The organism is Luteibacter sp. 9133 (assembly GCF_000800155.1).
GTDB classification, from domain to species: Bacteria; Pseudomonadota; Gammaproteobacteria; order Xanthomonadales; family Rhodanobacteraceae; genus Luteibacter; species Luteibacter mycovicinus.
In genome coordinates, this window is record NZ_JUHO01000001.1 from 979,734 (window position 1) to 1,034,390 (window position 54,657).

Here is a 54,657-nt window from a genome sequence, read left to right on the forward strand (position 1 = left end):
CTCCCTCAGAGGGCGGCTGGCCCGGCTGCCGATGTACGACGTCCAGTCATGCGCGAGGAAGATGCCGTCGCTGTCGGCCACGAACGCGGAAGCGTGTTCAGGCTTGCCGAGCTGGCTGAGGAGTCGCTGGAGCCAGTCGAGGCTGATGGTGGCGTCGGCGACGCCGATGACCGGGATGCGGCTCGTGCCCGGTATCGCGACCGAATAGCCCACGAGGGTCTCGGGCCGACCGGCCATCCGGAATGGCGCTTGCCAACAGCCGCTGTCGCAGTTCAGGCCTTGCACGAACCAGTCGGAACTCCAGTACGGCTCCGGATCCGTTCTACGGCTGCTGGCGATGAGCGAGCCACCGGGACCGCGACGTACTACCGGGGCGTCCTGATCGCGTACCGCCGAGCTGTCCCGCGGTACGAAGGCGGCGCTGATGTCGACGATCTCCGGGTTCGCGGCGAGCGTGTCGCGAATGAGGGCGGGGGCCTGGTCCCGACGGTCGTGAAGGAGGGCGGCGAGGGTGCGTCCGATGGTGGCGACCCCGTCGATGCGTCCCTGGATGCGGACGGCGGCGGACTGGACGACGGCGGCCGCTTCGCGCTGGGTCTGGGCCAGCGTCTGCTCACGGGTGTGGGATAGCAGCAGTCCGCCGGTCACGATCATGATGATCGCCGACCCCAAAAGCATTGCCAGGGCGAGTCGCGAGGCGACGCTGCGAAGGACCATGGGGCGCTCCCGGGGACGATGGCTTCGAATCTATGCCGCACGGGGCGGTCCGACAAGCCGCCCAGCAGCCATAATGTGACTTTCCCCAGCAAGGTAGCGGCATGTCCGGCACCCAGCGAGAAGTCGAATTCCGTTTCCTCGCCCAACCGACCGATGTGAACTTCGGCGGCAAGGTCCACGGCGGCATGGTCATGAAGTGGCTCGATCAGGCAGGGTACGCCTGTGCGGTGGGCTGGAGTGGCGCCTATTGCGTGACCGTTTCGGTCAGTGGCATCCAGTTCCTTGCACCGATTCTCATCGGCGACCTCGTGACCGTCCGTGCCCGTCTGATCCATACCGGCACATCGAGCATGCACCTCGCGGTCGACGTCCTCGCACGGGACCTCCGTAGCGGCGAACAGCGTCTGGCCACCAGTTGCGTGATGGTCTTCGTGGCCATGGACAAGGCGGACGGCGGCAAGCCGACCCCGGTTCCGCCCTGGAAGCCGGTGGAAGAAAGGGATCTGCGCCTGCAGGAGTACGCCCTCAAGCTGATGGAAATGTCGCGTGCGATGGAGCCACTGGTGCTCGCCACGCGGGAGGCCTGACAAAACGCTTCCCAAGGGCGACCCGCCTCGTTACACTGCGCGGCTCGCTCACCGACAACCCGTATCGGTGGGCTGTCCGGGCGTCGGTAAACGGTCAAGGCATGTGTATTTTACGTGCGGAAGTTATTGACAGTTTCCGGGGCGCTCGCGACAATAGGCGTTCTATGTTGGAGGAATACCCAAGCGGCCAACGGGGGCAGACTGTAAATCTGCTGGCTTACGCCTTCGGTGGTTCGAATCCACCTTCCTCCACCAAACGAGTTCCGCGCAGTGCGGGAGTAGTTCAATGGTAGAACTTCAGCCTTCCAAGCTGATTGTGCGGGTTCGATTCCCGTCTCCCGCTCCATTGATCTTACGCGCGCTGCGTTTCGTGCTCATGTAGCTCAGTCGGTAGAGCACTTCCTTGGTAAGGAAGAGGTCGCTGGTTCGATTCCAGTCATGAGCACCATCTTCGTCGCCCGCGGCGGTTCCTTTTTTACTATCTCATTGGCTCCAGCGGAGTTTAGCGCTCATGGCAAAGGGTAAGTTCGAACGTAAGAAGCCGCACGTCAACGTCGGCACCATCGGTCACGTCGATCACGGCAAGACCACGCTCACGGCTGCCCTGACCAAGATCGGCGCCGAGCGTTTCGGTGGCGAGTTCAAGGACTACGGTTCGATCGATGCGGCGCCGGAAGAGAAGGCACGCGGCATCACGATCTCGACCGCGCACGTGGAATACGAGTCGCCGAACCGTCACTACGGTCACGTCGACTGCCCGGGCCACGCTGACTATGTGAAGAACATGATCACGGGTGCGGCGCAGATGGACGGCGCGATCCTGGTGTGCTCGGCCGCTGACGGCCCGATGCCGCAGACCCGCGAGCACATCCTGCTCTCGCGTCAGGTCGGCGTGCCGTACATCGTCGTGTTCCTGAACAAGGCCGACATGGTCGACGACGCCGAGCTGCTCGAGTTGGTCGAGATGGAAGTTCGCGAACTGCTGTCGAAGTACGAGTTCCCGGGCGACGACACCCCGATCGTTCACGGTTCGGCCCGCCTCGCGCTGGACGGCGACCAGTCGGAAATCGGCGTGCCGTCGATCATCAAGCTGGTCGATGCGCTGGACAGCTGGATTCCGGAGCCGGAGCGCGTGATCGACAAGCCGTTCCTGCTGCCGGTCGAAGACGTGTTCTCGATCTCGGGTCGCGGCACGGTGCTGACCGGTCGCGTCGAGCGCGGCATCGTGAAGGTGGGTGACCCGGCCGAAGTGGTCGGTCTGAAGGACACCCAGCAGACGACGGTCACGGGCGTGGAAATGTTCCGCAAGCTGCTGGACCAGGGTCAGGCCGGTGACAACGTCGGCGTGCTGGTTCGCGGCCTGAAGCGTGAAGACGTCGAGCGCGGCCAGGTGCTGGCTGCTCCGAAGTCGGTCACGCCGCACACCGAGTTCGAGGGTGAGGTGTACATCCTGTCGAAGGACGAGGGTGGCCGTCACACGCCTTTCTTCAGCAACTATCGTCCGCAGTTCTACTTCCGTACCACGGACGTGACCGGTTCGATCAAGCTGCCGGAAGGTGTCGAGATGGTGATGCCGGGCGACAACGTGAAGATCTCGGTGACCCTGGGCTTCCCGATCGCCATGGACGAAGGTCTGCGCTTCGCGATCCGCGAAGGCGGTCGTACCGTCGGCGCCGGCGTCGTCGCCAAGATCAACAAGTAAGATAAGTGATGCCGGCCCCTCGGGGTCGGCACCCGGTCGCGGGGCGGGTCGGTCTTTGACTGCCCGCCCCGCGGTTCAACGGTTTCATTTGTACGCCAGTAGCTCAATTGGCAGAGCAGCGGTCTCCAAAACCGCAGGTTGGGGGTTCGAGTCCCTCCTGGCGTGCCACTTTTCGAGGAACGACGGCGGTTGACGCCGGGCGCAAGCAGGCGGTTTCGCTCGCTACGTCCGTCAGGCACCAGGCCAAGCGCGCATGAACACCAAGGCAGAACAAGCCAAGAGTATGGGCCCGGCCGATTTCGGCAAGCTGGCGCTCGCGCTGGTGGTGCTCGTCGCCGGCATCGTCGGTTTCTACTATTTCAGCGATAACCCGAGCGTGCCGTCCTTCGCGCGCGTCGTCGGCGTTATCGCCGCGGTCGTCGCCGCCATGGCGATTGGTGCCTTTACGGTGCCCGGCCGCAAGCTGCGTGGTTTCATCTCCGAATCGCAGTTCGAGTTGCGCAAGGTCGTCTGGCCGTCGCGTGACGAAACGTTGAAGACCACCGGCATCATCATCGTGGTCGTCATCATTCTCTCGCTGCTGATGGGGCTGATCGACTGGTTGCTTAAAACCATCGTGCTCGATTGGCTGCTTAAGCTCGGACATTGAGGTAAGGCATGAGCAAGCGCTGGTACGTGGTTCACGCCTATTCGGGTTTCGAACAGCAGGTTCGCAAGGCCCTGACCGAACGCGTCGTGCGCGAAGGTATGGAAGAGAAGTTCGGTGAGATCCTGGTCCCGACCGAGGAAGTCATCGAGATGCGCGGCGGCCAGAAGCGTCGCAGCGAGCGCAAGTTCTTCCCGGGTTATGTTCTGGTCCAGATCGAAACCGATACGAGCGGCAAGGTGCCGCGCATCGACGACGAATGCTGGCATCTGGTCAAGGAAACCCCGAAGGTCATGGGTTTCATCGGCGGCACCGCCGATCGTCCGCACCCGATCCGCGATACCGAGGCTGACGCTATCCTCAGCCGCGTGCGCGAGGGTGTCGAAAAGCCCCGTCCGAAGGTTCTCTTCGAGCCGGGCGAGATGGTTCGCGTCACCGAAGGTCCGTTCAACGACTTCAATGGCGTCGTCGAAGAAGTCAACTACGAAAAGAGCCGCCTGCGCGTCGCGGTGCTCATTTTCGGTCGTTCTACCCCGGTCGAGCTCGAGTTCGGCCAGGTGGAGAAGGCCTAAGGGCCTCCTGGCGGGATCGCTCCCGCCCATTCGGCATCGGGTTGCTTAGCCCGGGTCGGACGCCTATAATGCCCGGTCCACGCTGGAGCCTTGCGCTTCGGCGTGTCCGCGTTTCAGGGGTTCGCAGGTGCGGATCCCCTCACCACCACGGAAGGTCAACAGCGAGGAGCCGCAAGGCGTCAGCACTCGCGAGGAAAGTTAAATGGCAAAGAAAGTCATTGGTTACATCAAGTTGCAGGTCAAGGCCGGTCAGGCTAACCCGTCGCCGCCGGTCGGTCCGGCCCTCGGTCAGCGCGGCCTGAACATCATGGAGTTCTGCAAGGCGTTCAATGCCGCCACGCAGAAGCTCGAGCCGGGTCTTCCGATCCCGGTCGTGATCACGGCCTACTCGGACCGTACCTTCACCTTCATCACGAAGACCCCGCCGGCCTCGATCCTTCTCAAGAAGATCACGGGCGTGGCCAAGGGCTCGCAGAAGCCGAACACCGACAAGGTCGGTAAGGTCACCCGCGCCCAGCTCGAGGAAATCGCGAAGCAGAAGGAGCCGGATCTCACGGCTGCTGATCTCGAAGCCGCCGTGCGTACGATCGCCGGCAGCGCGCGTTCCATGGGTCTGGTGGTGGAGGGTTAAGTCATGGCAAAGCTCACTAAGCGTATGAAGGCCGCATCGGCCGCTGTCCAGCCCGGCAAGACCTATGGTCTCGACGAAGCGCTGAAGATCGTCAAGGACAACGCCAAGGCCAAGTTCGGCGAGTCGGTCGACGTCTCGGTCCGTCTCGGCATCGACGCGAAGAAGTCCGACCAGGGCGTTCGCGGTTCCTCGCTGCTGCCGCACGGCACCGGCAAGACCGTTCGCGTGGCCGTGTTCGTGCCGCCGGGTGAGAAGGCTGACGCCGCTCTCGCCGCCGGCGCCGACGCTGTCGGTATGGACGACCTCGCCGAGAAGATGGCCGCTGGCGATCTGAACTACGGCCGCGTCATTGCTACGCCGGACGCGATGCGCGTTGTCGGTAAGCTCGGTCAGGTCCTCGGTCCCCGTGGCCTGATGCCGAACCCGAAGGACGGCTCGGTCACCGCCGACGTCGCCACGGCCGTCAAGAACGCCAAGGCCGGCCAGGTCAAGTTCCGTAACGACAAGGGTGGCATCATCCACGCCACCATCGGCAAGGCGAGCTTCGAAGCCGCCCAGCTGGCCGACAACCTGAATGCCCTGATCGCCGACCTGCTGAAGGCCAAGCCTTCCGCAGCCAAGGGTCAGTACATCCAGAAGGTCGCGCTGTCGAGCACCATGGGCGTGGGCGTGCCGGTCGATACCTCGACCGTGAACACCTCGGCCAAGTAATCCGTTTTACGGCCCCCGCCGGTTCGCCGGCGGGGGAACGTTTTTGAGGGCAGCCGGGGACGCAAGTCCACGGTAGCCGTCAAAGACCGTAGGCGCGTTCAGCGCGCGACGGCGACGAGCAGGGAGCTCGTGTTGGCATGGAAACGCCGTCGTCGTTAGCGGGTTCGCTTAATCGGATACCTCGCGGTGTCCGGCCTGCGTAGATGGTGTAGCCCCTTCCGTATTCGTTTCGAATGGGGAAAGGCCACCACCCGGGACACGTCGTGTCCCCGACGTCAGGACGATGTCGCCCAGGACCGCAAACGGCAGGAGTCGTGAGCGGAGTTCAATTGGAGGAGTGCAATGGCTCTCAATCTGTCCCAGAAGCAAGAAGTAGTCGCAGAGCTGGCAGAAATCGCCGCTAAGGCTCACTCCTTGGTCGCTGTCGAGTACGCAGGCACCACGGTCTCTCAGATGACCGCGATGCGTAAGAAGGCACGCGAGTCGGGCGTTTTCTTGAAAGTTGTCAAGAACACGCTTGCCGCCCGCGCTGTCGCCGGAACCGAGTTCGAGGTCGTCCAGGACGCTCTCGTCGGTCCGCTGCTTTATGCGTTCTCGCTCGAAGAACCCGGCGCTGCCGGGCGCGTGATCAAGGAATTCGCAAAGTCTAACGACAAGCTCATCCCGAAGGTCGTTTCGGTGGAAGGCAAGCTGCTTCCCCCGGCGCACGTCGACGTTCTCGCGTCGCTGCCGACCCGCCAGGAAGCGCTTGCCATGCTGGCCCGCGTCCTGTCCGAACCGGCTGCGATGTTCGCACGCGCCGTCAAGGCAGTGGCCGATCAGCAGGGTGGTGGCGAAGTCGCCGCCGACGCCCCGACCGAAGCCGAACCCGCCTAAGTTCGCCGACTTTTCTCATCGAAACCATTTAAAGGTAAGAAACAATGTCCACCCTGACCACCGAACAGATCGTCGAAGCCATCAAGGCCAAGTCCCTGATGGAAATCATGGAACTGGTTAAGTCGATCGAAGACACCTTTGGCGTCTCGGCTGCCGCTCCGGTTGCCGCCGCTGGCCCGGCCGCTGCCGGCCCGGCCGCTGAAGAGCAGACCGAGTTCGACGTGATCCTCAAGTCCGCTGGCGACAAGAAGGTCGACGTCATCAAGGCTGTCCGCGCCATCACCGGCCTCGGCCTGAAGGAAGCGAAGGACCTGACCGAAGCCGGTGGCGTCGTGAAGGAAGCCGCTTCGAAGGACGACGCTGCCAAGTTCAAGAAGGATCTGGAAGCTGCCGGCGCCACGGTCGAACTCAAGTAATCGGCGCCTTGCGCGCCAGTAGTTCGACATAGCGTCAAGTGAGCCTGGGGGCGTAAGCCCCCGGGCTTTGGCCGTTCAGCGGCCCGTTCGAAGCGTCACGCGTCATGTTCCACGCTGTCCCTGTCGGAAATGGGACATCGGGAGTCGAGGGCAGCGATGCCCTGCGGTACGAATCTCGATCTCCGATTTTCGATCCATCCGATTTTTGATTGACCCATTACTGAGTCGAGGCGGTACCTACCATGACCTACTCGTTTACCGAGAAGAAGCGCATCCGTAAGGACTTCGGCAAGCGCCCGCCCGTGCTGGGCGTGCCCAACCTGCTGACCATCCAGACTGACTCGTACAAGGAATTCCTGCAGGAGCAGCTGAGCTCCAAGCAGCGCGAAGAGAAGGGCCTCCACGCCGCCCTGAAGTCGGTGTTCCCGATTTCCAGCTATTCCGGCAATGCCGCGCTCGAGTACGTCGACTACAGGCTCGGCGAACCCGCGTTTGATGAACGTGAATGCCGCAACCGTGGCATGACGTTCGGTGCGCCGCTGCGCACGACGGTCCGCCTGGTGATCTACGACAAGGACAGCCCGGCTTCCAAGAAGGCCGTGAAGTACGTCAAGGAGCAGGAGGTCTACATGGGCGAGATCCCGCTCATGACCGACACCGGCACCTTCATCATCAACGGCACCGAGCGCGTCATCGTCTCGCAGCTGCATCGTTCGCCGGGCGTGTTCTTCGATCACGACCGCGGCAAGACGCACAGCTCGGGCAAGCTGCTGTTCTCGGCTCGCGTCATTCCTTACCGTGGCTCGTGGCTCGACTTCGAGTTCGACCCGAAGGACGCGCTGTTCACCCGTATCGATCGTCGCCGCAAGCTGCCGGTGACGGTGCTCCTGCGCGCGCTCGGTTACGGCAACGAAGAGATGCTCGACATCTTCTTCGAGCACAACGTGTTCCACCTGGGCAAGAAGGGCGGCGTCACGCTCGATCTCGTCGCCGAGCGCCTGCGCGGTGAGACCCTCTCGTTCGACCTGCTGGTCGACGGCAAGGTGCTGGTCGAGGCCGGCAAGCGCATCACCGCGCGCCACGTCCGTCAGCTGGCCAGCGAGAAGATCACCACGCTCGAAGTGCCGGACGACTACCCGGTCGGCCGTATCGTCGCGATCGACATGATCGACAAGGACACGGGCGAGATCATCGCCGCGGCCAACGACGAGCTCACCCTCGAGCACCTCGAGAAGTTCCGCAAGGGCGGTATCGAAACCGTGCCGACGCTGTACGTCAACGATCTCGATCGTGGTGCGTACATCTCGAACACGCTGCGCATCGACAACACGCGCACGCAGCTCGAGGCCCTGGTCGAAATCTACCGGATGATGCGTCCGGGCGAGCCGCCGACCAAGGATGCCGCGCAGAACCTGTTCTTCAATCTGTTCTTCACCTTCGACCGTTACGACCTTTCGGGCGTCGGCCGCATGAAGTTCAATCGCCGTGTCGGCCGCAAGGACGTCATCGGTCCGGGCGTGCTCTACGATCACAAGTACTTCTCCGAGCGCAAGGAAGAAGAGTCGCAGCGTCTGGTCGCCGAGCAGGGCGAGACCTCCGACATCCTCGACGTCCTGCGCGTCCTGATCGACATTCGCAACGGCACCGGCACGGTCGACGATATCGACCATCTCGGTAACCGTCGCGTGCGTTCGGTCGGCGAAATGGCGGAAAACACCTTCCGCATCGGTCTCGTCCGTGTCGAGCGCGCGGTTCGCGAGCGTCTGTCGCTGGCTGAATCCGAAGGCCTGACTCCGCAGGAACTGATCAACGCCAAGCCGGTCGCGGCGGCGGTGAAGGAGTTCTTCGGTTCGTCGCAGCTCTCGCAGTTCATGGATCAGAACAACCCGCTGTCCGAAGTGACCCACAAGCGCCGCGTGTCGGCGCTCGGACCAGGCGGCCTGACCCGTGAGCGCGCCGGCTTCGAAGTCCGCGACGTTCACCCGACCCATTACGGCCGTGTCTGCACCATCGAAACGCCGGAAGGTCCGAACATCGGCCTGATCAACTCGCTGGCCGTGTATGCCCGCACCAACGCTTACGGCTTCCTCGAGACGCCGTACCGCAAGGTCGAGAACGGCAAGGTCACCGACAAGGTCGATTACCTCTCCGCCATCGAAGAGGGCGACCACGTCATCGCGCAGGCGAACTCGCCGCTGTCGAAGGAAGGCAAGTTCCTCGAAGACTTCGTCTCCTGCCGCTTCCGCGGTGAGTCGGAGCTGCGTCCGTCGGCCGAGATCAACTACATGGACGTTTCGCCCATGCAGACGGTGTCGGTCGCGGCGGCACTCGTGCCGTTCCTCGAGCACGATGACGCGAACCGCGCTCTGATGGGCGCCAACATGCAGCGCCAGGCCGTTCCGACCCTGCGCAGCCAGAAGCCGCTCGTCGGCACGGGTATCGAGCGCGCCGTGGCGCGTGACTCGGGCGTTACCGTGTCCGCCAAGCGCGGCGGTGTCATCGATCAGGTCGATGCCGCCCGTATCGTCGTGCGCGTCAACGAAGCGGAAGTGGACGAGAACGACGCCGGCGTCGATATCTATACGCTGACCAAGTACACCCGCTCCAACCAGAACACCAACCTCAATCAGCGTCCGCTGGTGAACGTCGGTGACATCGTGGCGGTGGGCGACACCCTGGCGGACGGTTCCTCGACCGACCTCGGTGAGCTCGCGCTCGGCCAGAACATGCTCGTCGCGTTCATGCCGTGGAACGGCTACAACTTCGAAGACTCGATCCTCATCTCCGAGCGCGTGGTCCAGGAAGATCGTTACACCTCGATCCACATCGAGGAAATGACCTGCATCGCCCGTGACACCAAGCTGGGTGCCGAGGAAATCACCGCCGACATCCCGAACGTGGGTGAGCAGGCGCTGGCTCGTCTGGACGAATCCGGCATCGTGTACATCGGTGCGGAAGTGAAGGCGGGCGACATCCTCGTCGGCAAGGTCACGCCCAAGGGCGAGAGCCAGCTGACGCCGGAAGAGAAGCTCCTCCGCGCCATCTTCGGCGAGAAGGCGTCGGACGTTAAGGACAGCTCGCTGCGCGTGCCCCCGGGCATGGACGGCAATGTCATCGACGTGCAGGTCTTCACCCGCGACGGTATCGAGAAGGACAAGCGCGCCAAGCAGATCGAAGAGACCGAACTGAAGCGGATCCGCAAGGATCTGGACGATCAGTTCCGCATCCTCGAAGGCGCCATCTACGCACGTATGCGTGCGCAGCTCGTCGGCAAGTCCGCGATGAGCGGTCCGGGCGGTCTCAAGCGCGGCACCGTCATCGACGACGCCTACCTCGATACGCTGAAGAAAGACGACTGGTTCAAGATCAACGTCAAGGAAGAGGAAGTCTCGGAGTTCCTCGAGCGCGCGGCCGACCAGGTCAAGCGTCACCGCGAGGCCTTCGACAAGCGCTTCAAGGAGAAGCAGGGCAAGATCACCCAGGGCGACGACCTCGCTCCGGGCGTGCTCAAGATGGTCAAGGTGTACCTCGCCGTTAAGCGCCGCATCCAGCCGGGCGACAAGATGGCAGGCCGCCACGGCAACAAGGGTGTCGTGTCGATGATCGTTCCGGTCGAAGACATGCCGTTCTCCGCCGACGGCCGTCCGGTCGACATCTGCCTGAACCCGCTGGGCGTGCCTTCGCGTATGAACATCGGTCAGATTCTCGAGGTCCATCTGGGCTGGGCCGCCAAGGGCCTGGGCCACAAGATCTCGGCCATGATCGAAGCCAACGAGAAGCCGGCGAAGCTGCGCGAGTTCCTCGACGAGGTCTACAACCACGGCAATGCCGGTGCGGAAGGTGCGGTGCGCCACGTCGACCTCAAGTCGATGACGGACGCCGAGATCATCCAGCTCGCCGACAACCTGCGCGACGGCGTCCCGATGGCCACCCCGGTCTTCGACGGCGCGGAAGAAACCGAGATCAAGCACATGCTGAAGCTCGCCGGCCTGCCGGAATCCGGTCAGACGGTGCTCTTCGACGGTCGTACCGGCGAGGCATTCGATCGCCCGGTCACCGTGGGCTACATGCACATGCTGAAGCTGAACCACCTCGTCGACGACAAGATGCACGCGCGTTCGACGGGCCCGTACTCGCTCGTTACCCAGCAGCCGCTGGGCGGCAAGGCGCAGTTCGGTGGCCAGCGCTTCGGCGAAATGGAAGTCTGGGCGCTCGAGGCCTACGGCGCCGCGTACACCCTGCAGGAAATGCTGACCGTGAAGTCGGATGACGTGCAGGGCCGCAACCAGATGTACAAGAACATTGTCGACGGCAACCACGAGATGTCCGCGGGTATGCCGGAATCCTTCAACGTGCTCGTGAAGGAAATCCGTTCGCTCGCTATCGATATCGAGCTGGAAGAGATCAAGTGATCGTCGCGGCTACCGGAGATTACGCATGAAAGACCTGCTCAATCTGTTCAACCAGCAGCGACAGACGCTGGACTTCGACGCGATCAAGATCGCTCTGGCTTCGCCGGAGCTGATCCGTTCGTGGTCGTACGGCGAAGTGAAGAAGCCGGAAACCATCAACTACCGCACGTTCAAGCCTGAGCGTGACGGTCTGTTCTGCGCCGCCATCTTCGGTCCGATCAAGGACTACGAGTGCCTGTGCGGCAAGTACAAGCGCATGAAACACCGCGGCGTGGTCTGCGAAAAGTGCGGTACCGAGGTCACCCTGGCCAAGGTCCGTCGCGAGCGCATGGGCCACATCGAGCTGGCCAGCCCGACCGCGCACATCTGGTTCCTGAAGTCGCTGCCGTCGCGCATCGGCCTCATGCTGGACATGACGCTGCGTGACATCGAGCGCATCCTGTACTTCGAAGCCTTCGTGGTTATCGATCCAGGCCTGACCGCGCTCGAGCGCGGCCAGCTGCTCAGCGAAGACCAGTACCTGGAAGCGACCGAAGAGCACGGCGACGAGTTCGATGCCCGCATGGGTGCCGAGGCCGTCTACGAGCTGCTCAAGAGCCTCGACCTGCCGGGCGAAGTCATTCGCCTCAAGGAAGAGATCTCTTCGACCAATTCCGAGACCAAGCTCAAGCGCCTCACCAAGCGCGTGAAGCTGATCGAGGCGTTCCTTGAGTCGGGCAACAAGCCGGAATGGATGGTCATGACCGTCCTGCCGGTGCTGCCGCCCGATCTGCGTCCGCTCGTCCCGCTGGACGGCGGTCGTTTCGCCACCTCCGATCTGAACGACCTCTACCGTCGTGTGATCAACCGCAACAACCGCCTCAAGCGTCTGCTCGAACTCGCCGCGCCGGACATCATCGTCCGCAACGAGAAGCGCATGCTGCAGGAGTCGGTCGATGCGCTGCTCGATAACGGCCGTCGCGGTCGTGCCATTACCGGCACGAACAAGCGCGCGCTGAAGTCGCTCGCCGACATGATCAAGGGCAAGCAGGGTCGCTTCCGTCAGAACCTGCTCGGCAAGCGCGTCGACTACTCGGGCCGTTCGGTCATCGTGGTCGGCCCGACGCTGCGTCTGCATCAGTGCGGTCTGCCGAAGAAGATGGCGCTCGAGCTGTTCAAGCCCTTCATCTTCGCCAAGCTGCAGGCTCGTGGCGAAGCCACGACGATCAAGGCCGCGAAGAAGCTCGTCGAGCGCGAAGAGGCACAGGTCTGGGACATCCTGGAAGACGTGATCCGCGAACATCCGGTCATGCTCAACCGCGCCCCGACCCTGCATCGTCTGGGCATCCAGGCGTTCGAGCCGGTCCTCATCGAAGGCAAGGCGATCCAGCTGCATCCGCTCGTCTGCACGGCGTTCAACGCCGACTTCGACGGTGATCAGATGGCCGTCCACGTGCCGCTGTCGATCGAGGCACAGCTCGAAGCGCGCGCCCTGATGATGTCGTCGAACAACATCCTGTCGCCCGCCAACGGCGAGCCGATCATCGTGCCGTCGCAGGACGTCGTGCTCGGTCTGTACTACATGACGCGCGAGCTGATCAACGCGAAGGGCGCCGGCATGGTGTTCGCGAACGTCGGCGAAGTGCGTCGTGCGTACGACAACCGCGCCGTCGAGCTGCACGCCAAGGTCAAGGTCCGCGTTCATATCACCGAGCAGGACTCGGAGGGTGCGACGTCGTCGCGTACCGCCATCGTCGACACGACGGTGGGCCGTGCGCTGCTCATGGAGATCATCCCGGACGGCCTCCCGTTCGCGCTGGTCAACACCGAGCTGACCAAGAAGAACATCTCGCGCCTGATCAACCAGAGCTACCGTCTGCTCGGTCTGAAGGAATCGGTCGTGTTCGCCGACAAGCTGATGTACACCGGCTTCCGTTTCGCGACGCGCGCCGGTATCTCCATCGGCATCGACGACATGAAGATCCCGGCTGAGAAGAAGGGCATCCTCGAGGAAGCCGAGAAGGAAGTCGTCGAGATCCAGGAGCAGTACCAGTCGGGTCTCGTGACCGCCGGCGAGCGTTACAACAAGGTCGTCGACATCTGGTCCCGCACCAACGAACTCGTCGCCAAGGCGATGATCGACGGTATCGGTACCGAGAAGGTCCAGGACCCGGAAGGCAAGACGGTCAACCAGAAGTCGATGAACTCGCTGTACATCATGGCGGACTCCGGTGCGCGTGGTAGTGCGGCGCAGATTCGTCAGCTGGCGGGTATGCGTGGCCTGATGGCCCGTCCGGATGGCTCGATCATCGAGACGCCCATCAAGGCGAACTTCCGCGAAGGCCTGAACGTCCTGCAGTACTTCAACTCGACCCACGGTGCTCGTAAGGGCCTCGCGGATACCGCGCTGAAGACCGCCAACTCCGGTTACCTGACCCGTCGTCTCGTCGACGTGGCGCAGGACGTCGTCATCACCGAGCACGATTGCGGCACGGAAGACGGCGTCATGATGTCCCCGATCGTCGAAGGCGGTGACGTGGTCGAGCCGTTGCGCGAGCGCGTGCTGGGTCGCGTGGTGGTCGAGGACGTCTACGCCCCCGGCGACGACGACCAGGCCATCGTGACCCGCGACACGCTGCTCGACGAGTACCTGGTCGACAAGCTCGACAAGGCCTCGGTGCAGCTGATCAAGGTCCGTTCGCCGATCACCTGCCGTGCGAGCCACGGTGTCTGCGCACTCTGCTACGGCCGCGATCTGGCCCGTGGTCACCTGGTCAACATGGGCGAGGCCGTGGGTGTGGTCGCCGCTCAGTCCATCGGTGAACCGGGTACCCAGCTGACGATGCGTACGTTCCACATCGGTGGTGCGGCGTCTCGTGCGGCAGCGGTCGATAACGTCACGGTTCGTACCACCGGCGCGCTGAAGTTCAACAACCTGAAGTCGGTCGAGCACAATCAGGGTCACCTGGTCGCCGTCTCGCGTTCGGGCGAAGTGAGCGTCATCGATGCCAACGGCCGCGAGCGTGAGCGCTACAAGGTGCCTTACGGTGCGACGATTTCGGTGAAGGACGGCGACCCGGTCAAGTCCGGTCAGACCGTCGCCAACTGGGATCCGCACACCCACCCGATCGTTACGGAAGTGGCGGGCGTGGTGCGCTTCATCGACTTCATCGACGGCATCACCGTGCAGTCGCAGACCGATGAACTCACCGGCCTCGAGTCGGCGGTGGTCACCGATCCGAAGCGTCGCGGTACGCAGGCCAAGGATCTGCGCCCGATCGTTCGCCTGGAAGACAGCAAGGGCCGCGAGCTCAAGCTGCCGGGTACGGACATCGCGGCTCAGTACTTCCTGCCGGCCGGCGCGATCGTGTCGATCCAGAACGGTACCGAAGTGGGCGTGGGCGACGTTGTCGCTCGTATCCCGCAGGAGACCTCGAAGACCCGCGACATCACCGGTGGTCTGCCGCGCGTTGCCGATCTGTTCGAAGCCCGTAAGCCGAAGGAACCGGCGATCCTCGCGGAGCGCTCGGGTATCGTCAGCTTCGGCAAGGACACCAAGGGCAAGCAGCGCCTGATCATCAAGGACGTGGACGGCAACGAGCACGAAGAGCTGATTCCGAAGTGGCGTCAGGTCATCGTCTTCGAAGGCGAGCACGTGGAGAAGGGCGAAACCGTCGTCGACGGCGAGCCGAATCCGCACGACATCCTGCGCCTGCTGGGTGTGGAGCCGCTGGCTTCGTACCTGGTCAAGGAAATTCAGGACGTCTATCGCCTGCAGGGCGTGAAAATCAATGACAAGCACATCGAAGCGATCATTCGCCAGATGCTGCGTAAGGTCGAGATCACCGAGGCGGGTGACAGCACCTACCTGCGCGGTGAGCAGGTGGAGCGCGTCCGGATCAATGAAGAGAATGACCGCGCGGAGGCTCGTGGTGAGCGTCGCGCCGGCTTCGAATCGGTCCTGCTGGGCATCACCAAGGCATCGCTGGCCACCGAGTCGTTCATCTCGGCGGCATCGTTCCAGGAGACCACCCGCGTCCTCACCGAGGCAGCGGTTCGCGGTACCCGGGATACGTTGCGGGGCCTGAAGGAAAATGTTATTGTTGGGCGGCTAATCCCTGCAGGTACGGGTCTGGCATACCACGCTTCGCGTCGTAGCCAGGGCGGTCTGACGGCTTCGGAGCTCGAAACCCTCTCGGGTTCGGCATCGACCGTCACGTTCGCTGAATCCGCTGCCGGGTCCAACGATAGCGCTGAGTAAGGCCCGTATCGCGGGTTTTGCTTGTACATACGAAATGAGGCGCAGGGACGCGCCTCGTGTTCGGATTCAAGGACGATGGGCGCCAGTTCGCTTCGCGGGCGGCGCACGTCAACAACGTTCTTATGGCGGGCCGATCTTTCGGTCTGCCTTTATGTTTCTCAGGAATAGCTTCGCATGACGACAGTCAACCAGTTGGTGCGCAAATCCCGCAGCCCGAAGGCGTACAAGAGCGCCTCGCCGGCCCTGCAGAGCAGCCCGCAGCGCCGCGGCGTCTGCACGCGCGTGTATACGACCACCCCGAAGAAGCCGAACTCGGCGCTGCGTAAGGTTGCCAAGGTGCGCCTGACCAACGGTTTCGAAGTCATCAGCTACATCGGTGGCGAAGGTCACAACCTCCAGGAGCACTCGGTGGTCCTGATCCGTGGCGGTCGCGTCAAGGATCTCCCCGGTGTGCGTTATCACACGGTTCGCGGCAGTCTCGACTGCGCCGGCGTGACCAAGCGTCGCAAGTCGCGCTCGAAGTACGGCGCCAAGCGCCCGAAGAGCTGAGTAAAGGACAAGAATTATGTCGCGTAAAGGTTCCCATCCCGCCCGTGTGGTCCTCCCGGACCCGAAGCACGGAAGCCAGCTGATCGCCCGCTTCATCAATATGGTGATGAAGTCCGGCAAGAAGTCCGTCGCCGAATCCATCGTGTACGGCGCCCTGCAGCACATCGGTGAAAAGCACGCCGAGCCGGTGCAGCTTGTCGAGAAGGCCCTGGGCAACATCGCCCCGGCCGTCGAAGTCAAGTCGCGTCGTGTCGGTGGTGCTACGTACCAGGTGCCGGTCGAAGTCCGTCCGGGCCGTCGTATGGCGCTTGCCATGCGCTGGGTGATCGACGCGGCGCGCAAGCGCGGCGAGACGTCCATGCCGCGCAAGCTGGCCGCTGAACTGCTCGAAGCCTCGGAATCCCGTGGCGGCGCCGTCAAAAAGCGCGAAGAAACGCACCGCATGGCGGAGGCCAACAAGGCCTTCTCGCATTACCGCTGGTAATTACAGCTCCAGATTGAGGAAAGACCGTGGCACGCACTACGCCCATCGAGCGCTACCGCAACTTCGGCATCATGGCTCACATCGACGCCGGCAAGACCACGACCACGGAGCGCATCCTGTTCTACACCGGTGTCAGTCATAAGATTGGCGAGGTGCACGACGGTGCCGCTACGATGGACTGGATGGAGCAGGAGCAGGAGCGCGGCATCACCATCACTTCCGCTGCCACCACGGCATTCTGGAAGGGCATGGATCGTTCGCTGCCCGAGCACCGCTTCAACATCATCGACACCCCGGGACACGTCGACTTCACCATCGAAGTGGAGCGCTCGCTCCGCGTCCTCGACGGTGCGGTGTTCGTGCTCTGCGCCGTGGGTGGCGTGCAGCCGCAGTCCGAAACCGTCTGGCGTCAGGCCAACCGGTACAAGGTGCCGCGCCTTGCGTTCGTCAACAAGATGGACCGCACCGGCGCGAACTTCTACAAGGTCGTCGACCAGCTGAAGGCTCGTCTCGGCGCCAACCCGGTCGAGATGCAGGTCCCGATCGGTGCCGAAGATGGCTTCGAGGGCGTCGTCGACCTCCTCAAGATGAAGTCGATCATCTGGGACATGGAGTCCCAGGGCATGAAGTTCGAGTACCAGGACATCCCGGCGAACCTCCAGGAAAAGGCCGAGTCGGCCCGTACCGCCATGATCGAAGCCGCGGCCGAGGCCACGGAAGAGATGATGGACAAGTACCTGGGCGGCGAAGAGCTGACGGAGGAAGAGATCATCGAGGGCCTGCGCCTGCGCACGCTCAAGAGCGAGATCATCCCGGTGTTCTGCGGCACGGCGTTCAAGAACAAGGGCGTCCAGGCGATGCTCGACGCGGTCGTCAATCTGCTCCCGTCGCCGCTCGACCGTCCGCCGGTCGAAGGCATCGACGAGGACGAAAAGCCGGATACCCGTCCGGCCAAGGACGACGCTCCGTTCTCGGCACTCGCGTTCAAGATCATGACCGACCCGTTCGTCGGCGCGCTGACGTTCTTCCGTGTCTACTCGGGCACGCTGAATGCCGGTGACCAGGTGTACAACCCGGTCAAGTCGAAGAAGGAGCGCATCGGCCGCATCCTGCAGATGCACGCCAACGAGCGTCACGAACTGAAGGAAGTCCGCGCGGGCGACATCGCCGCCGCGGTCGGCCTGAAGGACGTCACGACCGGTGACACGCTGTGCGCGCAGGATCACATCATCACTCTGGAGCGCATGACGTTCCCGGAGCCGGTGATCTCGATGGCGGTCGAGCCGAAGACCAAGTCGGACCAGGAAAAGATGGGTATCGCCCTCGGCCGTCTGGCCGCGGAAGATCCGTCCTTCCGCGTCAAGACGGATGAAGAGTCGGGCCAGACGATCATCTCGGGCATGGGCGAGCTTCACCTGGACATCCTGGTGGACCGCATGCGTCGCGAGTTCAACGTCGAAGCCAACGTCGGCAAGCCGCAGGTCGCTTACCGCGAGACGATTCAGGATTCGGACGTCAAGTCGGATTACAAGCACGCCAAGCAGTCCGGTGGTAAGGGTCAGTACGGTCACGTCGTGATCGAGCTGTCGCCGATCACCGATGCCGATCGCGCCGATCCGAAGCTGGTCATCAAGGACGACTTCCTGTTCATCAACGACATCACCGGCGGCGTTATCCCGAAGGAATTCATTCCCTCGGTCGAGAAGGGCCTCCGTGAGACGATCACCAGCGGTCCGCTCGCGGGCTTCCCGGTCGTCAACGTCAAGGTGAAGCTGGTCTTCGGTTCGTACCATGACGTCGACTCGTCGGAAATGGCGTTCAAACTCGCCGCTTCGATGGCGTTCAAGCAGGGCTTTGCCAAGGCGAAGCCGGTTCTGCTCGAGCCGATCATGAAGGTCGAGGTCGTGACGCCGGAAGACTATGTCGGTGACGTCATGGGCGACATCAGCCGCCGTCGTGGCATGCTGACCGGTCAGGAAGAGACGCCGTCGGGTAAGACCGTCAACGCGATGATTCCGCTCGGCGAAATGTTCGGCTACGCGACCTCGCTGCGTTCGCAGACCCAGGGTCGTGCGACGTTCACGATGGAATTCGATCATTACGAGCCGGCGCCGAAGAATGTCGCCGACGAGGTCATGAAGAAGTCCTGATCGGGCTTCTTCATAAAAACTTTTAACGATTTTTCAGAGGTTTCAGAGTCATGGCAAAGGGTAAGTTCGAGCGTAAGAAGCCGCACGTCAACGTCGGCACCATCGGTCACGTCGACCACGGCAAGACCACGCTGACCGCCGCGCTGACCAAGATCGGCGCCGAGCGTTTCGGTGGCGAGTTCAAGGACTACGGTTCGATCGATGCGGCGCCGGAAGAGAAGGCACGCGGCATCACAATCTCGACCGCGCACGTGGAATACGAGTCGCCGAACCGTCACTACGGTCACGTCGACTGCCCGGGCCACGCTGACTATGTGAAGAACATGATCACGGGTGCGGCGCAGATGGACGGCGCGATCCTGGTGTGCTCGGCCGCTGACGGCCCGATGCCGCAGACCCGCGAGCACATCCTGCTCTCGCGTCAGGTCGGCGTGCCGTACATCGTCGTGTTCCTGAACAAGGCCGACATGGTCGACGACGCCGAGCTGCTCGAGCTGGTCGAGATGGAAGTTCGCGAACTGCTGTCGAAGTACGAGTTCCCGGGCGACGACACCCCGATCGTTCACGGTTCGGCCCGCCTTGCGCTGGACGGCGACCAGTCGGAAATCGGCGTGCCGTCGATCATCAAGCTGGTCGATGCGCTGGACAGCTGGATTCCGGAGCCGGAGCGCGTGATCGACAAGCCGTTCCTGCTGCCGGTCGAAGACGTGTTCTCGATCTCGGGTCGCGGCACGGTGCTGACCGGTCGCGTCGAGCGCGGCATCGTGAAGGTGGGTGACCCGGCCGAAGTGGTCGGTCTGAAGGACACCCAGCAGACGACGGTCACGGGCGTGGAAATGTTCCGCAAGCTGCTGGATCAGGGTCAGGCCGGTGACAACGTCGGCGTGCTGGTTCGCGGCCTGAAGCGTGAAGACGTCGAGCGCGGCCAGGTGCTGGCTGCTCCGAAGTCGGTCACGCCGCACACCGAGTTCGAGGGTGAGGTGTACATCCTGTCGAAGGACGAGGGTGGCCGTCACACGCCGTTCTTCAGCAACTATCGTCCGCAGTTCTACTTCCGTACCACGGACGTGACCGGTTCGATCAAGCTGCCGGAAGGCGTCGAGATGGTGATGCCGGGCGACAACGTGAAGATCTCGGTGACCCTGGGCTTCCCGATCGCCATGGACGAAGGTCTGCGCTTCGCGATCCGCGAAGGCGGTCGTACCGTCGGCGCCGGCGTCGTCGCCAAGATCAACAAGTAAGAAATCGCCGGGGCAGGGTGACCTGTCCGGCTGTTCAAGAGGCGGGAGCGAAAGCTCCCGCTTTTTTTTTTTGGTTATTTTTTGAGCAGGGGCTTCCTTTTCTCCGGCAGACCGGCTATATTCGCCGAGTTATATCAGCCCTAAGTCCTTCGGGGCGGGCTCACCGCGAAATGAGGCGCACGGAATGTGCTTCGAGTTCGCAGGCATGGATGCCGCATAGAGTGCCAGCCAGGCCAACGGGCGCGAGCTCTGTTGACCGATGTCGTTGTGTATTCTATACTTTTCTGTCTAGGCAGGCCGTTTATACGGCCTGCCTGACTTTTTCGGGTCGTTCCGGGCGGTGCCACACCGTTCCAGTTCGGCCCGTTGCGACACCCGTAAGTCAGTAACAAGGGTTGTGCGGGGTGGCGAGAAGCCATTCCGAATCACAAGAACGTTCTTTCGATAACAGGACACGGTTTTTATGGCGAACCAAAAGATTCGCATCCGGCTCAAGGCGTTCGATCATCGTCTGATCGATCGTTCGGCCAGCGAAATCGTCGAGACGGCCAAGCGCACCGGCGCTACGGTCCTCGGCCCGATCCCGCTGCCGACCAAGATTGAGCGCTACACCATTCTGGTGTCGCCGCACGTCGACAAAGATGCCCGCGACCAGTACGAGACCCGTACGCACAAGCGCGTTCTGGACATCGTCGACCCCAACGACAAGACCGTGGACGCGCTCATGAAGCTCGATCTCGCGGCTGGCGTTGACGTGCAGATCAAGCTCGGCTGAGCGGATAAAAGGATACGAAGATGAGTATCGGACTGGTTGGCCGCAAGTGCGGCATGAGCCGGCTCTTCACCGAAGACGGCCGCTCGATTCCGGTGACGCTGATTGAAGCGACCCCGAATCGTGTGACGCAGGTGAAGACCGAAGAAAACGACGGCTACAGCGCCGTGCAGGTGACGACGGGTGCCAAGCGCGCCTCGCTCCTCACCTCGCCGCTGAAGGGTCACTACGCTAACGCCAAGGTCGAGCCCGGCCGCGGTCTGTGGGAGTTCCGCGTTTCCGCGGAAGACGCAGGCAAGTACGCGATCGGCACCGAGATCAAGGCTGACGACGTGTTCACTGTCGGTCAGACGGTCGACGTCGCCGGCGTGTCGAAGGGTAAGGGTTTCCAGGGCACCATCAAGCGTCACCACTTCAAGATGGGCGACGCCACGCACGGTAACTCGCTGTCGCATCGCGCCCCTGGCTCGATCGGTCAGCGTCAGACACCGGGCCGCGTGTTCCCTGGTAAGAAGATGTCGGGCCACATGGGCGCGGTCAACCGCACCCAGCAGGGCCTCGAAGTGGTCAAGGTCGATTCCGAGCGTCACCTCATCGCAGTCAAGGGCGCAGTCCCGGGCGCGCCGGGTGGTGATGTCGTGATCCGCCCGACGACCAAGGGCTGAGGAGAGACGCCATGGAACTCAACGTTATTGGCGCCAAGGCGCTCACCGTGTCGGACGACGTGTTCGGCGGCGAGTACAAGAAGGCCCTCGTGCATCAGGTCGTCACCGCCTATCAGGCGGCTGGCCGTGCCGGCACGAAGGCTCAGCTGTCTCGCGGTCAGATGTCCGGTACGACCAAGAAGTTCAAGAAGCAGAAGGGTGGCGGCGCACGCCACGGCGATTACCGCGCCCCGATCTTCGTCGGCGGTGGTGTGACGTTCGCGGCCAAGCCGCGCAGCTTCGAGCAGAAGGTCAACCGCAAGGCTTACCGCGTCGCGATCCGTTCGATCGTCGCCGAACTCAACCGTCAGGATCGTCTGAAGGTCGTGTCCGAGCTGTCGATGGAAGCCCCGAGCACCAAGGGCATGATCGCCAAGCTGGCCGAGCTCGAAGTCAAGGGTCGCGTGCTGCTGGTGTCGGAAGACGCCACTGAAGCGCTGTACCTGTCCGCTCGCAACATTCCGTACATCCACGTCGTCGACGTGCTGGCCCTGAATCCGGTCAGCCTGGTCGGTAGCGACTACGTCGTCATGACGGTGGACGCGGTCAAGAAGGTCGAGGAGTGGCTCGCATGAGCACCGAACGCACGCTTAATACGCTTCGCGCGCCGCACATCTCCGAGAAGTCGGCTCGCCTTGCTGAGAATAACCAGTACGTTTTCGTCGTGGCGCCTGAGGCGACCAAGGCCGATGTCCGTGCAGCGGTGGAACATCTCTTCGACGTCAAAGTCCTGGATGTGAACCTCGTTAACACGAAGGGCAAGGTCAAGTCGTTCCGCTTCCGCACTGGCAACCGCCAGGGCAAGCGTAAGGCCTACGTGCGCCTCGCCGACGGTCATACGATCGACGTGTCGGCCAAGGCCTGAGCCAGGAGTTGAATTGAGATGGCACTGATCACTCACAAGCCGACCTCCCCGGGCCGCCGCGACGCTGTCAGCGTGCGGACCGAAGGTCTGTATAAGGGCGCTCCTTACGCGCCCCTGACCGAATCGCAGTCGAAGACCGGCGGTCGCAACCATTACGGTCGCATCACCACCCGTCATCGCGGCGGCGGTCACAAGCAGGCGTACCGCATCATCGACTTCAAGCGCGACAAGGAAGGCATTGCCGCCGTTGTCGAGCGTCTTGAATACGATCCGAACCGCACCGCGCACATCGCGCTGCTGTGCTACGCCGACGGCGAGCGCCGCTACATCATCGCGCCGAAGGGCGTGGCGGTTGGCGATCGTCTCGTGTCGGGTTCCGACTCCCCGATCAAGCCGGGCAACTGCCTGCCGCTTCGTTCGATCCCGGTCGGTTCCACGATCCACTGCATCGAGATGAAGCCGGGCAAGGGTGCGCAGATCGCACGCTCCGCCGGCGCTTCGGTCCAGCTGGTCGCTCGCGAGCAGGGCTATGCCACGCTGCGTCTTCGCTCCGGCGAAATGCGTCGCGTCCCGGTTGAATGCCGCGCCACCATCGGTGAAGTCGGCAACTCCGAGCACAGCCTGCGCAAGCTCGGCAAGGCCGGTAAGAAGCGTTGGGCAGGTATTCGTCCGACCGTCCGCGGCGTCGTCATGAACCCGGTCGACCATCCGCATGGCGGTGGTGAAGGCAAGACCTCCGGTGGCCGTCATCCGGTCTCGCCGTGGGGCACGCCGACCAAGGGCTACAAGACGCGCAACAACAAGCGCACCGAACAGTTCATCGTGCGTCGTCGCAAGTAATTAGGAAACGATCATGCCGCGCTCTCTAAAAAAAGGTCCGTTCGTCGACCTGCACCTCGTGAAAAAGGTGGAAGCCGCCGTTTCCGCCAATAACAAGCGTCCGATCAAGACCTGGTCGCGTCGTTCGATGATCCTGCCGGAGATGGTCGGTCTGACCATCGCCATCCACAACGGCCGCCAGCATGTGCCTGTGTTGATCAACGAGAACATGGTCGGGCACAAGCTCGGCGAGTTCGCGGTGACCCGCACGTACAAGGGCCACGCCGGCGACAAGAAGGGCAAGTGATGAGCACCGAAGCCAAAGCGATCCTGCGCAGCGCCCGCATCTCGGCGCAGAAGGCACGCCTGGTGGCTGACCTGGTCCGCGGTTTGCCCGTGGGCCGAGCCAGCGACGTGCTCGCCTTTACCAACAAGAAGGCCGCTCACCTTGTTCGCAAGGTGCTGCTCTCCGCCGTCGCCAACGCCGAGAACAATCTCGGTGCCGACGTCGACGAGCTGAAGGTCGCACGCATCTTCGTCGACGAAGGTCCGGCGATGAAGCGTATGTACGCCCGCGCCAAAGGCCGCGGTTCGCGCATCCTGAAGCGCACCAGCCACATCACTGTGGTTGTTGGCAACTGACTGGGGTAAGAGACGATGGGTCATAAAGTTCATCCCACCGGTATCCGCCTCGGCATTGCCAAGGACTGGAACTCGAAGTGGTACGCAAACAAGGGTGAGTATGCTGTGTATCTCGCAGCGGACCTGAAGGTCCGTGAGATGCTCCGCAAGAAGCTCGCCGCCGCGGGTATCTCGAAGATCCAGATCGAGCGCCCGGCCAAGACCGCCCGCGTGACGATCCACACCGCCCGTCCGGGCGTGGTGATCGGCAAGAAGGGTGAGGACATCGAGAAGCTGCGTAAGGAAGTCACCGACATGATGGGCGTCCCGACGCACATCAACGTCAGCGAAGTCCGTAAGCCGGAGCTCGATGCCCAGCTCGTCGCTGAATCGATCGCTCAGCAGCTCGAGCGTCGCATCATGTTCCGCCGCGCCATGAAGCGCTCGGTCGGTAACGCGATGCGCCTCGGTGCCCTGGGCATCAAGATCAACGTCTCCGGCCGTCTGAATGGCGCCGAGATCGCTCGCTCCGAGTGGGCCCGTGAAGGTCGCGTTCCGCTGCACACGCTGCGTGCGGACATCGACTACGGCACCGCCGAAGCCAAGACCCAGTACGGCATCATCGGTGTCAAGGTATGGGTCTATAAGGGCGAGATCTTCGATCTGGCGGCAGCTACGGCCGAGTCGAAGGAAGAACAGCAGCCTCAGCAGTCGCGCCGCGACGGTGGTGAAAACCGCCGCGAGCGGACGGCCAAGTAAGGAGCGTTGCCATGTTGCAACCTAAGCGCACTAAGTTCCGCAAGCAGTTCAAGGGCCGCAATGACGGCCTGGCGTTCAACTCCAATCTCGTGAGCTTCGGCGAGTACGGCCTCAAGGCGACGACGCACGGTCAGCTGACCGCACGTCAGATCGAAGCGGCCCGTCGTTGCATCACGCGTTTCGTCAAGCGTGGCGGCAAGCTTTGGATCCGGGTCTTCCCGGACAAGCCGATCACCCGCAAGCCGATCGAAGTTCGAATGGGCGCCGGTAAGGGTAGCGTCGAGTTCTGGGTCGCTCCGATCCAGCCCGGTCGCATGCTTTATGAAATCGAAGGTGTCGACGAGACGACGGCACGCGAAGCGTTCCGTCTGGCCGCAGCAAAGCTGTCCGTCCAGACCCAGTTCGTCTCCAGGGCGGTGATGTAATGGCCAGCAAAGATATCAACCAGAAGTCGGCGGAAGAGCTTAAGCAGGATCTGCTGGACCTTCGCAAGGAGCAGTTCAATCTGCGCATGCAGAAGGGCTCCGGTCAGCTCACTCAGCCGCACCAGCTGCGCCGCGTTCGGCGTGACATCGCCCGCACGAAGTTCGTGCTCGGCGCTAAGAAGTAAGGACGGCGGACATGAGTGATAACACGAAGACGGCGCGCACCCTCACGGGTCGTGTCATCAGCAACAAGATGGACCATACCGTAACGGTTCTGATCGAGCGTCAGGTGCAGCATCCGCTGCTCGGCAAGATCATCCGCCGCTCCACGAAGCTCCACGCACATGACGAGACCGGTGCGAACGAGGGCGACCTGGTGCGGATCGCGGAATGCCGTCCGCTGTCGAAGACCAAACATCACCGCGTGGTCGAAATCGTCACGCGCGCTGAAGTCTAAGGAGAAGAGCAGCCATGATTCAGGTGCAAAGCTCGCTTTCCGCAGCGGACAACAGCGGTGCGAAGGAAATGATGTGCATCAAGGTGCTGGGCGGCTCGAAGCGCCGTTACGCCAGCGTCGGTGATGTGATCAAGGTGACCATCAAGGACGCCATTCCTCGCGGTAAGGTCAAGAAGGGTGAGGTGTACAACGCCGTGGTGGTTCGTACCGCCAAGGGTGTGCGCCGCGCTGACGGTTCCGTTATCCGTTTCGACGGTAACGCGGCCGTCCTCCTCAACAATAAGCTCGAGCCGATCGGCACCCGTATTTTCGGGCCGGTTACCCGCGAGCTGCGCAACGAGAAGTTCATGAAGATCGTCTCGCTCGCGCCCGAAGTGCTCTGAGCGGAGGCCAGACATGAACCGTATCCGCAAGGGTGACAACGTCGTCGTCATCACCGGCAAGAACAAGGGGCAGCGCGGCGACGTGCTGCGCGTCGATGGCGACCGCGTTGTCGTCTCGAACGTCAACCTGGTCAAGCGCCACACCAAGCCGAACCCCCAGGCCAACCAGCCGGGTGGGATCGTCGAGCGTGAGGCCTCGATCCATATCTCCAATGTACAGCTCTTCAACTCCGCCACGAACAAGGGCGAGCGCGCTGGCACCAAGACGCTCGAGGACGGGCGCAAGGTGCGCGTGTTCCGCTCCGGCGAAGTAGTCGACGCGTAAGGAACCGAAGTCATGACCCGTCTTGAAACGTTTTACAAAGAGTCGGTAATGCAGAAGCTCACTGAGCGCTTCGGTTACCAGAATGTGATGCAGGTTCCGCGCATTACGAAGATCACGCTCAACATGGGCGTCGGCGAAGCTGCCGGTAACAAGAAGATCCTCGATAACGCCGTTGCCGACATGACGAAGATCGCCGGTCAGAAGCCGATCACGACGAAGGCCCGCGTGTCGGTCGCTTCGTTCAAGATCCGCGATGGCTGGCCGATCGGTTGCAAGGTCACGCTGCGTCGTGCCCAGATGTGGGAATTCCTGGACCGCCTGATCAACATCTCGCTGCCGCGTACGCGCGACTTCCGTGGTGTCTCGGGCCGTGCCTTCGATGGCCGTGGTAACTACAACTTCGGCGTCAAGGAACAGATCATTTTCCCGGAAATCGACTTCGATCAGGTTGACGCGCTGCGCGGTATGGATATCTCCATCACCACGACCGCGAAGACCGACGAAGAAGCCAAGGCGCTGCTGGAAGCTTTCAGCTTCCCGTTCCGCAACTGATCAACAGGTAGAACATGGCCAAGACCTCGATGGTCGAGCGCGACCTCAAGCGCACCAAGCTCGTCAAGAAGTACGCTGCCAAGCGTGCGGAATACAAGGCGATCGTTCTGAGCGCGACCGCTTCGTACGACGAGAAGATGGAAGCCCAGACGAAGCTGCAGAAGCTTCCCCGTGACGCGAGCCCGTCGCGCCAGCGTAACCGCTGCGCACTGACTGGCCGCCCGCGTGGCGTTTACAGCAAGTTCGGCCTCGGCCGCAACAAGCTCCGCGAAGCCACCATGCGTGGTGACGTCCCGGGTCTGCGCAAGGCTAGCTGGTAAAAAACAGCCTCCGCTCCGGCGGGGGAGGGTGGTCCTGGACAAAACTTGTCCAGGCCGCCTCATGCTGCTATAGTCGTCGGTCTGCGCAATGCAGACCGACGATTTGTCGGCACTACAATTTAAGATTTCCGGTCATACGGATATCGGTACTCTCAAGGGTTTTTCTTATGAGCATGACTGATCCCATCGCCGATCTGTTTACGCGCATCCGCAACGGCCAGGCGTCTGGCAAAGCGGTTGTACGTATGCCGTCGTCGAAAGTGAAGCTGGCCCTGGCCAAGCTTCTTCAGAACGAAGGCTACATCCTCGACGCCCGTACCGCTGACGAAGCGGGCAAGCCGGTCCTCGAGATCAAGCTCAAGTATTTCGAAGGCCGTCCGGCCATTGAAACCATTTCCCGTGTCAGCCGTTCCGGTCTCCGCGTCTACCGCGGCAAGGACGAGCTGCCGAAGGTCCTCGGTGGCCTGGGTATCTCGATCATCTCGACTTCCGCCGGTCTCCTGACCGACGCGCAGGCCCGTTCGAAGGGTCTGGGCGGCGAAGTCATCGGCCAGGTGGCGTAAGGAGTCCCGATATGTCACGCGTAGCCAAGCTCCCCATCACCCTCCCGAAGGGCGTTGAAGTCTCCGTCGCCAATGGCACGGTCTCGGTCAAGGGCCCGAAGGGCACCCTGACGACCCACGAGCTGCCGGGCGTCTCGCTCTCGCAGGACAATGGCGTCCTTACGATCGTTCTGGCCGACGGTGCAGACGACAAGTTCGGCGGCACCGCCCGCGCGATCATCGCCAACATGGTGACTGGCGTGGCCAGCGGCTTCGAGAAGAAGCTCGAGCTCGTCGGCGTCGGTTACCGCGCGCAGCTGGCAGGCAATGCCGTAAACCTTTCCCTCGGCTTCTCGCACCCGGTCGTGTTCGATGCGCCGGAAGGCATCACCATCGAAGTCCCGACGCAGACGGAAATCCTTATCAAGGGTGCCGACAAGCAGCTCGTGGGCCAGACGGCCGCCAAGATCCGTGCTTTCCGTTCGCCGGAGCCCTACAAGGGCAAGGGCGTTCGCTACGCCGGCGAGAAGATCATCCTGAAGGAAGCCAAGAAGGCCTAATCGGCCTATCCGCTTTCTGGAGACCAGACGATGAACAAGAATACATCCCGCCTGCGCCGCGCCAAGTCGACCCGTGCCCACATCCGTGAGCTCGCCGTCGCCCGCCTGAGCGTGCACCGCACCGGTCAGCACATCTACGCCCAGGTCTTCGCGCCGAACGGCACCGTCGTGGCAGCCGCCTCGACCGTGCAGAGCTCGGTTGCCGAAGGTCTCAAGAGCAAGAAGAACATCGAAGCCGCCACCACGGTGGGTCGCATCGTTGCCGAGCGCGCCCAGGCCGCCGGTATCGAAGCTGTCGCGTTCGACCGCTCGGGTTTCCGCTATCACGGTCGCATCAGGGCTCTGGCCGATGCGGCTCGTGAGGCCGGCCTCAAGTTCTAAGAGGCGTCAGGCCACGGTATCGGTCCTCAGGGGCCGGTGCCGCCCGCTGTAACTACAACTCCAAGCGGCGACCGAGCCGTAAACAGAAGTCCCGGCTAACTACCATGCCGGGCTATCAGGAAAAGAGATGTCCTCGACAGATCGCGAAAATTCGGACGGCATGCTTGAAAAGCTTATCGCCGTCAACCGCGTGGCCAAGACCGTCAAGGGTGGCCGCCAGATGAGCTTCACCGCGCTGACGGTTGTCGGCGATGGCGAAGGCCGCGTCGGTTTTGGTTATGGCAAGGCGCGTGAAGTGCCGGTTGCCATCTCCAAGGCCATGGAGCGCGCCCGCCGCAACATGGTGTCCATCGAACTCAACAACGGCACGCTGTGGTACGCCATCAAGGCCAACCACGGTGCGGCTCGCGTCTACATGCAGCCTGCTTCGCAGGGTACCGGCGTCATCGCCGGCGGCGCCATGCGCGCTGTCCTCGAAGTGGTTGGCGTGAAGGACGTGCTCGCCAAGGCTGTCGGCTCGCGCAACCCGATCAACCTCGTCCGCGCGACGATCAAGGGTCTGCAGGCCGTTGCTTCGCCGAAGCGCATCGCCGCCAAGCGTGGCAAGACGATCGAAGAGGTTCTCGGCAATGGCTAAGAAGAATGAAACCGCCGCTGGCGGTACCGTCCGCGTGCGCCTGGTCAAGGGTCTGCGCGGCGTGCAGGGTCGTCATCGTCTGAGCGTCAAGGCCCTCGGCCTCGGCAAGCTCAACGACGTCCGCGAACTGAAGGATAGCCCGCAGGTCCGTGGCCTTATCAATAAGGTCTACTACCTGGTTCGGGTCGAGGAGTAAGTCATGCGTCTTAACGATCTCAGGCCCGGTAAGGGCGCTCGCAAGACCCGTACCCGCGTCGCTCGCGGTATCGGCTCCGGCCTCGGCAAGACGGCCGGCCGTGGTCACAAGGGTCAGCATGCCCGTGCGGGTAACACGCACCGCGTGGGTTTCGAAGGCGGCCAGATGCCGCTGCAGCGTCGTCTTCCGAAGGTGGGCTTCCGCTCGCTGAAGAAGGCCGACACGCAGCAGGTCATGCTGTACCAGCTCGCCGTCATCGAAGCCGACACGATCGATCTGATCGCTCTCCACGCCGCCGGTCTCGTGACCAGCCGCGCGAAGAAGGTCAAGATCGTCCTGAAGGGTGAAATCAATCGCGCGATCAAGCTCTCGGGCGTGCTTGCGACAGCCGGCGCCAAGGCGGCTATCGAAGCCGCCGGCGGCAGCGTGGAGTAATCAGGTGGCTGCAGCGCAGGGCACAACGCTCGGCTCGCTGGGCAAACTGACGGAACTGCGTCAGCGCATCTTCTTCCTGATCGGTGCGCTGATCGTCTTCCGCCTCGGTTCGTTCATCCCGGTTCCGGGCGTGAATCCTGAGGCGATGACGAGCCTGGTGGAGGGCGGCGGCGGCCTGCTGAACATGGTCAACATGTTCTCCGGTGGTTCGCTGTCGCGTTTCTCGGTGTTCGCGCTTGGTGTGGTGCCGTATATCTCGGCATCGATCGTGGTGCAGATGATGGGCTCGGTCATTCCGTCGCTCATGGCTCTGCGGAAGGAAGGCGAGTCGGGTCGTCGCAAGATGACCATGTACACGCGTTTCGGCACGGTCGGTCTGGCGGCATTTCAGGCTTTCGGTATTGCGGTCGCCCTGCAGAAGCAGGTCGGCGCCAGCGGTCCGGTCGTCTACATGCCGGGTGCCGGCTTCGTCATGGCATCGGTCGTCGGCCTCACCGCCGGCACGATGTTCCTGATGTGGCTGGGTGAGCAGATCACGGAACGCGGTATCGGCAACGGTATCTCGATGCTGATCTTCGCCGGTATCGTCGCGGGTCTGCCGGGTGCCATCGCGCACACGCTGACCATGGCGAACAACGGTGAGCTGTCGGTTCTGAAGTTGCTCATGGTGACGGCACTGATCCTGGCGGTGACTGCGTTCGTGGTGTTCATGGAGCGCGCCCAGCGGCGCATCACCGTGAACTACGCGAAGCAGGGCAGCCAGCGCCAGTTCCAGCGCCAGACCTCGCACCTGCCGCTGAAGATCAACATGGCGGGCGTCATTCCGCCGATCTTCGCGACGAGCCTTCTGCTTTTTCCGGCAACCGCCGCGACCTGGTTTGGCTCCGCCAATCAGTCGCGCTGGTTGCAGTGGCTGACCACGGCGCTGAGCCCGGGTGAGCCGGTCCACGACATCGTGTTCGCGGTGCTGGTGATCGGATTCGCCTTCTTCTATACGGCGATCGTGTTCAACTCGCAGGAAACGGCGGATAACCTCAAGCGTTCGGGCGCGTTGATTCCGGGTATTCGTCCGGGTCGCGCGACGGCTGACTACATCGATGGCGTCATGACCCGGCTTACCGGTGTTGGCGCGATTTACATCGTGCTGGTCTGCCTGGTGCCCACGTTCATGCAGAACGCCTGGCACGTACCGTTCTATTTCGGCGGCACTTCGCTGCTGATCGTGGTGGTGGTGGTGATGGACTTCACGGCTCAGGTCCAGGCCCATCTCGTCAGCCACCAGTACGAGAGTCTGCTCAAGAAGTCCAATCTCCGCCGTGGCTGAGATTGGACGATAAGCCCCCAAGTAGGGGAGGCCTTGGCGCCCAGCGCCGCAGGACTTCCCGTTTAGGTTAATTCAGGTTAAAATTGCGCGTTTACCGCGCACGAAACGCATCGGAGACAGTACATCATGGCGCGCATCGCGGGTGTCAATTTGCCAGTCCAGAAGCATGTCTGGGTCGGCCTGCAGAGCATTTTCGGAATCGGCCGTTCGCGGGCGAAGCAGGTTTGTGTGGATGCAGGCGTGGTTCCGACCACGCCCATCAAGTCGCTTAGCGAAGGCGAGGTCGAAAAGATCCGAGCTGAAATCGCTAAGTACACGGTCGAAGGTGACCTCCGCCGCGAAGTCGGCATGGCGGTCAAGCGCCTGATGGACCTGGGTTGCTACCGTGGCCTGCGCCACCGTCGTGGCCTGCCGGTGCGCGGCCAGCGCACGCGTACCAACGCCCGTACCCGTAAGGGTCCGCGTCGTCCGATCAAGAAGTAACGGATACCGATTATGGCTAAGCCGGTTAAAACCAAGAAGAAGATCAAGCGCGTCGTCACGGATGCCGTGGCACACGTGCAGGCTTCTTTCAACAACACCATCGTCACGATCACCGATCGTCAGGGCAACGCCCTGTCGTGGGCGACTGCAGGCGGCGCGGGTTTCCGCGGCTCCCGTAAGTCGACCCCGTTCGCTGCCCAGGTTGCCGCCGAAAAGGCTGGCCGCGCTGCAGGCGACTACGGTGTGAAGACTGTGGAAGTTCGCATCAAGGGCCCCGGCCCGGGCCGTGAGTCGGCCGTGCGTTCACTGAATGCGTTGGGCTACAAAGTGCTCAACATTATCGATGTCACGCCGATTCCGCATAACGGCTGCCGTCCCCCCAAGAAGCGTCGCGTCTAAGGAGCATACCCATGGCCCGTTATCGTGGAGCTACCTGCAAACTTGCGCGTCGTGAAGGTGCCGACCTCGGTCTTAAGAGCCCGGCCCGCGCGCTTGATTCCAAGTGCAAGCTCGAAAACAAACCCGGTCAGCATGGCGCCAACAAGCGCGCCCGTCTTTCCGATTACGCAGTGCAGCTGCGTGAGAAGCAGAAGGTCAAGCGCATCTATGGTGTGCTTGAGCGTCAGTTCAGCAACTACTACACCAAGGCTTCGACCCAGAAGGGCAATACGGGTGAAAACCTGCTGCGCCTCCTGGAAAGCCGTCTCGACAACGTCGTGTTCCGTATGGGTTTCGCGGTCACCCGCGCCCAGGCTCGTCAGCTCGTGGCCCACAAGGCCGTGACGGTCAATGGTAAGAAGGTCAACGTGCCTTCCTTCCACGTCCGTCCGGGCGACGAAGTCTCGCTGACCGAAAAGGCTCGCACTCAGCTGCGAGTCCAGGAAGCAGCGACGGTTTTCGACACGATGGACCTTCGTCCGTCCTGGGTCGAGGTCGACAGCAAGAAGTTCGCAGGCACGTTCAAGGCTGTGCCGGATCGCGGTGATCTGCCGGCCGACATCAACGAAGCCCTGATCGTCGAGCTTTACTCGAAGTAATCTTCACCGGAGCCTTGCATGGCAGTTTCGTCAACTAGTGTGCTGCGGCCTCGTGGCCTCAGCGTCGAGCAGCTTGGAGCGAACCGCGCTAAGGTGGTGGTCGAGCCGCTCGAGCGTGGCTTTGGTCACACCCTGGGCAACGCGCTGCGTCGCGTGCTGCTCTCTTCGATTCCGGGCAGCGCGATCGTCGAGGTCGAAATCGACGGCGTACTGCACGAGTACACCACTCTGGAAGGCCTGCAGGAGGACGTGATCGAAGTCCTGCTGAACCTCAAGGATGTCGCCATCCGTCAGCACAGCGGTGACGAAGTCACCCTGACGCTGTCGAAGAAGGGCAAGGGCGTGGTCACGGCAGGCGATATCGCCGTCGACCACTCCGTTGAAATCGTCAATCCGGATCACGTGATCTGCCACCTCACCAAGGATGTGGCATTGAACATGCGTCTGAAGGTGCGTCGCGGTGTCGGCTACCAGCCGGCCAGCGCCCGCCAGCACCCGGATGACGAGACGCGGCCGATCGGCCGTCTGCAGCTCGACGCGTCGTTCGCGCCGGTCCTGCGCGTCGCTTACGAAGTGGACGCCGCTCGTGTCGAGCAGCGCACCAACCTCGATAAGCTCGTGCTCGATATCGAAACGAACGGCACGATCGGTGCTGAAGACGCTGTCCGCAAGGCGGCTGAAATCATCAACGATCAGCTGTCGGTTTTCGGCGACTTCTCGCGCCGCGAGAGCGATTCGACCAAGGCGGAGAAGGGCGGTTTCGACCCGCTTCTGCTGCGTCCGATCGACGACCTCGAACTGACGGTCCGTTCCGCGAACTGCCTCAAGGCCGAAAGCATCTACTACATCGGCGACCTGGTCCAGAAGACCGAAGTCGAGCTGTTGAAGACGCCGAACCTTGGCAAGAAGTCGCTGACGGAAATCAAGGATGTCCTGGGCGGGCGTGGTCTCGCTCTGGGCATGAAGCTCGAAAACTGGCCGCCGCCGGGCTTGTCGCACGGTATGCAGCTGGGCTGATTCAAACGGGGCGATCGCATTTCGATCGCCCCGATTCTTTGCTCCATCCGGTGGATGCCGTCGCGCACTTCCTCCGGATCTTCAAAGCGGTCCAAAGAGGCCGTGCTCTTACAGCGAGGCGTTATGACAGCCTCGCATCAGCGGGTAACCGCGGGAAGTCGGCTCATCCTGGCCGGCTTTTCATAACAACAGACATAGAGAGTTATCGCCATGCGTCACCAGAAATCCGGTCGCAAGCTCAACCGCACGAGCAGCCACCGCGAAGCCATGTTCAAGAACATGGCCGCGTCGCTGATCAAGCACGAGCTTATCCGCACCACGCTTCCCAAGGCCAAGGAACTTCGTCGTATTGCTGAGCCGCTCATCACGCTCTCCAAGACCGATGGCGTTGCCAACCGTCGTCTCGCGTTTGCGCGTCTGCGCGACAAAGAGGCCGTCGGTAAGCTTTTCGTCGAGCTCGGTCCCCGCTACCTGCAGCGTCCCGGTGGCTACCTGCGCATCCTCAAGTGCGGCTTCCGCCCGGGCGACAACGCTCCGATGGCGTACGTCGAGCTGGTGGATCGCCCGGCCGCCGCTTCGGCTGCCGACGCCGAGTAAGCCTCGCGGCTGAAAGTGAAGAAGCCCCGGCCGGGTAACCTGCCGGGGCTTTTTTTATGCCCGGTGGGCTGTCAGCTACGCAAGTGCTTGATCTAAGGTTACAAAAGAAACTTCACGCGCCTACTGACAAGGGCATGCACATCGGGTTAACGTGGGTGTCCCGCAACGCACCAACCCCCCATGGCCCTCTCTACCTTGTCGCTCCGTTCGCGTTTCCTGCTGGGTTTCGTCGTGTGTGCCGGCCTCATGGCCTTCGCGCTCTACGCACAGTACGTCATGCATCTCGATCCGTGCCCGCTGTGCATCTTTCAGCGCATCGCCGTCTGCACGATGGGTCTGTTCTTCCTCATCGGTGGCCTTCACTCGCCGAAGAGCCGGTCGGGGCGTGTCGTCTATGCGACGCTGATCACGCTGGGTGGACTCTGGGGCATCGCTACGGCGGGACGCCATCTCTGGTTGCAGTCCCTCCCAGCCGATCAGATCCCCGCGTGCGGTCCCGGCCTGGGCTATCTGTTCGACGCATTTCCGTTCACGAAGATGCTCAAGCTCGCGTTCACCGGCTCGGGTGAGTGCGCCAGGATCGAACCTATCCTGGGCATCCCCATGCCGGGCTGGACCCTGCTCTGGTTCGTGATTCTGATCGTCTGGGCTCTCCTGGCCATCCGCCGCACCGTTCGCTGATTTTCTCGCGCCGCCAAGGCGCCATTACGAAGGCACCGCCGTCATGCAGCACTCCCTCAAAGCCGTAGTTCCCCCGTCCGCCGAATGGACGCCGGGGTCGTGGCGGTCGAGGACCGCCCTCCAGCAGCCCACCTATGAAGATCAGGCGGAGCTCAATCGTGCCCTGGGTCAGCTGGGTGAACTGCCGCCGCTGGTCACGTCGTGGGAAATCCTCACGCTGAAGCAGCGCATTGCGGAGGCGCAGGACGGCGAACGATTCCTGCTTCAGGGTGGCGACTGCGCCGAGAGTTTCGCCGACTGCAACAGCCCGATCATCTCCAACCGCCTGAAGGTGCTGTTGCAGATGAGCCTCGTGCTCGTGCACGGCATGAAGAAGCCGGTGCTCCGGGTGGGTCGCTTCGCGGGTCAGTATGCCAAGCCACGCTCGGCGGACACGGAGACCCGTGACGGCGTCACGCTTCCAGCGTTCCGTGGCGATCTGGTCAACAGCCCGGAGTTCACTCCGGAGGCGCGTCGCCCGGATCCACAGCGCTTCATCAAGGCGCATGCGCGTTCGGCGATGACGATGAATTTCGTCCGCGCCCTGATCGACGGCGGTTTTGCCGACCTGCATCACCCGGAATACTGGGATCTCGCCTGGGTCGACCACTCGCCGCTGGCTGCCGAATACAAGCGCATGGTCGCGACCATCGGCGACTCGCTGCGTTTCATGGAAACGCTGGCCGGTCAGTCGATCTCCAGTTACTCGCGTGTGGACTTCTACACCTCGCATGAAGCGCTGCTCCTGCATTACGAGGAAGCTCTGACTCGCCAGGTGCCGCGTCAGGACGGCTGGTTCAACCTGTCGACGCACTACCCGTGGATCGGTATGCGCACCGCGGCACTCGACGGCGCTCACACGGAGTACTTCCGCGGCATCCGCAACCCGATCGCCGTGAAAGTCGGCCCCACGGTTCAGCCGGACGAACTCATCCGGCTGATCGATGTGCTGAATCCGACGGAGGAGCCGGGCCGTCTGACCCTGATTCATCGAATGGGGAACGACAAGATCGGTACGCAGCTGCAGCCGTTGCTCGAGGCGGTCAAGCGCGAAGGCCGGCGCGTCCTCTGGGTCGCCGATCCGATGCATGGCAACACCGAAAGCACCAGCAACGGCTACAAGACGCGTCGTTTCACCAATATCGCGGGCGAGCTCGACCAGGCGTTCGATATCCATGCGGCCGCCGGCACGCGTCTTGGCGGTGTCCATCTCGAACTCACCGGCGAAAACGTCACGGAGTGTCTCGGTGGCGCGCGCGGTCTGGTCGAGACGGACCTCGATCGCGCCTACAAGTCGATGGTCGATCCACGGCTGAATTACGAACAGTCGCTCGAGCTGGCGATGTTGATCGTGAGGAAGTCGGGCGGCATGGCCTGACTTCAGTGAAAAAGGCTCCGGGAACGGAGCCTTTTTTTCGTTACCGCGCCGGTGAATGACGTTTGCGCGCCCAGGCAACATGCTCGCGGACGATCGCTGAGGCATCGTCGGCACGCGCCTCGAGTGCCTCGACGACCTCCCGGGACGTAGGCGCATTGCCCAGGCCGACGGCCAGATTACGCAGCCAGCCCTCATAGCCCGTGCGGCGGATCGCCATCCCTTCGGTGCGCGACAGGAATTCCTGCTCGCTCCATGCGAAGAGATCGATCAGCCTGGGGCCATCGAGGCTGTGCCTCGGAGCGAAGTCGGGCTCCGTGGCCTCCTGTGCAAACTTGTTCCACGGGCAGATCAACTGACAGTCATCGCAACCGAAGACGCGATTGCCGATTGGCGCGCGCAGCTCCTCGGGAATGCTGCCCTTGAGTTCGATCGTCAGGTATGAAATGCATTTACGTGCATCGAGCCGGTATGGCGCCACGATGGCCTGGGTCGGGCAGATGTCGATGCAACGGCGGCAGCTGCCGCAATGCGCGCTGGCGGGTTCGTCCACGGGCAGCGGCAGGTCGGTGTACAGCTCACCGAGGAAGAAATACGAACCCGCGCGCTTGTTGATCAGAACCGTGTGCTTGCCGATCCAGCCTAGGCCCGCGTTACGGGCCAGCGCCTTCTCCAGCACCGGCGCCGAATCCACATACGCCCGATAACCGAAGTCGCCGATGCGCTCGCCAATCTTCGCCGCCAGCTTCTGCAGGCGGTTGCGCATGACCTTGTGATAGTCGCGTCCCAGTGCGTAGCGAGCGACGTAGGCTTTTTCGCCGTCATGGATCACGTCCCAGGCGTTCGCCGTGCCGGGCGGGATGTAATCCATGCGTACGGACACCACGCGCAAGGTGCCTGGCTCGAGTTCAGCCGGGCGGCTGCGACGTGTCCCGTGGCGCGCCATGTAATCCATCTCGCCGTGGTGACCATCGGCCAGCCAGCGTTCCAGGTACGCCTCGTCGTGGCCGAGGTCCGTGCCGGCGATGCCGACGTCCGCAAAGCCGAGCTCGCGCGCCCAACGTTTGATGTCGGTGGCGAGTGCGGCGTAGTCGGTGTCGGTGGTGGCGGGCATACGTGCATTCTACTTGGCCCTCCTATAATCCTCCGATGACCGCACCCAACCTCGATATCGCCCTCTTCACGTCCGGGCAGGCCCGTGCCATCGACCGGCGCGCGATCGACGAACTCGGCATCCCGGGCTTCGAACTGATGACGCGTGCCGCGGCGGCCGCCTATCGGATGCTCCGGCTGCGCTGGCCGCAAATCCGGCGACTCAGAGTGGTGTGCGGCCCGGGAAATAACGGTGGCGACGGCTATCTGGTCGCGCGCGATGCGCTGCGAGATGGTCTGGCCGTCGACCTCCTGGCACTCGGCGTACCCAGTGGCGCGGACGCCTCTCAGGCACGGCAGGCCTTCGAGGCCGTGGGCGGCCGCGTTGAGGCCTTCGAGGCGTGGCCCTCGCTGCCGGCCGCCGAACTGATCGTGGATGCGATCTACGGGACGGGACTCAATCGCGCACCGGAGGGCGAGGCCTGCAAGGCGATCGAAGCGCTCAATGCCGCGAAGGTTGCCGTGTTCGCGCTGGACGTGCCCTCGGGACTGAACGCAGACACGGGCGACTGTCCGGGTGTGGTCGTCCGCGCCGACGCCACGGCGACCTTCATCGTGCACAAACGCGGCTTGCATACGCATCGGGCCGAGGTGGCGGGCGATATCGAGCTCCATTCACTCGACCTGCCGGACAGCGCGCTGGAGTCGCCGGACGCGTGCCTGCTCATCGAAGCCTCGTTGCCGCGTCGTCCGCGGGATTCCCACAAGGGCAGTAACGGCCATATCCTCGCGATCGGCGGCGACCACGGTACCGGCGGTGCCGTACGCATGGCTGCCGAGGCTGCGCTCCGGACGGGCGCGGGACTGGTCAGCGTGGCGACCCGCGAGGAGAACGTGCTGGCGATGAATGCCGCGCGCCCGGAGTTGATGGCACATGGCGTCAACGGCCCGCAGGCGTTGCAGCCCATGCTCGACAAGGCATCCGTGGTGGCCCTCGGTCCCGGACTCGGCCAGGCGGCCTGGGGGCACGCTCTCTGGACCACCGCGCTGGACGCCGGCTTGCCCACGGTGCTGGATGCCGATGGGCTCAATCTGCTTCACGCCGAGCCGCGCGCACTTCCGGAACACATTGTCCTGACCCCGCACCCCGGTGAAGCGGCACGCCTGCTCGGCGTCGAAACCGCGGCAATTCAGGCCGATCGATTCGCGGCGGTCCGCGAGCTGGCCCGGCGCTACCGCGCCGTCGTCGTCCTGAAGGGCAATGGCAGCCTGATCGCTTCGCCCGAGGGCGAGGTCGCCGTATGCCCGTGGGGGAACCCGGGCATGGCGAGCGGCGGCATGGGGGATACCCTGACCGGTATCGTCGCTGGCTTGCTGGGGCAGGGATGTAGACCTTATGAAGCCGCTTGCCTCGGCGTGGCGCTGCATGCGCGCGCCGCGGATGTGGCGGCGCGAGCCGGCGAGCGTGGCCTGCTTGCCGGCGACCTGCTCGAGCCGCTTCGCCGGCTCGTCAACGGGCTACCCTCATGAGCGGCGCCGAGCGGATTCTCCCTGACGAGGAAGCAACCCTCACCCTCGGCCGCAGTGTGGCCGGGGCGTTTCCCGGCGGTCTGGTCGCCTTCCTGCATGGCGATCTCGGCGTGGGGAAAACGACGTTCGCCAGAGCGTTTCTTCGCGCGCTCGGTGTCGGAGAGCGCGTAAAGAGCCCCACTTACAGCCTCGTCGAGGGCTACGACATCGGCGATCGTCGTGCCTTTCATCTCGATCTGTATCGCATCGCGGATCCCGGCGAACTCGAATGGCTGGGCCTCGACAGCCTGGCCGAGCCCGGCGCCATCGTCCTCGTGGAATGGCCTGAGCGCGGCGCTGGGGCGTTACCGCCTGTCGATCTGGAGCTGTACTTCCGACATGCCGACGGCGGCCGCGCCGTTCGGCTCGAGGCGCGGACTCCCACGGGTCGGCGACTTCTGGAAGCCCTCGGCGACTGACCTTCCTGTCGCTGTTTGGAGCGCATTCCTGTACGCGCGTTGACGAAGGTTTCGCAGGTTATGGATTATCAAGGGAAAAGATATTGCATTCGTCGGGCGCATGGAGTTCAATCCGGGCCATATGAGGGGAATCACTAACAAATTAGGCCTGCTTGCGTGCGTGACCGCCGTCGCGACGTTTGCTCCTGCCGCCTCGAATGCGGCCGACGTGAAGGCAGCCCGCGTCTGGGCGGGCCCGGAATACACCCGGGTCGTTTTCGATCTCTCCGGTCCGGCGACCTACAAGATGTCCCAGGGAGACACCCCGGGCAGCGTGGTGCTGGATATCGCCGGCAGCTCGGTGACGGGGGATTTCTCCGCGCCAGGCGCGCAGGGCCTGTTCAAGTCGATGACGACGGGCAGGCAGGGCGGCGGCGCCCGCCTGGTCGCCAGCGTCGATGCAAGGGCGAAGCCGAAGAGTTTCCTTCTGAAGCCGGCCGGGGACTACGGGTACCGGCTGGTGCTCGACCTTTACCCGGGCGGGCAGAGCGACCCCGGCGATAACAGTCCAACGGACAACGACACGCCCGCGATTGCGAAGGCTGCCGCGCAGGCCGATGCGGAAGCCGCCGCGGATACGCCGACGGTTGCGCCCTCCGGCGGAAAACGCGGCAGGGCTGGAAAGACGGCAAAGACGATTTCAGCCGGCTCGCCGCCGATGCTGACCGGTGAGCGCAAGGTCGTCGTCGCGATCGATGCGGGCCACGGCGGTGAAGATCCCGGTGCCAGGGGCGCTACAGGACTGCGCGAGAAGGACGTCACGCTGCAGGTGGCGCGCGAACTCGCGGATCAGATCAACCGCCAGCCCGGCATGCAGGCCGTCCTGACCCGTAACGGCGATTACTTCATTCCGCTGAAGCGCCGCTACCAGATCGCTCGAGAGCACAACGCGGACATGTTCGTGTCGATTCACGCGGACGCGTTCAAGAACGGCGATGCCAAGGGCTCGTCGGTCTGGGTGCTATCCCCTCGCGGAAAGACGTCGGAGGCCTCGCGCTGGCTGGCTGACCGCGAAAACCGCGCCGACCTGGTCGGCGGCGTCTCGCTGGACGACAAGGACGATTCCCTCGCCGCCGTACTGCTGGATCTCCAGCAGGGCTACGCGATGCAGGCCAGCGAATCCATCGCCGGCAACGTGCTGAAGGCCCTCGGCCGCCTGGGCCCGACCCATCGCGGCTACGTCGAGCGCGCCAACTTCGTGGTGCTGCGTTCGCCGGACGTCCCCTCGATCCTGGTCGAGACGGCCTTCATCACGAATCCCACCGAAGAAAAGCGCCTGCGCGACGACGGTCACCGTCGTGAGCTGGCGACCGCGGTGCTCGGCGGCGTGCGCAACTATTTCGAGTCCATGCCGCCCCCGGGCACGTGGTTTGCCGCGCAGGCCGCGCGCCGCAACGGCACGTCGCTGGCTTCGACGGCGGCGAGTGCGCCCGCCGCGCCGGCCGTGGCCTCGGACGCCGGGGCCGTGGCATCGGACGCGGTCAAGGCGGCGACGACCCGGGTGGTCGCCAGTCGTGAGCCTGTCGCGAAAGCCCCCGCCAGCCGGGCACCGACGCCCGCACCCCGATCAGAACCCGAACCCCTCAAGGGCGGGGCCAAACGTCCGCCATCCGACGCCATCGTCGTGCAGACCGTCGATGCTCCGCCGAAGCCCGCGGCGCCCGCCGGCCGCGCCGATGACAACGTGCGCGACCTGCACCGCGTCAACCGCGGTGAGACGCTGACCGGTATCGCCCAGCAGTACGGCGTGTCGGTCGGCGCGCTCAAGAGCGCCAACAAGATGAACGACAACAACGTCCGCATCGGGTCGGTGATGGTTATTCCGTCGAGCTGACGGAGTCGCCTTGGGCTATCCTTTCGACCTGAACGCAGTCAGGTCGTAAGCCATGCCCATTCGCCCCCTGCCGCCCGAGCTGATCAACCAGATCGCGGCCGGCGAAGTCATCGAGCGGCCCGCCTCGGTGGTCAAAGAGCTCGTCGAGAACAGCATCGACGCAGGCGCCCGCCGCATCGAGGTCGATATCGAGCAGGGCGGCTCCCGCCTGATCCGCGTGCGCGACGACGGCGGCGGCATTCCTCGCGACGAACTTGCCCTGGCCGTGGCCTCGCATGCCACGAGCAAGATCGGCAGCTTCGACGACCTCGAGCGCGTCGCCAGCATGGGATTCCGCGGTGAAGCCCTGGCCTCCGTGTCATCGGTGGCGCGGTTCGCGCTGACGTCCCGTTCGACCGGTGAAGACGCCGCCTGGCGTATCGAGGTGGATGGCGGTCGCCTGCAGGAAGCGCGTCCCGCGCAGCATCCGCCGGGTACCACGATCGAGGTGCGCGACCTGTTCTACAACGTGCCGGCCCGACGCAAGTTTCTCCGCGCCGAGCGCACCGAGTTCGCTCACATCGACGACCTGCTGAAATCGCTGGCACTGGCGCGAGAAGGCGTCGATATCCGCCTGTCGCACAATGGCAAGCCGGTGCGGCTGCTGAAGCCGGCCCGCGACGAACATGCCGCGCTGGCCCGTGTCGCCGAGGTCCTCGGTCCGGAATTTCCGGGCCAGTCGCTGCGGGTCGATCACGAGGCGGCCGGTCTGCGCCTGTCCGGCTGGGTGGGGCTGCCCACGGCATCCCGTTCCCAGGCCGACCAGCAATATTTCTACGTCAACGGGCGCCTCGTCCGCGATCGCATCGTCGCGCATGCCGTACGCCAGGCGTATGCCGACGTGCTGTTTCATGGTCGTCATCCGGTCTTCGTGCTGTTCCTTACGCTGGATCCGGTCGGCGTCGATGTGAACGTGCATCCGGCCAAGAGTGAAGTGCGCTTTCGCGAACAGCGACTCATCCACGATTTTCTTTTCCGGACTTTGCACGAGGCGCTCGCGCAGACACGCGCCGGTGTCGCCGCAGCGGCGGGCGAAGGCTCCGTGGCCATGGTGGGCACGGTGGGCTCGGGCTTCGTGCAGCCCGGCTTTACCGCCACCCAGTCGTCGGCTCCTCCGATGGCCGCCTGGCCGCAGGCGGGCAGTCAGTCGCGCCTGACACTCGGCGTCCGCGACGAGCCGCTCGCCGGCTATGCCACGTTGTTCGGCAGCACCGCATCGGCGCCGCGCCCCTCGACGTCGTGGACGCCGCCAGCCGGCAACGAGCCGGAGTCGGGTGGCGACGTCCCGCCGCTGGGGTATGCGATCGCGCAGCTGAAGAACATCTACGTACTCGCCGAGAACGAGCACGGGATGGTGCTGGTCGACATGCACGCGGCGCACGAACGAATCACTTACGAGAAGCTCAAGAACGGTCGCGTCACCGCCAACCTGCGCTCGCAGATGCTACTGGTGCCGTTGTCGATCGCGGTCAGCGCGCGCGAAGCCGCCGCTGCCGAAGAGCATGCGGACGCACTGGGTGAGTGGGGCCTGGAGCTGTCGCGCAGTGGCCCGTCGGGCGTCGTGGTGCGGCGTATCCCATCGCTGCTGGAAGGTGCCGATGTGGCGCAGCTGACCCGCGACGTGCTCGGGGAACTCGCCCAGCACGGCAGCTCACGTCGTCTCGAGGAGCTCGAAAACGAACTGCTTTCGACGATGGCGTGTCACGGCTCGGTACGGGCTGGCCGACGCCTGGGCATTCCTGAAATGAACGCTTTGCTTCGCGAGATGGAAGCCACCGAGCGCTCCGGTCAGTGCAATCACGGCCGGCCGACCTGGGTGCAGTTGTCGCTGGGGGAGCTGGACAGGCTGTTTCTGCGCGGTCGCTGAATCCGTGTATGCTGGACGGATAGACGTCCAAACCGGGGTATCGCCATGATCCGTTCGTTTGCCTTCGCCTCCGTCGTGGCGGTCACGTCCGGCAGTGTCATTGCCGGCGATGCCTATACCGCCGCCGTGGAAAAAGTCCGCGCGTCGCGCCTCGAAACCCTCAAGGCGCCGGCCGGATGGCTCAGCCTGATCGGTCTGGAATGGCTGCAGCCGGGAGCGAATCGCGTCGGCAGCGCCGCGGACAATGACATCGTGCTCAAGGCCGGCCCGGCACACCTCGGCGTCGTCACGCTGGACGACACCGGCAACGTCACGCTGGAAGTCGCCAGGGGCAGCGGTGTCCTTGTCGACGGTCGCGAGGTGCAGCGGGCGACCCTGGTGGACGACGGCGGCAACGGTGGCAAGGCGACCGAAGTGCGCTTCGGCTCCGCCAATTTCTTCGTCATCGCCCGCGACGGCAAGAAGGCGCTGCGCGTAAAGGACGAGAAGGCGGAGACCCGCACGCACTTCGTCGGCCTCGACTATTTCGCCGTCGATCCGTCGTGGCGCGTCGAAGCGGAGTGGGTACCGTTCGATCCTCCGCATGAGATCGAGATCGGCTCGGTGCTTGGCACGATCGACAAGGAAAAGGTACCGGGCAAAGCGGTGTTCACGCGCGACGGGCACACCTACGAGCTCTTCCCGATCCAGGAAGAACCCGACTCGCTGTTCTTCGTTTTCGCCGACCGCACCAGCGGTAAGGAGACGTACGGCGCCGCACGCTTCCTCGATACCCCGTTGGCGAAGGACGGCAAGCTCGTGCTCGATTTCAACGAAGCCCGCAATCCGCCCTGTGCGTTCACGCCGTACGCCACCTGCCCGCTGGCGCCGCCCGAAAACCGGCTGGATGTCCGGGTGACGGCGGGCGAGAAGAAGTACGCGGGCGGCCACGGCTGACGCCAGGCTCACCCACGCGCGGGCAGGCCGGCGTCAGCGTCGGATGCGCTCAGGCACCCTTAAAGGTCGGCTTGCGCCGCTCCAGGAACGCGCTGGTGCCTTCCTGCATGTCTTCCGTCGAGAAGGCGATGGCGAAGCCCTGGGTCTCGAAAGCCAGTCCCTGATCGATCGCGCACTCACCACCCTCGATCACGGCTTCCAGAATTCCCTTCAGCGCGAGCGGCGCGGCGGCGGCAAGCTGTTCGGCCATGGCATCCACGGCGGCATCCAGTTCATCGGCCGCCACGACGCGGGTGACGACCCCGACGCGTTCGGCACGCGCGGCGTCGATCTGCTGGCCGAGCAGACACAGCTCCAGTGCGATGCCGCGACCGGCGAGGCGGGTGAGACGCTGCGTGCCGCCAAAGCCGGGGATCAGGCCGAGGCCGATTTCCGGCTGACCGAAGCGCGCCTTGTCGCTGGCGACGCGCAAGTGGCACGCCATGGCCAGTTCCATGCCGCCTCCCAGCGCGTAGCCCTGGATCTTGGCGATCACCGGCTTGCCGAGCCGTTCGACGGTCAGCATGAGGTCCTGCCCGGCCCGTGAAGCGGCCTGCGCCTTCACCGGAGACCAGGCGGTCATCTCCGAGATGTCCGCACCGGCGACGAAGGCTTTGTCGCCAGCGCCGGCGAGGACCACCACACGGACGGCATCGTCCTGGGCGGCCTGGCGGAAGGCGAGCGTCAGCTCGCCGATGGTCTCGCGGTTGAGCGCGTTGAGCTTGTCGGGGCGGTTGACCGTGATGTGGCGCACGGCGCCGCGGTCGGCGGTGGTAAGCGTACGAAAGGCCATGGCGGTTCCTGGCGGTTGGGCGAGGAGGCGGATGGTAGCAGGGGAACCTTTACCCCCTGCGCGGCGTCTTATGGCGTACGGACGGGGCGGCGACCGATGGATTATCCTCCACGCACGCCCAGGGTTCCGGGTTCATGGAGAACGGGATGCCATCCTCGCGTTTGCTGGTCACGATCGCCGCACTGCTGTGCCTGCCCGCCCTCCCGGCGTTGGCACAGGCACCGTCGACGGCGCCTGCGTCCGGTGCTCCGGTCATCGACAAGACGAAGCTGTCGTATGCGATCGGTTATCAGATCGGCACGCAGTTCGCCAACAGCGCGCAGCCCGACGTGGACATCGCCGTGCTGGTCAAGGCACTGCAGGATGGTTATGCCAAGCGTGCGCCAGGCGTTCCGATCGACGTGATGCAGCAGCAGCTCGTCAACTTCGATGCCAAGGTCCAGCGCGACTCGGCGGTCGAATTCCGTCGTGTCGCCACCGCCAATGCGAAGCGCAGCGCGGATTTTCTCGCCCGCAATCGCACCCGCCCCGGCGTGACCACGTTGCCCTCCGGCATCCAGTACGCCGTGCTCGCCAAGGGCAACGGCGCACAGGCGCAGGTCACGAGCACGGTCGTGGTGAATTACCGCGGGGCGCTGATCGACGGTACGGAGTTCGACAGCTCGTACGCGCACGGCAAACCCGTGACCTTCACGGTCAACCGCGTCATCCCCGGTTGGCAGGACGTCATTCCGCGTATGCATGTCGGTGACAAGTGGAAAGTGGTGATTCCACCGGCGCTGGCCTATGGCGAGCGCGGTGAACTGCCGCGCATCGGGCCTAACGAGGCGTTGTTGTTCGACCTCGAGCTCATCGACGTCAAGCCCTGACCGTCGCGCTAGAATGGCCGACGGTATGGCCATCGTCTCTTCCTCCTCGCTGCCCCTGACTCCCTGCACCGGTGTGTGCCGGCTCGACGCGCGCGGCCTCTGTGAGGGCTGTCTGCGCACGGGTGACGAGATCGCCCGCTGGTCCACGATGGACGACGAGCAGAAACTCTGGTTGATGGACCGGATCCTGCCAGGCAGGCAGGACGCCTGATGGATGACCTGCTCGCCCGGCTGCACGGCGCGCTGCTTCCCCTGGAGGCGCCCCCGGGACCGCGCGGCTGGAACCACGAGGACATGGCCGAGCTCATCGGCGATGCACCGAGGCGCGCCGCCGCGGTTCTGATCGGTATTCGTGACGACCGTGAGCAGCGTGTCGTGCTCACCGTACGCACGGACACGCTGCAGCAGCATGCGGGTCAGGTCGCCTTTCCCGGCGGCCGGGTGGAGGACCACGACGAGGACGCGGTCGCCACGGCCCTGCGCGAAAGTCACGAGGAAATCGGGCTCGATGCGCGCATGGTAACGCCGTTGGGGTTCCTGGAATCCTTCGAGACGATCAGCGGTTACTCCGTCACGCCGGTGGTCGCGCGTATCGCGGCCGAGGCGACACTGACGCCCGATCCCGGCGAGGTGGCCGAGGTCTTCGAGGTCCCTTTCGCCTTCTTTCTCGAGCCGGCAAACCTCCGCCGCTATACGATGGATTTCCGTGGACACCGCCGCGACATGGTCGAATTTCTCCACGCGGGTTACCGCATCTGGGGTGTCACGGCGGCCATTCTTCTCAACCTGCTCAAGCGAATGGGACATCACCCATGTTGATCTCGCGCACGCTGATAGACGCCATCACCGCTTCCCATCTGCCGGCGCAGGACGTGCTTTTCGTCGATGCGCGTTTCGACCTGGCGCAGCCGTCGAAGGGGAATGAGGACTACGCACAGGCGCACGTGCCTGGCGCGGTGCGTGCCGACCTCGATCGTGACCTCGCCGACATGGCCACGCCGGCGAACGGCCGGGGGCGACATCCGTTGCCGTCCGCGGCGTCGTTCGCGGCGTGGCTGTCGCGCGCGGGGTGGCGCCCCGATTTGCAGGTCGTCGTTTACGACGCGGCAGGCGGCGCACTGGCGGCGGCACGTCTGTGGTGGCTGGCGCGTCTGGCCGGCCTCGACAATGTCGCGGTGCTCGACGGAGGCTGGGCCGCCTGGGAGGCGGCCAGGCTTCCCGTCGATGCGAGGGTGGCTTCGCGTGATGCGACGGCGGTACACGCGGCCTTCGACGACGCGGGCACGGTCGGTGCGGATGAACTCGCCGATGGTGTCGCCAGCGGGCGCTTCGTTCTGCTGGATGCGCGTGCGGCGCCGCGCTACCGGGGCGACGTCGAACCGCTCGATCCCGTGGCGGGGCACGTACCGGGAGCGCGCAACCGGCCGTTTACCGACAACCTCGACGCGGAGGGCCGGTTTCGCTCACCGGAGGACCTTCGTCGCGCGTTCGAAGGGGTGATCGGACCCCATCCGGCGGAAGACGTCGTACACATGTGCGGCTCCGGCGTGACCGCATGCCATAACCTGCTGGCCATGGAGTACGCGGGGCTGTGCGGATCGCGTCTGTATGCGCCGTCGTGGAGTGGCTGGGTGAGCGACCGGTCGCGCGGTGTGGCGACCGGCGAGGGCTGACGTCCGCTCCTCGCCGGCGATGGGTCAGAGCGACACCGTCCGCCGCTCGCGCGCACTCAGCTGCGCCGCCTCGATCACCCGGATGACATCGCGGGCCTCGCGTGCGGCGACCGGCAAGGTCGCACCCTGGCGAATCGCCGCGGCCACACCTTCGTAATACGCCGTGTAACGGCCGGGCAGGGTATCGATCACCGTGGTGCTGCCATCGGCATCGGTGAACCGGCCGAACGACGCCGGCTCGTCCTCGCCCCAGTTCGCGCCGCCCGGGCGGCGGCCCTCACGAAGCGCGGCTTCCTGGCCGTCGATGCCGTACTTCACGAAGCTGCCGCCATCGCCGTGGACGAGATAGCGCGGGCCCGGGTCGCGGACCATGACCGACGCATGCAACACCGCGCGCCGATGGCCGTAATCGAGCACGAGATGGAAGTAGTCATCCACCTTTGCGGCTGCGCGCTGGCGCGTGACATCCGCGGTGATCGCCTGAGGCAGGCCGAACAACACCAGGGCCTGGTCGATCAGGTGCGCGCCAAGGTCGTAGAGCAGGCCGGATCCCGCGACCTCGGTCTCGCGCCACCCCTGCTTGATCTCGGGGCGGAAGCGATCGAAGTGCGCCTCGAAGTAGACGACCTCGCCGAGGCGGCCGTCGTCGACGAGGCGACGAACGGTCAGGAAATCGTTGTCCCAGCGACGGTTCTGGAAGACGGAAAGGCGGCGGTCCACGCGGTCGGCCAGCCCGATCAGGGCATCGGCCTCGGCGGCGTTCAGCGTGAACGGCTTGTCCACCACGACATGCTTGCCTGCTTCCAGCGCGGCACGAGCCAGTGGCGCATGGCTCTCGTTGGGCGAAGCGATCACGATCAGCTCGAGCGACGGGTCCGCGATCAGGTCGTGAGGATGTTCATACGCCGTGGCCTCGGGAAAGTCGCGGGCGATCTGTTCCGCACGGCGACTGCCGATGGCGGCGAGACGAAGGCCTTCCGCCGCGGCGATCAGTGGCGCATGGAAGAAGGCACCTGCTGTGCCATAGCCGATGAGGCCGGTGGGAATCGGTTGCATAGTCGTTCCTGAGGTAGTCCTGGCAACAAGCGTAGCGCGAGCCGCCTGAGCGTTTCGTTCAGGAATTCGCGGTTTTCTGTCGCCTCTGATCGTTGCCCAGCGTGACGTTCCCTGCACGGGGCGACGCAGAGCATCGGCGGCGACCTCCCTGAAGAGACATGACCCATGGTGGCAGCAAAGAAAGCCGCGCCTATACCCTCCGCCGCGACGAGTGAGTGGCCCGGCAAGGTCGTACTTGTGACCGGCGGTGCGCAAGGTGTGGGCAAGGGCATCGCGGAAGCGGTACTGGCCGCCGGTGGCTCCGTGGTCATCGGCGATCTGGATGCCGAAGCCGGCAAGGCCTGTATCGACGAATGGGACGCGGGCGAGCGCGCCGCGTTTCTCGTGCTGGATGTCGCGAAGGAAGCGAGTGTCAGGCGTTTCGTGGCCTCGTCATTGCGACGCTTCGGTCGCATCGATGGCCTGGTCAATAACGCAGGCATCGCCAACCCTGTGAACGGTCCGATCGAGAAGCTCGACTGGACCGAATGGAAGCGGCGCATCGATACGAACCTCGGTGGGACCTTTCTCTGCAGCAAGCACGCCTTGCCGGCGTTGAAAAAGAGCAACGGCGCCATCGTCAATATTTCCTCGTCGCGCGCGCACCAGTCCGAGCCTGACACGGAAGCCTATGCGGCGAGCAAGGGCGGCATCGTCGCGTTGACGCACGCGCTCGCGATCAGCGTGGGACCGGTTCGCGTCAATGCGATCAATCCGGGGTGGATCGTGGTGGATGACTGGAAGAAGCCATCGGCGCGCCATAAGCCGAAGCTGTCAGCGGCGGATCATGCGCAGCACCCGGTCGGGCGGGCGGGTATCCCGCCGGACATCGGTGCGCTGGCGGTATTCCTGCTGTCGTCGCAGGCGGGGTTCATCACCGGCGAGAACTTTACCGTCGACGGTGGGGTTGCGCGGAAGATGCATTACGTCTGAAGCCCTGCCGACGATGGGATGCCGCTGTACCGCTGAAGAGGCACGGTCGTCTTCCCGCCGGGATCGAAGCGCCCGTTGGCCTCGTTGTAATCCCATTGCTCGACCACGCATGTCGAGCGATCGGTGGTCGGGTCGTGGCGAATGACATTGAAAGAGTTGCTGATTCCCTCGCGAATGCGCGTCGACAACGCCGTGCCCGCCTGTACCGACCACAACTCACTGGACAGTGCACGCTTTTCGGTATTGAGCGGCCTGACATAAGGCAGGTGGATGTGTCCGCCGAGCACCAGGTCCGCGCCGGCGGCGGCCCAGGCGGCGATCGCGCGCTCGTGGTTGATCAGAAGGTTCTCGACATCCTTCTCTCGTATCACATGGACTGGCTGGTGCGTTACGACGACGCGCAACTGATCGGCGGTGGCCTCGCGTAACCGCTGGCTGACGCGTTCGATCTGCGCATCGGATACCTCGCCGTTCTTGTGCCGGTGCGCCCGGACGGTATTGACGCCGATGACCAGCAACGCGTCGTCCGTGTGCCCGGGCTCCAGGTTTGCCCCGAAGACGCGGCGGAAACCACCGAACGGATCGAAGACGCGTGCGAAGACGTTCAACAACGGGACGTCGTGGTTCCCCGGAATCACGAGGGTGGGGCGCCCGTAGCCGTCGATGAAACGGCGGGCCGCATCGAACTGGCTGCGCCGCGCGCGCTGCGTGACGTCACCGGAAAGTATGACGAGATCCGGCCGCATCGAGATGATCAGTTCGCTCAGTGCCGACACCACGTCGGGACGCTCGGTGCCGAAGTGCGTATCGGAAATCTGTACCAGCGTGCTCAACCCGGATCCTCCCCTGGCTGGCGTTCACCATGGGTAAGCAGCACGAGCGGGCGCGGCGCGGCGCGGAAGACGATAGGCGGATCGAGCCAGACGATCTCGCCGTCGACGGCCACCTTGATCTTCGCGCGGTGGTGTTTCGGTTTGACCGTGATCTCGCGAAACGGAAAGCTGACGACGTCGTCCGCTTCGCCGAGCTTGCCCAGGGCGCCGCTGAGTATGAGGCGGAGCATGGTGAGCTTGCCGATGGGCTTGAGCACGAGTCCGGCCAGCGTGCCATCGTTGCGATGCACGTCCACCGCCTCGGGCAGACCGATTTTCTCCAGCTGCAGCGCATTGTTACCGACGAACAGTGTCGGCGTTCGCAGCTGACGCGACCGCGTGCCGTCGGTTACTTCGACGCGAAGCGGCCGGAAACCCTTCATCAGCGTCGACAGGCCCGACCACAAGGCAACGATGCGGTGCCGGCCGAAACGCTGTTTCCACGTCTCGCGGTCTTCGAGCACCTGCGGATAGAGACCGAGGCTCGCATTCACCAGGAACACGCGATCGTTGACCATGCCGATCTGTGCGTTGATCGGCGTAGACCGCACGAGCGCCTCGGCGGCGCCGCGGGTGTCCGTCGGAATGCCGTGCGTCCGGCCGACGAAGTTGAAGGTACCTTGCGGCAGGATGCCCATGGTCAGCTGTTCGCGCCACGCCGCGGCGGCAACGCAGTTGATGGTGCCGTCGCCGCCCGCGGCCACGATCGCGCCACCCTGCTCGCTGGCGTACGCGGCGGCGTCGCGGACGACGTCCACGATGTCGTGCTCGTCGTCGATGAGAAAAAACGCATGAGGATGTCCGGCGGCATCGAGAATCGAGGCGATCTCGTCGCGTGCCGCCGCGGCGTCCTGTCGGCCGGAGCCGGCATTCATGACAATGGCGAAAGAGACTGGACTGGACATCGCTGGATCGAAGCATTCGCCTCGTTACGGCCGCATGAAATTACGTCCTGGCCTGCCGGCCCTCGCGAAGGCGGAGGTATTCCGCGCTGCCGACACACAGCGTGACCCAGGCAAGGCCCGTGGCGTATCCCGCCATCACGTCGCTGAAGTAATGCACCTGGAGCAGGATGCGGCTGATACCGACCACCGTGATCATGGCCACGGCAGCGATCACGATGAGCCGGTGCCAGCGAGGTGGGCAAAGCACCAGCAGGACATACGCGAGCATGCCGTAGAACACCATCGACCCCGATGCATGGCCGCTGGGAAAGCTGTAACTGTGTTCGACGATGAAGCCATGGTCGTGCAGCGGCCGTTCGCGCTGGAACCAGCCCTTGAGCGCACTGTTGATCGCGGCGGTGCCGACCAGCGTGGCGATCCATGTGATGGCGAGGCGCACGTGCCGGCGAAGCAACAGCGCGAGGAAGACGACGCCCGTGGCCACGCCGACGACGACGGGATCGCCCGTATGGGTGACCCAGGCGATCGCACGCAGCACGGGCAGGGGCAGGTTGGCGCGCAGGTCGGCGGCGAGGCTGGCGTCGAAGACGGTCAGGCCTGCCTGCTCGCGAACCTCCACCGCGATCGCCGTGGCGATCACCAGCATGGCGACGATGACGACCATGGCGGTCGTGGGGCGCAGGAAGGCGCGGGCCGCCGGGTCCAGTCCTTCTCGCCGCCGTACGGCGCGGCGCCACGCCACATCGGCGCCCAGCAGGGCGGCGACCAGAAGGAGCGCCCAGACCGACAGGGCGTGGCGGCTGATCCAATCCAATGGCACTGCGATCACTCCTCGTCTCATGGCAGGATCGGCATGTTGCCACGCCGCGACCTCGCGGCCCGAAAAGGGGATGAACATGTCGAAGGTTTCGTTGGCTCGCGCGGTGCTCGCGCTGGCCCTTCTCGCGGGCGCTGCCTCCGTCGTTCATGCCGACGGCGCGCCGCTGGCGCATCGCGTCGTGCGCGTCGGCCTGCCGGCGGCAAGCCAGGGCACTTCCGGCCGCCTGATCCTGTTCGCCATGCCCGCTTCGGCTGCGAAGGACGGCAAGGCGGAAGAAGTGGACACCAACCCGTTCCAGCCGACCGCGGTGTCGGTCGCGGCCAGGGACGTCGGCTGGATCGGTGGCGGCCAGACGGTCGATCTCGACACGGACGGCGAGGCGTTCCCCGCGGGCTTTTCGAGCCTTCCTTCAGGCGATTACCTTATCCAGGCCGTGCTCGACGTGGGGCATGACTACAACTACAGCGGACGCCATGCCGGCGATCTGATCAGCCCGGTCACGGCCGTCAGGCTGACGCCGGGCGGTAGCCTGCCCACGCTCACTCTCGATACCACCGTGCCCGCGAAGGACCCCTGGAACCTGCCGCCGGCGGCACCGCAGGCAATCCGCGACGCGCTGCCCGAGGCGCGCAAGCATGCGCATGCGGAGGTGTTCGAGAGTCCCGCTCTGACGGCTTTCGCCGGTCGCCCCCTGTCGATCCGTGCCTGGGTCCTCACGCCGCCCGGCTATGACCCCAAAGCCTCGACACGTTATCCCACGGTCTATCTGACACACGGCTTCGGGGGTGGCTTCGACCGGTTCACGGGGACCATCGCGTCGGTATGGTCGGCCATGGCCAACAAGCAGATGCCACCGATGATCTGGGTCCTGCTCGATGAATCCGGTCCTACGGGTACGCACGAATTCGCCGATTCGGTGAACAACGGCCCCTGGGGCCAGGCGCTGACCACGGAATACATCCCGTGGCTGGAGGCCCGCTACAAGATGGACGCCAGGGTGAGCGGTCGCTTCCTCAATGGCCATTCGTCCGGCGGCTGGGCCACGCTGTGGCTGCAGACGCGTTATCCGAAGGTGTTCGGCGGCACCTGGTCGACCTCTCCGGATCCGAGCGATTTCCACGACTTCACCGGCATCGACCTCTACGCGCCCCACGCCAACGCCTATAAAGCGGCGGATGGCACGCCGTACCCCCTGATCCGCGACAAGGGCAAGGTGATCGCCACGTTCGAGACCTTCGCGCATCTCGAGCGCGTGCTCGGCGCCTATGGTGGCCAGCTGGCATCGTTCGAGTGGGTGTTCTCGCCGCGCGGCGCCGACGGACGGCCGCAGCCGATGTTCAATCGCGATACCGGCGCGATCGATGCGAATGTCGTCGCGTACTGGCGCGACCATTACGACATCGCCCAGCGCATGCGCACACAGTGGCCGTCGCTCAGGCCCGACCTGGACGGAAAGATCCATCTGATCGTCGGCACGGCCGACACGTTCTACCTCGATGGGTCGGCGAAGTTGCTCAAGGACACGCTCGACGGCCTGCACGCGAAGAGCGATTTCCGGTTCCTGCCCGGAAAGACGCATTTCGACCTCTATACCGAAGGGGATGACCGGCAGGCGTTGCTGAAGAAGATCGCCTGGGAGATGTACGGGGTAGCGCGGCCGGGGCAGGGCAAGCCCGGAGGTTGAGGCCTGTCACGCCGCGACGCAGCAAGGCCTTCACCACGGGCTGGGCTAAAATGCCGGTCTTTGCCCCGGAGAGTTTCATGGCGCAGCTTCCCTCGGCCGGCGGCCGCTTCCGTGCCGCGCTTGCGGCGGAACAGCCCCTGCAGGTCATTGGCGCGATCAACGCCAACCACGCGTTGCTGGCGAAGCGCGCCGGGTTTCGCGCGATCTACCTTTCCGGCGGCGGTGTGGCGGCGGGTTCGCTGGGCCTGCCCGACCTGGGCATCAACACGCTGGACGACGTACTCACCGACGTGCGTCGCATCACCGACGTGTGCGACCTGCCGTTGATGGTCGATATCGACACGGGGTTCGGCCCGAGCGCGTTCAATATCGCGCGCACCGTCAAAAGCCTGATCAAGTTCGGCGCCGCGGCCTGCCACATCGAAGACCAGGTCGGCGCGAAGCGCTGCGGTCACCGGCCCGGCAAGGAAATCGTCACGACCGAGGAAATGGCCGATCGCGTCAAGGCCGCCGCCGATGCGAAGACCGATCCGGACTTCTTCCTGATCGCGCGCACCGATGCCATCGCCGTGCTCGGCGTGGATGCCGCCATCGACCGTGCCATCGCCTGCGTGGAAGCGGGCGCCGACGCGATCTTCGCCGAGGCCGCCTACGACCTGCCGACGTACAAGCATTTCGTCGATGCGGTCAACGTGCCCGTGCTGGCCAATATCACGGAGTTCGGCCAGACGCCGCTGTTCAGCACCGAAGAGCTCGGGAGTGTCGGCGTCGGCATCGTCCTGTATCCGCTTTCCGCGTTCCGCGCCATGAACAAGGCCGCCGAGAACGTGTACACCAGCATCCGCCGCGACGGTCACCAGCGCAACGTCATCGACACGATGCAGACGCGCGAAGAACTGTACGACCGCATCGGCTACCACGAATACGAGCGTCACCTCG

The 54,657-nt window shown here is 63.9% G+C and carries 60 protein-coding genes, 4 tRNA genes and 1 pseudogene (2 of these 65 running past the window's edge); 58 read left to right on the forward strand and 7 right to left on the reverse strand.

All coding sequences use genetic code 11. The annotated features are described in order from the left end of the window. A protein-coding gene (locus tag FA87_RS19720) for a SpoIIE family protein phosphatase (RefSeq protein ID WP_052191138.1) crosses the window boundary here: on the reverse strand, positions 1-717 show its 5' end (the start). Its footprint begins 1,200 nt before the window's first position; 717 of the gene's 1,917 nt are visible here — the first part of the coding sequence; its start codon is at positions 715-717; its stop codon lies beyond the left edge, outside the window. 101 nt (positions 718-818) lie between these two features. Here FA87_RS19720 and FA87_RS04110 point away from each other — a divergent pair, with 101 nt between their 5' ends. The 47 genes from FA87_RS04110 to FA87_RS04340 all read left to right on the forward strand — a co-directional run bounded on the left by FA87_RS04110 (position 819) and on the right by FA87_RS04340 (position 36,243). Next, entirely contained in the window at positions 819-1,304 is a 486-nt protein-coding gene (locus FA87_RS04110; protein ID WP_036115531.1) for an acyl-CoA thioesterase, read from the forward strand. Between the two features lie 169 nt (positions 1,305-1,473). Beyond that, a tRNA-Tyr gene (locus tag FA87_RS04115) sits at positions 1,474-1,559 on the forward strand. A gap of 17 nt (positions 1,560-1,576) precedes the next feature. Continuing rightward, positions 1,577-1,650, forward strand: a tRNA-Gly gene (locus FA87_RS04120). 26 nt (positions 1,651-1,676) lie between these two features. Beyond that, positions 1,677-1,752, forward strand: a tRNA-Thr gene (locus FA87_RS04125). A 63-nt stretch (positions 1,753-1,815) separates the two neighbouring features. Beyond that, positions 1,816-3,006 carry an elongation factor Tu gene (gene tuf / locus FA87_RS04130; protein WP_036115500.1) on the forward strand — a complete coding sequence of 397 codons (1,191 nt, stop codon included), beginning with the start codon at positions 1,816-1,818 and terminating at the stop codon, positions 3,004-3,006. Positions 3,007-3,098: 92 nt separating this feature from the next. Then, positions 3,099-3,174: transfer RNA gene (locus FA87_RS04135), tRNA-Trp, on the forward strand. A gap of 85 nt (positions 3,175-3,259) precedes the next feature. Continuing rightward, positions 3,260-3,655 carry a preprotein translocase subunit SecE gene (secE, locus tag FA87_RS04140; RefSeq protein WP_051943919.1) on the forward strand — a complete coding sequence of 132 codons (396 nt, stop codon included), beginning with the start codon at positions 3,260-3,262 and terminating at the stop codon, positions 3,653-3,655. A gap of 8 nt (positions 3,656-3,663) precedes the next feature. Further along, on the forward strand, positions 3,664-4,224 hold the full coding sequence (gene nusG / locus FA87_RS04145; protein ID WP_036115527.1) for a transcription termination/antitermination protein NusG: 561 nt from the start codon (positions 3,664-3,666) through the stop codon (positions 4,222-4,224). A 202-nt stretch (positions 4,225-4,426) separates the two neighbouring features. Continuing rightward, entirely contained in the window at positions 4,427-4,855 is a 429-nt protein-coding gene (gene rplK, locus FA87_RS04150) for a 50S ribosomal protein L11 (protein WP_036115523.1), read from the forward strand. Positions 4,856-4,858: 3 nt separating this feature from the next. After that, positions 4,859-5,566 (forward strand): 50S ribosomal protein L1, encoded by a 708-nt coding sequence (gene rplA, locus FA87_RS04155; protein WP_036115519.1) that lies wholly within the window; start codon positions 4,859-4,861, stop codon positions 5,564-5,566. A gap of 342 nt (positions 5,567-5,908) precedes the next feature. Further along, complete coding sequence (gene rplJ, locus FA87_RS04160) at positions 5,909-6,442, forward strand: 50S ribosomal protein L10 (protein ID WP_036115517.1); 534 nt, start codon at positions 5,909-5,911, stop codon at positions 6,440-6,442. 44 nt (positions 6,443-6,486) lie between these two features. Further along, entirely contained in the window at positions 6,487-6,858 is a 372-nt protein-coding gene (rplL, locus tag FA87_RS04165; RefSeq protein WP_036115514.1) for a 50S ribosomal protein L7/L12, read from the forward strand. A 242-nt stretch (positions 6,859-7,100) separates the two neighbouring features. Next, complete coding sequence (gene rpoB, locus FA87_RS04170) at positions 7,101-11,270, forward strand: DNA-directed RNA polymerase subunit beta (protein ID WP_036115511.1); 4,170 nt, start codon at positions 7,101-7,103, stop codon at positions 11,268-11,270. Between the two features lie 25 nt (positions 11,271-11,295). Beyond that, entirely contained in the window at positions 11,296-15,510 is a 4,215-nt protein-coding gene (gene rpoC / locus FA87_RS04175; RefSeq protein ID WP_043692604.1) for a DNA-directed RNA polymerase subunit beta', read from the forward strand. A 174-nt stretch (positions 15,511-15,684) separates the two neighbouring features. Then, entirely contained in the window at positions 15,685-16,059 is a 375-nt protein-coding gene (gene rpsL, locus FA87_RS04180) for a 30S ribosomal protein S12 (RefSeq protein WP_036115505.1), read from the forward strand. Between the two features lie 16 nt (positions 16,060-16,075). Next, complete coding sequence (rpsG, locus tag FA87_RS04185; RefSeq protein WP_036115503.1) at positions 16,076-16,543, forward strand: 30S ribosomal protein S7; 468 nt, start codon at positions 16,076-16,078, stop codon at positions 16,541-16,543. 26 nt (positions 16,544-16,569) lie between these two features. Next, the gene (gene fusA / locus FA87_RS04190) at positions 16,570-18,693 is read left to right on the forward strand and encodes an elongation factor G (RefSeq protein WP_036115501.1); all 2,124 of its coding nucleotides are present in this window, start codon (positions 16,570-16,572) and stop codon (positions 18,691-18,693) included. A gap of 50 nt (positions 18,694-18,743) precedes the next feature. After that, entirely contained in the window at positions 18,744-19,934 is a 1,191-nt protein-coding gene (gene tuf, locus FA87_RS04195) for an elongation factor Tu (RefSeq protein WP_036115500.1), read from the forward strand. 463 nt (positions 19,935-20,397) lie between these two features. Then, positions 20,398-20,709, forward strand: coding sequence for a 30S ribosomal protein S10 (rpsJ, locus tag FA87_RS04200; protein WP_014402136.1), 312 nt, complete (start codon positions 20,398-20,400; stop codon positions 20,707-20,709). 20 nt (positions 20,710-20,729) lie between these two features. Then, positions 20,730-21,371 (forward strand): 50S ribosomal protein L3, encoded by a 642-nt coding sequence (gene rplC, locus FA87_RS04205; RefSeq protein WP_036115493.1) that lies wholly within the window; start codon positions 20,730-20,732, stop codon positions 21,369-21,371. 11 nt (positions 21,372-21,382) lie between these two features. Further along, positions 21,383-21,985, forward strand: coding sequence for a 50S ribosomal protein L4 (rplD, locus tag FA87_RS04210; RefSeq protein ID WP_036115490.1), 603 nt, complete (start codon positions 21,383-21,385; stop codon positions 21,983-21,985). Next, a complete protein-coding gene (rplW, locus tag FA87_RS04215) occupies positions 21,982-22,275 on the forward strand; it encodes a 50S ribosomal protein L23 (protein WP_036115487.1) in 294 nt (97 codons plus the stop codon). The genes rplD and rplW overlap by 4 nt, the downstream gene beginning before the upstream one ends. 18 nt (positions 22,276-22,293) lie before the next feature. After that, on the forward strand, positions 22,294-23,115 hold the full coding sequence (gene rplB / locus FA87_RS04220) for a 50S ribosomal protein L2 (protein WP_036115484.1): 822 nt from the start codon (positions 22,294-22,296) through the stop codon (positions 23,113-23,115). A 13-nt stretch (positions 23,116-23,128) separates the two neighbouring features. Beyond that, on the forward strand, positions 23,129-23,401 hold the full coding sequence (rpsS, locus tag FA87_RS04225) for a 30S ribosomal protein S19 (RefSeq protein WP_029213892.1): 273 nt from the start codon (positions 23,129-23,131) through the stop codon (positions 23,399-23,401). Continuing rightward, complete coding sequence (gene rplV / locus FA87_RS04230) at positions 23,401-23,736, forward strand: 50S ribosomal protein L22 (protein WP_036115481.1); 336 nt, start codon at positions 23,401-23,403, stop codon at positions 23,734-23,736. The genes rpsS and rplV overlap by 1 nt, the downstream gene beginning before the upstream one ends. A gap of 15 nt (positions 23,737-23,751) precedes the next feature. After that, positions 23,752-24,474 (forward strand): 30S ribosomal protein S3, encoded by a 723-nt coding sequence (rpsC, locus tag FA87_RS04235; RefSeq protein WP_036115478.1) that lies wholly within the window; start codon positions 23,752-23,754, stop codon positions 24,472-24,474. Positions 24,475-24,485: 11 nt separating this feature from the next. Beyond that, positions 24,486-24,899 carry a 50S ribosomal protein L16 gene (rplP, locus tag FA87_RS04240; protein ID WP_036115475.1) on the forward strand — a complete coding sequence of 138 codons (414 nt, stop codon included), beginning with the start codon at positions 24,486-24,488 and terminating at the stop codon, positions 24,897-24,899. After that, positions 24,899-25,084 carry a 50S ribosomal protein L29 gene (gene rpmC, locus FA87_RS04245; protein ID WP_036115473.1) on the forward strand — a complete coding sequence of 62 codons (186 nt, stop codon included), beginning with the start codon at positions 24,899-24,901 and terminating at the stop codon, positions 25,082-25,084. The genes rplP and rpmC overlap by 1 nt, the downstream gene beginning before the upstream one ends. Before the next feature lie 11 nt (positions 25,085-25,095). Beyond that, entirely contained in the window at positions 25,096-25,356 is a 261-nt protein-coding gene (gene rpsQ, locus FA87_RS04250; protein WP_036115469.1) for a 30S ribosomal protein S17, read from the forward strand. Positions 25,357-25,370: 14 nt separating this feature from the next. After that, positions 25,371-25,739: a 50S ribosomal protein L14 gene (rplN, locus tag FA87_RS04255; RefSeq protein ID WP_036115467.1), complete on the forward strand. Its 369-nt coding sequence runs from the start codon at positions 25,371-25,373 to the stop codon at positions 25,737-25,739. A 13-nt stretch (positions 25,740-25,752) separates the two neighbouring features. Next, entirely contained in the window at positions 25,753-26,064 is a 312-nt protein-coding gene (gene rplX, locus FA87_RS04260) for a 50S ribosomal protein L24 (protein ID WP_036115464.1), read from the forward strand. 12 nt (positions 26,065-26,076) lie between these two features. Further along, complete coding sequence (rplE, locus tag FA87_RS04265; protein WP_036115460.1) at positions 26,077-26,616, forward strand: 50S ribosomal protein L5; 540 nt, start codon at positions 26,077-26,079, stop codon at positions 26,614-26,616. Positions 26,617-26,630: 14 nt separating this feature from the next. Further along, a complete protein-coding gene (gene rpsN, locus FA87_RS04270; protein ID WP_036115457.1) occupies positions 26,631-26,936 on the forward strand; it encodes a 30S ribosomal protein S14 in 306 nt (101 codons plus the stop codon). A 167-nt stretch (positions 26,937-27,103) separates the two neighbouring features. Beyond that, positions 27,104-27,499: a 30S ribosomal protein S8 gene (gene rpsH / locus FA87_RS04275; protein WP_036115455.1), complete on the forward strand. Its 396-nt coding sequence runs from the start codon at positions 27,104-27,106 to the stop codon at positions 27,497-27,499. An 11-nt stretch (positions 27,500-27,510) separates the two neighbouring features. After that, entirely contained in the window at positions 27,511-28,038 is a 528-nt protein-coding gene (rplF, locus tag FA87_RS04280) for a 50S ribosomal protein L6 (protein ID WP_043692612.1), read from the forward strand. Between the two features lie 30 nt (positions 28,039-28,068). Then, positions 28,069-28,419 (forward strand): 50S ribosomal protein L18, encoded by a 351-nt coding sequence (gene rplR, locus FA87_RS04285; RefSeq protein ID WP_043692614.1) that lies wholly within the window; start codon positions 28,069-28,071, stop codon positions 28,417-28,419. Between the two features lie 127 nt (positions 28,420-28,546). After that, on the forward strand, positions 28,547-29,056 hold the full coding sequence (gene rpsE, locus FA87_RS04290; protein ID WP_029213879.1) for a 30S ribosomal protein S5: 510 nt from the start codon (positions 28,547-28,549) through the stop codon (positions 29,054-29,056). Next, entirely contained in the window at positions 29,049-29,252 is a 204-nt protein-coding gene (gene rpmD, locus FA87_RS04295; RefSeq protein ID WP_036115449.1) for a 50S ribosomal protein L30, read from the forward strand. The genes rpsE and rpmD overlap by 8 nt, the downstream gene beginning before the upstream one ends. A gap of 3 nt (positions 29,253-29,255) precedes the next feature. Further along, positions 29,256-29,687 (forward strand): 50S ribosomal protein L15, encoded by a 432-nt coding sequence (gene rplO, locus FA87_RS04300; RefSeq protein ID WP_036115445.1) that lies wholly within the window; start codon positions 29,256-29,258, stop codon positions 29,685-29,687. A gap of 4 nt (positions 29,688-29,691) precedes the next feature. Then, positions 29,692-31,011: a preprotein translocase subunit SecY gene (secY, locus tag FA87_RS04305; RefSeq protein ID WP_036115442.1), complete on the forward strand. Its 1,320-nt coding sequence runs from the start codon at positions 29,692-29,694 to the stop codon at positions 31,009-31,011. Positions 31,012-31,137: 126 nt separating this feature from the next. Then, positions 31,138-31,494: a 30S ribosomal protein S13 gene (rpsM, locus tag FA87_RS04310; protein WP_036115440.1), complete on the forward strand. Its 357-nt coding sequence runs from the start codon at positions 31,138-31,140 to the stop codon at positions 31,492-31,494. 12 nt (positions 31,495-31,506) lie between these two features. Further along, positions 31,507-31,893 (forward strand): 30S ribosomal protein S11, encoded by a 387-nt coding sequence (rpsK, locus tag FA87_RS04315; protein WP_007513384.1) that lies wholly within the window; start codon positions 31,507-31,509, stop codon positions 31,891-31,893. A gap of 11 nt (positions 31,894-31,904) precedes the next feature. Then, entirely contained in the window at positions 31,905-32,531 is a 627-nt protein-coding gene (gene rpsD / locus FA87_RS04320) for a 30S ribosomal protein S4 (RefSeq protein ID WP_036115436.1), read from the forward strand. A gap of 18 nt (positions 32,532-32,549) precedes the next feature. Beyond that, positions 32,550-33,548 (forward strand): DNA-directed RNA polymerase subunit alpha, encoded by a 999-nt coding sequence (rpoA, locus tag FA87_RS04325; RefSeq protein WP_036115434.1) that lies wholly within the window; start codon positions 32,550-32,552, stop codon positions 33,546-33,548. Between the two features lie 210 nt (positions 33,549-33,758). Further along, the gene (rplQ, locus tag FA87_RS04330) at positions 33,759-34,145 is read left to right on the forward strand and encodes a 50S ribosomal protein L17 (RefSeq protein WP_036115431.1); all 387 of its coding nucleotides are present in this window, start codon (positions 33,759-33,761) and stop codon (positions 34,143-34,145) included. 180 nt (positions 34,146-34,325) lie between these two features. Next, positions 34,326-34,826, forward strand: a complete 501-nt coding sequence (locus FA87_RS04335) for a disulfide bond formation protein B (RefSeq protein ID WP_036115428.1) — start codon at positions 34,326-34,328, stop codon at positions 34,824-34,826. Between the two features lie 43 nt (positions 34,827-34,869). Then, on the forward strand, positions 34,870-36,243 hold the full coding sequence (locus tag FA87_RS04340) for a 3-deoxy-7-phosphoheptulonate synthase class II (RefSeq protein WP_036115425.1): 1,374 nt from the start codon (positions 34,870-34,872) through the stop codon (positions 36,241-36,243). Positions 36,244-36,283: 40 nt separating this feature from the next. On the opposite strand, the gene queG is transcribed toward FA87_RS04340, so the two are convergent. Beyond that, complete coding sequence (gene queG / locus FA87_RS04345) at positions 36,284-37,354, reverse strand: tRNA epoxyqueuosine(34) reductase QueG (RefSeq protein ID WP_043692617.1); 1,071 nt, start codon at positions 37,352-37,354, stop codon at positions 36,284-36,286. Between the two features lie 35 nt (positions 37,355-37,389). On the opposite strand from queG, the gene FA87_RS04350 reads away from it, so the two are divergent. The 5 genes from FA87_RS04350 (at position 37,390) to FA87_RS04370 (ending at position 44,035) form a co-directional block, all read left to right on the forward strand. Then, a complete protein-coding gene (locus tag FA87_RS04350) occupies positions 37,390-38,862 on the forward strand; it encodes a bifunctional ADP-dependent NAD(P)H-hydrate dehydratase/NAD(P)H-hydrate epimerase (RefSeq protein WP_043692620.1) in 1,473 nt (490 codons plus the stop codon). Beyond that, on the forward strand, positions 38,859-39,320 hold the full coding sequence (gene tsaE, locus FA87_RS04355; protein ID WP_043692623.1) for a tRNA (adenosine(37)-N6)-threonylcarbamoyltransferase complex ATPase subunit type 1 TsaE: 462 nt from the start codon (positions 38,859-38,861) through the stop codon (positions 39,318-39,320). The genes FA87_RS04350 and tsaE overlap by 4 nt, the downstream gene beginning before the upstream one ends. Positions 39,321-39,441: 121 nt before the next feature. After that, positions 39,442-41,193 (forward strand): N-acetylmuramoyl-L-alanine amidase, encoded by a 1,752-nt coding sequence (locus tag FA87_RS04360; protein WP_043697369.1) that lies wholly within the window; start codon positions 39,442-39,444, stop codon positions 41,191-41,193. Between the two features lie 52 nt (positions 41,194-41,245). Then, positions 41,246-43,099, forward strand: a complete 1,854-nt coding sequence (gene mutL / locus FA87_RS04365; RefSeq protein WP_043692625.1) for a DNA mismatch repair endonuclease MutL — start codon at positions 41,246-41,248, stop codon at positions 43,097-43,099. Positions 43,100-43,144: 45 nt separating this feature from the next. Further along, positions 43,145-44,035 (forward strand): DUF1684 domain-containing protein, encoded by an 891-nt coding sequence (locus tag FA87_RS04370; protein ID WP_043692628.1) that lies wholly within the window; start codon positions 43,145-43,147, stop codon positions 44,033-44,035. Between the two features lie 49 nt (positions 44,036-44,084). On the opposite strand, the gene FA87_RS04375 is transcribed toward FA87_RS04370, so the two are convergent. After that, entirely contained in the window at positions 44,085-44,867 is a 783-nt protein-coding gene (locus tag FA87_RS04375) for an enoyl-CoA hydratase-related protein (RefSeq protein WP_043692631.1), read from the reverse strand. A 146-nt stretch (positions 44,868-45,013) separates the two neighbouring features. Between FA87_RS04375 and FA87_RS04380 the strand changes: the two genes are divergently transcribed. From FA87_RS04380 to FA87_RS04395, 3 genes and pseudogenes are all read left to right on the forward strand, one after another. Then, positions 45,014-45,736 carry an FKBP-type peptidyl-prolyl cis-trans isomerase gene (locus FA87_RS04380; RefSeq protein ID WP_239708973.1) on the forward strand — a complete coding sequence of 241 codons (723 nt, stop codon included), beginning with the start codon at positions 45,014-45,016 and terminating at the stop codon, positions 45,734-45,736. 13 nt (positions 45,737-45,749) lie between these two features. Then, a pseudogene (locus tag FA87_RS04390) lies at positions 45,750-46,555 on the forward strand (CoA pyrophosphatase). Beyond that, the gene (locus FA87_RS04395; protein ID WP_043692635.1) at positions 46,549-47,409 is read left to right on the forward strand and encodes a sulfurtransferase; all 861 of its coding nucleotides are present in this window, start codon (positions 46,549-46,551) and stop codon (positions 47,407-47,409) included. Before FA87_RS04390 ends, FA87_RS04395 begins: the two are co-directional and overlap by 7 nt. A 24-nt stretch (positions 47,410-47,433) precedes the next feature. Here the strand turns inward: FA87_RS04395 and FA87_RS04400 are convergent, their stop codons facing one another. Next, positions 47,434-48,465: an oxidoreductase gene (locus FA87_RS04400; RefSeq protein ID WP_043692638.1), complete on the reverse strand. Its 1,032-nt coding sequence runs from the start codon at positions 48,463-48,465 to the stop codon at positions 47,434-47,436. A 165-nt stretch (positions 48,466-48,630) separates the two neighbouring features. Here FA87_RS04400 and FA87_RS04405 point away from each other — a divergent pair, with 165 nt between their 5' ends. Beyond that, complete coding sequence (locus FA87_RS04405; protein ID WP_051943916.1) at positions 48,631-49,437, forward strand: SDR family oxidoreductase; 807 nt, start codon at positions 48,631-48,633, stop codon at positions 49,435-49,437. On the opposite strand, the gene FA87_RS04410 is transcribed toward FA87_RS04405, so the two are convergent. The 3 genes from FA87_RS04410 to FA87_RS04420 are packed head-to-tail and all read right to left on the reverse strand — an operon-like array spanning position 49,428 to position 52,034. Continuing rightward, a complete protein-coding gene (locus FA87_RS04410; protein WP_052191139.1) occupies positions 49,428-50,270 on the reverse strand; it encodes a metallophosphoesterase in 843 nt (280 codons plus the stop codon). The genes FA87_RS04405 and FA87_RS04410 overlap by 10 nt on opposite strands. After that, positions 50,267-51,214: a diacylglycerol kinase family protein gene (locus tag FA87_RS04415; protein ID WP_036115397.1), complete on the reverse strand. Its 948-nt coding sequence runs from the start codon at positions 51,212-51,214 to the stop codon at positions 50,267-50,269. Before FA87_RS04415 ends, FA87_RS04410 begins: the two co-directional genes overlap by 4 nt. Positions 51,215-51,254: 40 nt before the next feature. After that, the gene (locus tag FA87_RS04420; protein WP_239708976.1) at positions 51,255-52,034 is read right to left on the reverse strand and encodes a phosphatase PAP2 family protein; all 780 of its coding nucleotides are present in this window, start codon (positions 52,032-52,034) and stop codon (positions 51,255-51,257) included. Positions 52,035-52,104: 70 nt separating this feature from the next. Here FA87_RS04420 and FA87_RS04425 point away from each other — a divergent pair, with 70 nt between their 5' ends. After that, positions 52,105-53,718 (forward strand): alpha/beta hydrolase-fold protein, encoded by a 1,614-nt coding sequence (locus FA87_RS04425; RefSeq protein ID WP_043692641.1) that lies wholly within the window; start codon positions 52,105-52,107, stop codon positions 53,716-53,718. A gap of 77 nt (positions 53,719-53,795) precedes the next feature. Next, positions 53,796-54,657: the 5' portion of a methylisocitrate lyase gene (gene prpB / locus FA87_RS04430; protein WP_043692643.1), read on the forward strand. It continues 26 nt past the right edge of the window; only the first 862 of its 888 coding nucleotides appear in the window; it begins with the start codon at positions 53,796-53,798; the stop codon falls past the right edge of the window.

What these genes read in the sequence shown, in the direction of transcription:
- FA87_RS04110 (WP_036115531.1), top strand. Translation starts at nt 819, where the DNA reads ATGTCCGGCACCCAGCGAGAAGTCGAATTCCGTTTCCTCGCCCAACCG.
- tuf (WP_036115500.1), top strand. Translation starts at nt 1,816, where the DNA reads ATGGCAAAGGGTAAGTTCGAACGTAAGAAGCCGCACGTCAACGTCGGC.
- secE (WP_051943919.1), top strand. Translation starts at nt 3,260, where the DNA reads ATGAACACCAAGGCAGAACAAGCCAAGAGTATGGGCCCGGCCGATTTC.
- nusG (WP_036115527.1), top strand. Translation starts at nt 3,664, where the DNA reads ATGAGCAAGCGCTGGTACGTGGTTCACGCCTATTCGGGTTTCGAACAG.
- rplK (WP_036115523.1), top strand. Translation starts at nt 4,427, where the DNA reads ATGGCAAAGAAAGTCATTGGTTACATCAAGTTGCAGGTCAAGGCCGGT.
- rplA (WP_036115519.1), top strand. Translation starts at nt 4,859, where the DNA reads ATGGCAAAGCTCACTAAGCGTATGAAGGCCGCATCGGCCGCTGTCCAG.
- rplJ (WP_036115517.1), top strand. Translation starts at nt 5,909, where the DNA reads ATGGCTCTCAATCTGTCCCAGAAGCAAGAAGTAGTCGCAGAGCTGGCA.
- rplL (WP_036115514.1), top strand. Translation starts at nt 6,487, where the DNA reads ATGTCCACCCTGACCACCGAACAGATCGTCGAAGCCATCAAGGCCAAG.
- rpoB (WP_036115511.1), top strand. Translation starts at nt 7,101, where the DNA reads ATGACCTACTCGTTTACCGAGAAGAAGCGCATCCGTAAGGACTTCGGC.
- rpoC (WP_043692604.1), top strand. Translation starts at nt 11,296, where the DNA reads ATGAAAGACCTGCTCAATCTGTTCAACCAGCAGCGACAGACGCTGGAC.
- rpsL (WP_036115505.1), top strand. Translation starts at nt 15,685, where the DNA reads ATGACGACAGTCAACCAGTTGGTGCGCAAATCCCGCAGCCCGAAGGCG.
- rpsG (WP_036115503.1), top strand. Translation starts at nt 16,076, where the DNA reads ATGTCGCGTAAAGGTTCCCATCCCGCCCGTGTGGTCCTCCCGGACCCG.
- tuf (WP_036115500.1), top strand. Translation starts at nt 18,744, where the DNA reads ATGGCAAAGGGTAAGTTCGAGCGTAAGAAGCCGCACGTCAACGTCGGC.
- rpsJ (WP_014402136.1), top strand. Translation starts at nt 20,398, where the DNA reads ATGGCGAACCAAAAGATTCGCATCCGGCTCAAGGCGTTCGATCATCGT.
- rplC (WP_036115493.1), top strand. Translation starts at nt 20,730, where the DNA reads ATGAGTATCGGACTGGTTGGCCGCAAGTGCGGCATGAGCCGGCTCTTC.
- rplD (WP_036115490.1), top strand. Translation starts at nt 21,383, where the DNA reads ATGGAACTCAACGTTATTGGCGCCAAGGCGCTCACCGTGTCGGACGAC.
- rplW (WP_036115487.1), top strand. Translation starts at nt 21,982, where the DNA reads ATGAGCACCGAACGCACGCTTAATACGCTTCGCGCGCCGCACATCTCC.
- rplB (WP_036115484.1), top strand. Translation starts at nt 22,294, where the DNA reads ATGGCACTGATCACTCACAAGCCGACCTCCCCGGGCCGCCGCGACGCT.
- rpsS (WP_029213892.1), top strand. Translation starts at nt 23,129, where the DNA reads ATGCCGCGCTCTCTAAAAAAAGGTCCGTTCGTCGACCTGCACCTCGTG.
- rplV (WP_036115481.1), top strand. Translation starts at nt 23,401, where the DNA reads ATGAGCACCGAAGCCAAAGCGATCCTGCGCAGCGCCCGCATCTCGGCG.
- rpsC (WP_036115478.1), top strand. Translation starts at nt 23,752, where the DNA reads ATGGGTCATAAAGTTCATCCCACCGGTATCCGCCTCGGCATTGCCAAG.
- rplP (WP_036115475.1), top strand. Translation starts at nt 24,486, where the DNA reads ATGTTGCAACCTAAGCGCACTAAGTTCCGCAAGCAGTTCAAGGGCCGC.
- rpmC (WP_036115473.1), top strand. Translation starts at nt 24,899, where the DNA reads ATGGCCAGCAAAGATATCAACCAGAAGTCGGCGGAAGAGCTTAAGCAG.
- rpsQ (WP_036115469.1), top strand. Translation starts at nt 25,096, where the DNA reads ATGAGTGATAACACGAAGACGGCGCGCACCCTCACGGGTCGTGTCATC.
- rplN (WP_036115467.1), top strand. Translation starts at nt 25,371, where the DNA reads ATGATTCAGGTGCAAAGCTCGCTTTCCGCAGCGGACAACAGCGGTGCG.
- rplX (WP_036115464.1), top strand. Translation starts at nt 25,753, where the DNA reads ATGAACCGTATCCGCAAGGGTGACAACGTCGTCGTCATCACCGGCAAG.
- rplE (WP_036115460.1), top strand. Translation starts at nt 26,077, where the DNA reads ATGACCCGTCTTGAAACGTTTTACAAAGAGTCGGTAATGCAGAAGCTC.
- rpsN (WP_036115457.1), top strand. Translation starts at nt 26,631, where the DNA reads ATGGCCAAGACCTCGATGGTCGAGCGCGACCTCAAGCGCACCAAGCTC.
- rpsH (WP_036115455.1), top strand. Translation starts at nt 27,104, where the DNA reads ATGAGCATGACTGATCCCATCGCCGATCTGTTTACGCGCATCCGCAAC.
- rplF (WP_043692612.1), top strand. Translation starts at nt 27,511, where the DNA reads ATGTCACGCGTAGCCAAGCTCCCCATCACCCTCCCGAAGGGCGTTGAA.
- rplR (WP_043692614.1), top strand. Translation starts at nt 28,069, where the DNA reads ATGAACAAGAATACATCCCGCCTGCGCCGCGCCAAGTCGACCCGTGCC.
- rpsE (WP_029213879.1), top strand. Translation starts at nt 28,547, where the DNA reads ATGTCCTCGACAGATCGCGAAAATTCGGACGGCATGCTTGAAAAGCTT.
- rpmD (WP_036115449.1), top strand. Translation starts at nt 29,049, where the DNA reads ATGGCTAAGAAGAATGAAACCGCCGCTGGCGGTACCGTCCGCGTGCGC.
- rplO (WP_036115445.1), top strand. Translation starts at nt 29,256, where the DNA reads ATGCGTCTTAACGATCTCAGGCCCGGTAAGGGCGCTCGCAAGACCCGT.
- rpsM (WP_036115440.1), top strand. Translation starts at nt 31,138, where the DNA reads ATGGCGCGCATCGCGGGTGTCAATTTGCCAGTCCAGAAGCATGTCTGG.
- rpsK (WP_007513384.1), top strand. Translation starts at nt 31,507, where the DNA reads ATGGCTAAGCCGGTTAAAACCAAGAAGAAGATCAAGCGCGTCGTCACG.
- rpsD (WP_036115436.1), top strand. Translation starts at nt 31,905, where the DNA reads ATGGCCCGTTATCGTGGAGCTACCTGCAAACTTGCGCGTCGTGAAGGT.
- rpoA (WP_036115434.1), top strand. Translation starts at nt 32,550, where the DNA reads ATGGCAGTTTCGTCAACTAGTGTGCTGCGGCCTCGTGGCCTCAGCGTC.
- rplQ (WP_036115431.1), top strand. Translation starts at nt 33,759, where the DNA reads ATGCGTCACCAGAAATCCGGTCGCAAGCTCAACCGCACGAGCAGCCAC.
- FA87_RS04335 (WP_036115428.1), top strand. Translation starts at nt 34,326, where the DNA reads ATGGCCCTCTCTACCTTGTCGCTCCGTTCGCGTTTCCTGCTGGGTTTC.
- FA87_RS04340 (WP_036115425.1), top strand. Translation starts at nt 34,870, where the DNA reads ATGCAGCACTCCCTCAAAGCCGTAGTTCCCCCGTCCGCCGAATGGACG.
- queG (WP_043692617.1), bottom strand. Translation starts at nt 37,354, where the DNA reads ATGCCCGCCACCACCGACACCGACTACGCCGCACTCGCCACCGACATC.
- FA87_RS04350 (WP_043692620.1), top strand. Translation starts at nt 37,390, where the DNA reads ATGACCGCACCCAACCTCGATATCGCCCTCTTCACGTCCGGGCAGGCC.
- tsaE (WP_043692623.1), top strand. Translation starts at nt 38,859, where the DNA reads ATGAGCGGCGCCGAGCGGATTCTCCCTGACGAGGAAGCAACCCTCACC.
- FA87_RS04360 (WP_043697369.1), top strand. Translation starts at nt 39,442, where the DNA reads ATGAGGGGAATCACTAACAAATTAGGCCTGCTTGCGTGCGTGACCGCC.
- mutL (WP_043692625.1), top strand. Translation starts at nt 41,246, where the DNA reads ATGCCCATTCGCCCCCTGCCGCCCGAGCTGATCAACCAGATCGCGGCC.
- FA87_RS04370 (WP_043692628.1), top strand. Translation starts at nt 43,145, where the DNA reads ATGATCCGTTCGTTTGCCTTCGCCTCCGTCGTGGCGGTCACGTCCGGC.
- FA87_RS04375 (WP_043692631.1), bottom strand. Translation starts at nt 44,867, where the DNA reads ATGGCCTTTCGTACGCTTACCACCGCCGACCGCGGCGCCGTGCGCCAC.
- FA87_RS04380 (WP_239708973.1), top strand. Translation starts at nt 45,014, where the DNA reads ATGCCATCCTCGCGTTTGCTGGTCACGATCGCCGCACTGCTGTGCCTG.
- FA87_RS04395 (WP_043692635.1), top strand. Translation starts at nt 46,549, where the DNA reads ATGTTGATCTCGCGCACGCTGATAGACGCCATCACCGCTTCCCATCTG.
- FA87_RS04400 (WP_043692638.1), bottom strand. Translation starts at nt 48,465, where the DNA reads ATGCAACCGATTCCCACCGGCCTCATCGGCTATGGCACAGCAGGTGCC.
- FA87_RS04405 (WP_051943916.1), top strand. Translation starts at nt 48,631, where the DNA reads ATGGTGGCAGCAAAGAAAGCCGCGCCTATACCCTCCGCCGCGACGAGT.
- FA87_RS04415 (WP_036115397.1), bottom strand. Translation starts at nt 51,214, where the DNA reads ATGTCCAGTCCAGTCTCTTTCGCCATTGTCATGAATGCCGGCTCCGGC.
- FA87_RS04425 (WP_043692641.1), top strand. Translation starts at nt 52,105, where the DNA reads ATGAACATGTCGAAGGTTTCGTTGGCTCGCGCGGTGCTCGCGCTGGCC.